At 58.5% G+C, this 57,671-nt stretch carries 46 protein-coding genes, 1 tRNA gene and 1 rRNA gene (1 of these 48 running past the window's edge); 25 read left to right on the forward strand and 23 right to left on the reverse strand.

Going from position 1 to position 57,671, the window contains the following annotated elements:
• Positions 1 to 238 precede the first annotated feature (238 nt).
• The 3 genes from rrf (at position 239) to GGR28_RS00015 (ending at position 2,987) form a co-directional block, all read left to right on the forward strand.
• A 5S ribosomal RNA gene (gene rrf / locus GGR28_RS00005) occupies positions 239 to 351 on the forward strand.
• A 345-nt stretch (positions 352 to 696) separates the two neighbouring features.
• Complete coding sequence (locus tag GGR28_RS00010) at positions 697 to 2,193, forward strand: S8 family peptidase (RefSeq protein WP_183493664.1); 1,497 nt, start codon at positions 697 to 699, stop codon at positions 2,191 to 2,193.
• A 17-nt stretch (positions 2,194 to 2,210) separates the two neighbouring features.
• Positions 2,211 to 2,987 (forward strand): SDR family oxidoreductase, encoded by a 777-nt coding sequence (locus GGR28_RS00015; protein ID WP_183493665.1) that lies wholly within the window; start codon positions 2,211 to 2,213, stop codon positions 2,985 to 2,987.
• Position 2,988: 1 nt separating this feature from the next.
• On the opposite strand, the gene GGR28_RS00020 is transcribed toward GGR28_RS00015, so the two are convergent.
• A complete protein-coding gene (locus GGR28_RS00020; protein WP_183493666.1) occupies positions 2,989 to 4,254 on the reverse strand; it encodes a cation:proton antiporter in 1,266 nt (421 codons plus the stop codon).
• 116 nt (positions 4,255 to 4,370) lie between these two features.
• Between GGR28_RS00020 and GGR28_RS00025 the strand changes: the two genes are divergently transcribed.
• Positions 4,371 to 5,513 carry an aminotransferase class V-fold PLP-dependent enzyme gene (locus GGR28_RS00025; RefSeq protein WP_183493667.1) on the forward strand — a complete coding sequence of 381 codons (1,143 nt, stop codon included), beginning with the start codon at positions 4,371 to 4,373 and terminating at the stop codon, positions 5,511 to 5,513.
• Between the two features lie 116 nt (positions 5,514 to 5,629).
• On the opposite strand, the gene GGR28_RS00030 is transcribed toward GGR28_RS00025, so the two are convergent.
• On the reverse strand, positions 5,630 to 6,226 hold the full coding sequence (locus tag GGR28_RS00030; RefSeq protein WP_183493668.1) for a hypothetical protein: 597 nt from the start codon (positions 6,224 to 6,226) through the stop codon (positions 5,630 to 5,632).
• 335 nt (positions 6,227 to 6,561) lie between these two features.
• Here GGR28_RS00030 and GGR28_RS00035 point away from each other — a divergent pair, with 335 nt between their 5' ends.
• Together GGR28_RS00035 and GGR28_RS00040 are read left to right on the forward strand one after the other, a co-directional pair.
• Entirely contained in the window at positions 6,562 to 7,437 is an 876-nt protein-coding gene (locus GGR28_RS00035; RefSeq protein WP_319936683.1) for a helix-turn-helix domain-containing protein, read from the forward strand.
• A gap of 49 nt (positions 7,438 to 7,486) precedes the next feature.
• Entirely contained in the window at positions 7,487 to 8,827 is a 1,341-nt protein-coding gene (locus tag GGR28_RS00040; protein ID WP_183493670.1) for a DEAD/DEAH box helicase, read from the forward strand.
• Positions 8,828 to 9,063: 236 nt separating this feature from the next.
• Here the strand turns inward: GGR28_RS00040 and GGR28_RS00045 are convergent, their stop codons facing one another.
• Positions 9,064 to 11,340: an FdhF/YdeP family oxidoreductase gene (locus tag GGR28_RS00045; protein ID WP_183493671.1), complete on the reverse strand. Its 2,277-nt coding sequence runs from the start codon at positions 11,338 to 11,340 to the stop codon at positions 9,064 to 9,066.
• Between the two features lie 54 nt (positions 11,341 to 11,394).
• Complete coding sequence (fdhD, locus tag GGR28_RS00050) at positions 11,395 to 12,231, reverse strand: formate dehydrogenase accessory sulfurtransferase FdhD (RefSeq protein WP_183493672.1); 837 nt, start codon at positions 12,229 to 12,231, stop codon at positions 11,395 to 11,397.
• A 36-nt stretch (positions 12,232 to 12,267) separates the two neighbouring features.
• On the opposite strand from fdhD, the gene GGR28_RS00055 reads away from it, so the two are divergent.
• Positions 12,268 to 13,227: a plasmid pRiA4b ORF-3 family protein gene (locus tag GGR28_RS00055; protein WP_183493673.1), complete on the forward strand. Its 960-nt coding sequence runs from the start codon at positions 12,268 to 12,270 to the stop codon at positions 13,225 to 13,227.
• Positions 13,228 to 13,300: 73 nt separating this feature from the next.
• Positions 13,301 to 16,393 (forward strand): WD40/YVTN/BNR-like repeat-containing protein, encoded by a 3,093-nt coding sequence (locus GGR28_RS00060; protein WP_183493674.1) that lies wholly within the window; start codon positions 13,301 to 13,303, stop codon positions 16,391 to 16,393.
• Between the two features lie 97 nt (positions 16,394 to 16,490).
• Here the strand turns inward: GGR28_RS00060 and GGR28_RS00065 are convergent, their stop codons facing one another.
• The 3 genes from GGR28_RS00065 to rpmI form a co-directional block, all read right to left on the reverse strand.
• Positions 16,491 to 17,696, reverse strand: coding sequence for a serine hydrolase domain-containing protein (locus GGR28_RS00065; protein ID WP_183493675.1), 1,206 nt, complete (start codon positions 17,694 to 17,696; stop codon positions 16,491 to 16,493).
• 135 nt (positions 17,697 to 17,831) lie between these two features.
• On the reverse strand, positions 17,832 to 18,179 hold the full coding sequence (rplT, locus tag GGR28_RS00070; RefSeq protein ID WP_183493676.1) for a 50S ribosomal protein L20: 348 nt from the start codon (positions 18,177 to 18,179) through the stop codon (positions 17,832 to 17,834).
• Positions 18,180 to 18,247: 68 nt separating this feature from the next.
• Complete coding sequence (gene rpmI, locus GGR28_RS00075) at positions 18,248 to 18,442, reverse strand: 50S ribosomal protein L35 (protein ID WP_183493677.1); 195 nt, start codon at positions 18,440 to 18,442, stop codon at positions 18,248 to 18,250.
• 110 nt (positions 18,443 to 18,552) lie between these two features.
• On the opposite strand from rpmI, the gene GGR28_RS00080 reads away from it, so the two are divergent.
• Together GGR28_RS00080 and GGR28_RS00085 are read left to right on the forward strand one after the other, a co-directional pair.
• Positions 18,553 to 18,957, forward strand: coding sequence for a VOC family protein (locus GGR28_RS00080; RefSeq protein WP_183493678.1), 405 nt, complete (start codon positions 18,553 to 18,555; stop codon positions 18,955 to 18,957).
• Between the two features lie 22 nt (positions 18,958 to 18,979).
• Positions 18,980 to 19,678: a carboxylesterase family protein gene (locus GGR28_RS00085; protein ID WP_183493679.1), complete on the forward strand. Its 699-nt coding sequence runs from the start codon at positions 18,980 to 18,982 to the stop codon at positions 19,676 to 19,678.
• Between the two features lie 35 nt (positions 19,679 to 19,713).
• On the opposite strand, the gene GGR28_RS00090 is transcribed toward GGR28_RS00085, so the two are convergent.
• A complete protein-coding gene (locus GGR28_RS00090) occupies positions 19,714 to 20,337 on the reverse strand; it encodes a uridine kinase family protein (protein ID WP_183493680.1) in 624 nt (207 codons plus the stop codon).
• 92 nt (positions 20,338 to 20,429) lie between these two features.
• Between GGR28_RS00090 and GGR28_RS00095 the strand changes: the two genes are divergently transcribed.
• From GGR28_RS00095 to GGR28_RS00115, 5 genes are all read left to right on the forward strand, one after another.
• The gene (locus tag GGR28_RS00095) at positions 20,430 to 21,818 is read left to right on the forward strand and encodes a NupC/NupG family nucleoside CNT transporter (RefSeq protein ID WP_183493681.1); all 1,389 of its coding nucleotides are present in this window, start codon (positions 20,430 to 20,432) and stop codon (positions 21,816 to 21,818) included.
• A 240-nt stretch (positions 21,819 to 22,058) separates the two neighbouring features.
• Positions 22,059 to 25,202 carry a SusC/RagA family TonB-linked outer membrane protein gene (locus tag GGR28_RS00100; RefSeq protein WP_183493682.1) on the forward strand — a complete coding sequence of 1,048 codons (3,144 nt, stop codon included), beginning with the start codon at positions 22,059 to 22,061 and terminating at the stop codon, positions 25,200 to 25,202.
• 14 nt (positions 25,203 to 25,216) lie between these two features.
• Positions 25,217 to 26,692: a RagB/SusD family nutrient uptake outer membrane protein gene (locus GGR28_RS00105; protein WP_183493683.1), complete on the forward strand. Its 1,476-nt coding sequence runs from the start codon at positions 25,217 to 25,219 to the stop codon at positions 26,690 to 26,692.
• Between the two features lie 102 nt (positions 26,693 to 26,794).
• On the forward strand, positions 26,795 to 27,346 hold the full coding sequence (locus GGR28_RS00110; protein WP_183493684.1) for a nitroreductase family protein: 552 nt from the start codon (positions 26,795 to 26,797) through the stop codon (positions 27,344 to 27,346).
• Between the two features lie 38 nt (positions 27,347 to 27,384).
• Positions 27,385 to 27,963 (forward strand): GNAT family N-acetyltransferase, encoded by a 579-nt coding sequence (locus GGR28_RS00115; protein ID WP_183493685.1) that lies wholly within the window; start codon positions 27,385 to 27,387, stop codon positions 27,961 to 27,963.
• A 13-nt stretch (positions 27,964 to 27,976) separates the two neighbouring features.
• Here GGR28_RS00115 and GGR28_RS00120 read toward each other — a convergent pair whose 3' ends face one another.
• The 6 genes from GGR28_RS00120 to GGR28_RS00145 form a co-directional block, all read right to left on the reverse strand.
• Positions 27,977 to 29,617 (reverse strand): TonB-dependent receptor, encoded by a 1,641-nt coding sequence (locus tag GGR28_RS00120; RefSeq protein ID WP_183493686.1) that lies wholly within the window; start codon positions 29,615 to 29,617, stop codon positions 27,977 to 27,979.
• Entirely contained in the window at positions 29,617 to 32,754 is a 3,138-nt protein-coding gene (locus tag GGR28_RS00125) for a tetratricopeptide repeat protein (protein WP_183493687.1), read from the reverse strand. Before GGR28_RS00125 ends, GGR28_RS00120 begins: the two co-directional genes overlap by 1 nt.
• A gap of 106 nt (positions 32,755 to 32,860) precedes the next feature.
• Complete coding sequence (locus GGR28_RS00130) at positions 32,861 to 34,480, reverse strand: GMC oxidoreductase (protein WP_183493688.1); 1,620 nt, start codon at positions 34,478 to 34,480, stop codon at positions 32,861 to 32,863.
• Between the two features lie 48 nt (positions 34,481 to 34,528).
• Positions 34,529 to 35,713 (reverse strand): hypothetical protein, encoded by a 1,185-nt coding sequence (locus tag GGR28_RS00135; protein WP_183493689.1) that lies wholly within the window; start codon positions 35,711 to 35,713, stop codon positions 34,529 to 34,531.
• Between the two features lie 47 nt (positions 35,714 to 35,760).
• The gene (locus GGR28_RS00140) at positions 35,761 to 36,513 is read right to left on the reverse strand and encodes a hypothetical protein (protein WP_183493690.1); all 753 of its coding nucleotides are present in this window, start codon (positions 36,511 to 36,513) and stop codon (positions 35,761 to 35,763) included.
• Between the two features lie 293 nt (positions 36,514 to 36,806).
• A tRNA-Arg gene (locus GGR28_RS00145) sits at positions 36,807 to 36,878 on the reverse strand.
• Between the two features lie 105 nt (positions 36,879 to 36,983).
• Between GGR28_RS00145 and GGR28_RS00150 the strand changes: the two genes are divergently transcribed.
• A complete protein-coding gene (locus GGR28_RS00150) occupies positions 36,984 to 38,351 on the forward strand; it encodes a TlpA disulfide reductase family protein (RefSeq protein WP_183493691.1) in 1,368 nt (455 codons plus the stop codon).
• Here GGR28_RS00150 and GGR28_RS00155 read toward each other — a convergent pair.
• Positions 38,334 to 39,842 (reverse strand): hypothetical protein, encoded by a 1,509-nt coding sequence (locus tag GGR28_RS00155; RefSeq protein WP_183493692.1) that lies wholly within the window; start codon positions 39,840 to 39,842, stop codon positions 38,334 to 38,336. The two genes, GGR28_RS00150 and GGR28_RS00155, sit on opposite strands and share 18 nt — an antisense overlap.
• A gap of 75 nt (positions 39,843 to 39,917) precedes the next feature.
• Positions 39,918 to 40,475 (reverse strand): DinB family protein, encoded by a 558-nt coding sequence (locus GGR28_RS00160; RefSeq protein WP_183493693.1) that lies wholly within the window; start codon positions 40,473 to 40,475, stop codon positions 39,918 to 39,920.
• A 109-nt stretch (positions 40,476 to 40,584) separates the two neighbouring features.
• Between GGR28_RS00160 and GGR28_RS00165 the strand changes: the two genes are divergently transcribed.
• Both GGR28_RS00165 and GGR28_RS00170 read left to right on the forward strand, forming a co-directional pair.
• Complete coding sequence (locus tag GGR28_RS00165) at positions 40,585 to 41,637, forward strand: sugar phosphate isomerase/epimerase family protein (protein WP_183493694.1); 1,053 nt, start codon at positions 40,585 to 40,587, stop codon at positions 41,635 to 41,637.
• On the forward strand, positions 41,634 to 42,896 hold the full coding sequence (locus GGR28_RS00170; RefSeq protein WP_183493695.1) for an exo-alpha-sialidase: 1,263 nt from the start codon (positions 41,634 to 41,636) through the stop codon (positions 42,894 to 42,896). The genes GGR28_RS00165 and GGR28_RS00170 overlap by 4 nt, the downstream gene beginning before the upstream one ends.
• On the opposite strand, the gene GGR28_RS00175 is transcribed toward GGR28_RS00170, so the two are convergent.
• Both GGR28_RS00175 and GGR28_RS00180 read right to left on the reverse strand, forming a co-directional pair.
• A complete protein-coding gene (locus GGR28_RS00175) occupies positions 42,893 to 45,646 on the reverse strand; it encodes a TonB-dependent receptor (RefSeq protein WP_183493696.1) in 2,754 nt (917 codons plus the stop codon). The two genes, GGR28_RS00170 and GGR28_RS00175, sit on opposite strands and share 4 nt — an antisense overlap.
• A gap of 88 nt (positions 45,647 to 45,734) precedes the next feature.
• On the reverse strand, positions 45,735 to 46,190 hold the full coding sequence (locus tag GGR28_RS00180; protein WP_183493697.1) for a MarR family winged helix-turn-helix transcriptional regulator: 456 nt from the start codon (positions 46,188 to 46,190) through the stop codon (positions 45,735 to 45,737).
• Positions 46,191 to 46,296: 106 nt separating this feature from the next.
• On the opposite strand from GGR28_RS00180, the gene proC reads away from it, so the two are divergent.
• Genes proC through GGR28_RS00205 form a run of 5 tightly spaced genes read left to right on the forward strand, consistent with a single transcriptional unit; the run spans position 46,297 to position 49,835 of the window.
• Positions 46,297 to 47,106, forward strand: coding sequence for a pyrroline-5-carboxylate reductase (gene proC / locus GGR28_RS00185; protein ID WP_183493698.1), 810 nt, complete (start codon positions 46,297 to 46,299; stop codon positions 47,104 to 47,106).
• On the forward strand, positions 47,103 to 48,095 hold the full coding sequence (locus GGR28_RS00190; RefSeq protein WP_183493699.1) for an NAD(P)H-quinone oxidoreductase: 993 nt from the start codon (positions 47,103 to 47,105) through the stop codon (positions 48,093 to 48,095). The genes proC and GGR28_RS00190 overlap by 4 nt, the downstream gene beginning before the upstream one ends.
• Before the next feature lie 39 nt (positions 48,096 to 48,134).
• Positions 48,135 to 48,866, forward strand: coding sequence for a lipoyl(octanoyl) transferase LipB (gene lipB / locus GGR28_RS00195; protein WP_183493700.1), 732 nt, complete (start codon positions 48,135 to 48,137; stop codon positions 48,864 to 48,866).
• Between the two features lie 27 nt (positions 48,867 to 48,893).
• Positions 48,894 to 49,433: an RNA polymerase sigma factor gene (locus GGR28_RS00200; protein ID WP_183493701.1), complete on the forward strand. Its 540-nt coding sequence runs from the start codon at positions 48,894 to 48,896 to the stop codon at positions 49,431 to 49,433.
• Positions 49,434 to 49,442: 9 nt separating this feature from the next.
• Entirely contained in the window at positions 49,443 to 49,835 is a 393-nt protein-coding gene (locus tag GGR28_RS00205) for a hypothetical protein (RefSeq protein WP_183493702.1), read from the forward strand.
• A gap of 9 nt (positions 49,836 to 49,844) precedes the next feature.
• On the opposite strand, the gene GGR28_RS00210 is transcribed toward GGR28_RS00205, so the two are convergent.
• Positions 49,845 to 50,174, reverse strand: a complete 330-nt coding sequence (locus GGR28_RS00210) for a tetratricopeptide repeat protein (RefSeq protein WP_183493703.1) — start codon at positions 50,172 to 50,174, stop codon at positions 49,845 to 49,847.
• A 61-nt stretch (positions 50,175 to 50,235) separates the two neighbouring features.
• On the opposite strand from GGR28_RS00210, the gene GGR28_RS00215 reads away from it, so the two are divergent.
• Complete coding sequence (locus tag GGR28_RS00215) at positions 50,236 to 51,543, forward strand: bifunctional folylpolyglutamate synthase/dihydrofolate synthase (protein WP_183493704.1); 1,308 nt, start codon at positions 50,236 to 50,238, stop codon at positions 51,541 to 51,543.
• 7 nt (positions 51,544 to 51,550) lie between these two features.
• Here the strand turns inward: GGR28_RS00215 and GGR28_RS00220 are convergent, their stop codons facing one another.
• The 4 genes from GGR28_RS00220 to GGR28_RS00235 form a co-directional block, all read right to left on the reverse strand.
• Entirely contained in the window at positions 51,551 to 52,633 is a 1,083-nt protein-coding gene (locus GGR28_RS00220) for a beta-ketoacyl-ACP synthase III (RefSeq protein WP_183493705.1), read from the reverse strand.
• An 84-nt stretch (positions 52,634 to 52,717) separates the two neighbouring features.
• Entirely contained in the window at positions 52,718 to 53,668 is a 951-nt protein-coding gene (locus GGR28_RS00225; protein ID WP_183493706.1) for a magnesium transporter CorA family protein, read from the reverse strand.
• A gap of 78 nt (positions 53,669 to 53,746) precedes the next feature.
• A complete protein-coding gene (locus GGR28_RS00230) occupies positions 53,747 to 55,600 on the reverse strand; it encodes a DUF1501 domain-containing protein (RefSeq protein WP_183493707.1) in 1,854 nt (617 codons plus the stop codon).
• A 7-nt stretch (positions 55,601 to 55,607) separates the two neighbouring features.
• Positions 55,608 to 57,209, reverse strand: a complete 1,602-nt coding sequence (locus GGR28_RS00235; protein WP_183493708.1) for a DUF1800 domain-containing protein — start codon at positions 57,207 to 57,209, stop codon at positions 55,608 to 55,610.
• Positions 57,210 to 57,473: 264 nt separating this feature from the next.
• Between GGR28_RS00235 and GGR28_RS00240 the strand changes: the two genes are divergently transcribed.
• A protein-coding gene (locus GGR28_RS00240) for a sigma-70 family RNA polymerase sigma factor (RefSeq protein WP_183493709.1) crosses the window boundary here: on the forward strand, positions 57,474 to 57,671 show its beginning. It continues 381 nt past the right edge of the window; 198 of the gene's 579 nt are visible here — the first part of the coding sequence; it begins with the start codon at positions 57,474 to 57,476; its stop codon lies beyond the right edge, outside the window.

Genomic DNA, 57,671 nt, shown 5'->3' on the forward strand with positions numbered 1-57,671 from the left:
ATTTTTTCTTTGAAGTGAGTGTATCATGACAAGTTGAATCAACTGGTCTGAGACTTATGAGTAAGAATCCAAATAAGGCAGCACGCTTGTGGAAAAGTATTAGTTTTAAGTAATCGGTCTTAATGTTGATCGTAAGTAGTCCACTTGAAGAGGACTGAAGCTCTCTTATCGAACTTGTTGATCGTTACCAAAGAAACGATCCCGGCGACTACTACTACGGAAGTCGGGATGCAAAGACTTTGGTGGCTACAGCGGGCAGGATCACCTCTTACCATTCCGAACAGAGAAGTTAAGCTGCCCAGCGCCGATGGTACTTGGACTTGATCCCGGGAGAGTAGGTCGCCGCCAATTTTATGAAAGCCTCATCGCTAGTGCAGCGGTGGGGCTTTCTCCGTTTGGGGGGGACGAAGGAGGAGGAAAAGCTTACCGCAGATTAGGGCAGATGTAGGTCGCGGATTTGCGCAGATTAGGCGTGGTAGGCGTGGCAGGCGAGATAAGCGGCGGAGTAATCTGCGTCAATCCGCGAAACCAATCCGTTCAAATCTGCGAAACCAATCTGTTCAAATCCGCGAAACCAATCCGCGCAATCCGCGGTAAAACCCATCCCTACCCCTCAGCGTTCCCTTATCGTCCATTTGTCGATTAGGGCTGCGCCGTCGTAGCTATAATCCTTATATTTAGGAAAATATAGATACCATGCTACTTCTTACCGCGATCGTTCTGTCCCTCTGGTTCTGGCGCCGGGATCTGAAGGATGCCCCCGTTTGGATGGTGTTGACGTACGCCGGTGTCGGTTTACTTTTCTGGACCGACTTCACCGCGGTGTCCACGGCAGCCAGCGCCTTCCCGAAGATCCTGAAGGACTTCATTATGCTCGGAATGGTGGGATTCGTGCAGTCCATGGCCGTCAAGAAGCAAATATCGGTCTGGATGGCGGTGGTGCTCATCTTCGGTATGTTTGCCGCGGTTCACTACCTCGATGAGCTCATTAATACGGACGAGCAACAACTTGGCACAGCCGCAGCCGCCCTTCCGCTGGAGGACAGCTATTTGGTAGAAATCCGGGAAGGCAGTTCTTCCGCCGAGCTGTTGTCCTTCGCTGAAGACCACAACTTTACGGTAGAGGCAGCCTTCTTTCCGGAGGCGGCATCGGAAACTTATCTCGACAATTACTATGTAGTGAGCGGCGACCGGCTTCCGGAACTGATCGGACAACTCTCCGCTCTTCCTACGGTGCTGTATACCGAACCGAACGAGACGATTCAGGTGGAACCCTTTATCGTGGCAAATGATCCGGCTGGACCGCGTAGCGCCTCATTGAGCATCAACGATCCATTTACCAGCGAGCAGTGGGCAATGGAAGTGTTGAACATGGACGACTATTACCGTCTGCTGAAAAATCAAACACCACGCAAACAGGCCAAAGTGGTCATTCTCGATACCGGGGTAGACGGGAACCACGAGGACCTGGTAGATAACTATTTCTCCATCGAGGGCAAATACGACAACGATCCCCACGGCCACGGTACCCACTGTGCAGGCATTGCCGCCGGAGTCACCAACAACGGCATAGGTATAGGTAGTCTGGCCGGCTCGGCCGATAGCCCTTTCGTGGAGGTGAGCTCGGTCAAGGTGCTGAGTTCCGGAGGGATGGGAACCCAGAAAACGATCATCGCAGGAATCATCGAGGCAACCGATGAAGGCGCCGATGTGATCTCCCTAAGCCTGGGCGGCCGCAGTAACCAGAGCAGCCAGCGCGCCTACAGTGCCGCAATTGAGTACGCCCACCGCAACGGTGCGGTGGTAGTCGCCGCCGCCGGAAATTCAAACCGGGACGCTAAAGACTTTGCGCCCGCCAATGCGGACGGCATGATCACGGTGGCCGCCATCGACCAGTTGCTGCTACGGGCCCCCTTCAGCAACCGAACCGAGAACATCGAAATGGCCATCGCCGCACCCGGTGTTGGCATTTACAGTACCGTACCCGGCAATGGTTACAAGAGCTACAGCGGCACGAGCATGGCCTGCCCCTTCGTAGCCGGCCTGATCGGCGTGATGAAATCGCTCGACCCGGATCTCACGTACCGCGACGCCTACCGCATCATTCACGATACGGGCCGGGAGTCTTCCGAGACCCGCATTACCGGTCGCATCGTACAACCGGCTGCAGCCCTGGCCGTCGTAGCGCGCTAAATCCGTACTTTGGTTCCATGGACTTAGACATTAGCGGCAAGACCTTCGCCGTTGGCGGGGCAAGTAGCGGACTGGGGCGAGCGATCGCCGAAAAACTAATTCAGGAGGGTGCCACCGTAATCGGAGTAGCCCGCAGCCAGGATAAGTTATCCAACTTAGCGGAGGAGCACGGAGAACAATTTATTGCGTTTCCGGCGGACCTGAGCGACAGTTCCTCCATCAGGGTGGTCGGAGAACAACTGATAGAGCACAAGGTTTCCGGATGTGTGTTTAACGCCGGCGGGCCACCCCCCGGTACCGTATTCGACCTTTCGATGGAAGAATGGGACAACGCCTACGCAACCACCCTGCGGTGGAAGATTCAACTGACCAAGGCGCTACTTCCCATGATGCGTCAGGCTAATTATGGCACCCTACTGTTCATCGAAAGCGTGTCGATCAAACAGCCGATCGATAACCTGGTCCTGAGTAACGCCTTCCGTGCGGCCGTCGCCGGGTTTGTAAAAACACTTACCCGCGAGGAGGGACCGAACGGAATTAGTGCCAACATACTGGCTCCGGGCTACCACGCTACAACCCGCATCACTACCGTGCTGGAAAAGGCGGCGGCGTTGCAAGACATATCGAAGGAGACGGTCGAGAAGCAGTTTCTGGCGGAAGTACCACTGGGTAGGTTGGGTAAACCCGAAGAATTTGCCGAGATGGCGGCCTTTTTGTTGTCACCCGCCGCCCGATTCATATCGGGGCAAACCATCAGTGTCGACGGAGGAATGACGCGCTTCATAACCGGATAGGCTATTCCCTCGACCGGCCCATTTTGCGGTCGACCCACTTCATGACGGGACCAACACTCAGGCCGTGCAAGAAGATGGATAATAGGATCGTGAAGTTTACGATCGACCAAATGCTATCGATTGCCGGAAAAGCCTCGCTATTATGGGCGTAAGCGAGGTAATACAGCGAGCCTACCCCACGGATTCCGAAGTAACTGATGGCCACCTTCTCCACCCAGGGCATTTTGGAGGGTAAAAAGCTGATGAAGCCGGATATCGGTCTGATGAACAACAGCAAAAACACGCCGATAAGTGCACCGTTGAGCGTCAGGTCATTCAGTCCTCCGGTGCCGATGATGCCCCCGAAAGCAATCAGAAATATACCAAGAACAGCCTGCTCCACTTGGTCTGCGGCCTCGTAACTCTCCAACTCCGCTTCCTTTGCCATGTCATCAGTACGGGTACGCCGGCTCACTACCGATGCGACGAATACGGCCAAAAAGCCATACCCCTCGGTTAATTCAGTGAGCGCATAGGTAAGCAGCGTAGCAGCCAAAATGAAGAAACCGGATTCGATCTCGGTTTCCCTCACCTCCGCCATCTTATCCTTAAACTTAAAGAAGACGTACGCCAGGATTTTTCCGAGAACAATACCCATCAACGTACCCATTCCGACCCGGTAGCCAAAGTCCCACCACGCCCACTTAAACAGGGTATCGCCAACCGAAGTAGCATCGACGAGCGCGATGGCTAGGTAGACAAAGGGAAACGCCAGTCCATCATTGAGCCCCGCCTCTAGCGTTAAGCCGAACCGTACGTCGTCCTCCGGAATATCCTCATTCGGAGGCCCCACCTGAACGTTAGCCGCGAGCACGGGATCGGTAGGAGCCAGCACCGCGCCGAGCAGGATTGCGGTGGCCGGAGCCAGTCCCGCCCACCACCACCCCAGAAAGGCCACTGCGGCGATCGTTAGGGGCATAGCGATACCCAGTAAAAGCAGGCCCGCGCTCCAATTTTTTAGGGAAGGGTTACGATCCAGTTTCAGCCCGGTCGCCGCCAGGCTCACGATTACAATAAACTCGGTGATGTACTCCATCAATTGCCGGTCGATCCGGGCGTCTTCCGGATTCATGAGCGGTAGATCGAGCGGCAGCCGAAAAATGAAGAAGCCAAAGGCCACGTAGATGATGGGCAGGCTCACCATCTTGTTGCGAATCAAACTGGGAATGATGAAAGTTCCCAGTAGTGCAATACCGGCGAGTAACAACAGGAGGATGTGGGTGGTCAAAAGTCGGCGGGGGTTTGTGTACCAACCCCAACGTCAAATGGCAAGTTCGGTTACCAGATTCGATGGCTATATATTGTCGTTCATTGCTCCCGCGCTTGCCCGCCCAAACCCCCCGTATGTTAGACTGCCAACGCCATTTGTTCCCCCTCGCCGACTACGACGCTTACCTCAACGGGGCCAGTCGCTCACCACAGTTAAATGCGGGTGCGGAGGCCGCCCGCCAGGCCCTGCAGTGGCGGGAGGAAAACAGCGGAATGCCAATCGACGCATTCTTTAGCCCGGTCGAGCGATTACGCGAATCGTTTGCCGGACTCATCGGCGCCCAGGAGCCGGAACGAATTGCCCTCATCCCAGCCGCGAGCTACGGCATCGCTACGGTGGCCCGCAATCTGCCCCTGCGCGCTGGACAAAACATAATTGTCGCCCAGGATCAGTTCCCCAGCAATTACTACGCCTGGCACCGACTGTGTCAGGAAGCGGGGGCCCATCTGATCACCGTGGCCCGGCCCACTGGCGACCAGGACTGGTCCGAAGCAATTATCGATGCAATTAACGCGGACACGGCAGCCGTGGCAATGGCCCAGGTGCACTGGTCGGACGGCACACTCTTCGATCTAGCGAGTATTCGCCGACGAACCGACGCGTTCGGAAGCTGGTTGATCGTCGACGGTACCCAGTCCATCGGCGCGTATCCCTTCGATGTGGAATGCATTCGGCCGGATGCGCTCATTGCTGCCGGATACAAGTGGCTGCTCGGTCCCTACGGCTGTGGCTACGCCTGGTACGGACCGCGGATGGACGGTGGCGTCCCTCTGGAGGAGAACTGGATCAACCGCGCCGGCAGTCAGCACTTCAGCCAACTGGCCAACTATCAAAACGATTACCGGCCCCTCGCAGGCCGGTACTCCGTTGGGGAGCACAGCAATTTTTTAAGTATACCGATGCAACAGGCCGCGATCGATCAGCTCCGCGCGTGGCAACCGGAAGGGGTGCAAGCCTACACCGCTGCACTGTGGGCGGAAATTACCGACGACCTGGCTAATTTAAAGATCACGCTGCCGCGAAAGCGGGCCAATCACCTGGTCGGTCTGCGCCTGCCCCGGAATATTGCGGTGGAACGAGTGGAAGAAGAGTTCCGTGCACGTCATATTTCCGTGAGTTACCGGGGAGATGCCATCCGGGTATCGCCAAGTGTCTACAACCGGCCCGAGGAGATGGACCGCATGGTGGACGCGTTACGGGCGGCCACTCGAACTTAGGGCAGTAGCCGGTTGCCCACACCAAACAAGGATAAATGGGGTGGAGGGTACACAAAAAAAGGCCCCCCCGCCGAAACGGCGAAGGGGCGAAACTTAAAGTCGATCATGCAAAATTCTTAGTTCAGCGAAATGCTGGTTGTGTGGTTTTTGACGTCAGCGGAATTTACGGTTACGAAGTACTCGCCGGCGGGCAGGTTCTCCAGGCTGTAAGCGCGCTGTACGCTCGTGGTACCGGGCAGACGGTCCGCAATGACTTCGTTGCCGAATCCGTCGGACAGTCGAATGCTGACGCTGTGGCCGGTGGCGTTCAGGTAGTTGACGGTTAGCAACTTATCCTTGAGGTTGACCTGGGGGAAGAAGGTGCGGGTAGCCAGGGCGGCGTCGGCATGCACCCCTTCGGCGGTGATCACGATGGGTTGAACGGTGCTGCTCAGCACGTCGGAGATCACAACGGAATACGCACCAGTGGGTAGGGCGTCCAGGTTGAAGCGCTGGCTGAGGTAGTCGCCTGCCTCGAGCTTGGAAGAGTGCAGCACCAATCCGCCGGCGTCTACGATCTTCAGGGTCGTAGGGGTTTCGATCCCGGTAGTGGTACGCAGGATCAGGGTGTGGGAGGCGGGATCGGCCCGGACAATCAGGTCGGAAGGATTGACCGAAGCGGGCAGGGTAGCGGCGGCGGTCAAAAACAGGAGGGTGAAGAGAATGGTTTTCATGGTTGTTGCGTTATAGGGGTTGAGAAATACGATTAGGTTTTATGCCTGGCCCTTTTGGTGAGTTACCACTGGGGCCGTGATCAACTCCTTGCACTGCAAAGGTCAGCCGCCGGGATACGTGGATCGATGCATAAATTGGCTACCGTCACGCAGATTTTGACCCCGCTTCCGGGTGGGGGTAAAGCATGCGCAGCCTGGGATAATTCCTGCGTACCGGCGCGGCTAACTATTGTTGCCAAAGGGTGTTTCAACATTACCAAGTTTTGTACTACGGCGGTATTTAAGCGCCGACTTTTTCCCCCAATCAACACCAAATGGAGACGCAAACGCAACCTGTGAGAGAACAGGTGATTCCCGCGCCCGGTACATCCTTCCTGGTCAAGCATTACCCAGAGCCGCAGTTGCGCGTGAATAAGCTGCCCAAGTGGCACTTTCACCCGGAGCTGGAACTGGTGTACGTCCGCGGAGGCCACGGTCGCCGGCACGTCGGAAGCCACATCAGCCACTTCCGCGACGGAGAGCTAATCCTGGTCGGATCTAACCTGCCTCACCTCGGTTTTACGGACCGGATGACCCGCAACCAGAAGGAAACGGTCGTCCAGTTCGCCCATAACTTCCCGCACGGCGATTTTCTCGAATTGCCCGAGATGCGGAAGGTCAAGGAGCTCATGTACCGGGCCCGGAACGGCATTAGTTTTCACGGGACCACCCGCACGATCGTCGGTAGCCGCCTGGAACGACTGATCGACCTGCCCCCCCTCAGCCGATTGTTGCTGCTCATCGACATCCTCAACGACCTCGCGGTCAGCGAAGAGTACGAAAACCTGAACGCGGAAGGATTTCACCTGGAGGTGGAGACCCACGGCTTCGAGCGCTTCAACCAGATCCAGGAGTTCATTCACACCAATTTCGAACGAGACATCCCCCTGGACGAGATTGCCGGCGTGGCCGCGATGACCGTGCCCGCTTTCTGTCGGTACTTTAAGAAGACTACGGGTAAGACCTTTGTTACCTACCTCAACGACTACCGCATCGTCTATGCCTGCAAGCTCCTGGCCGACGACCACAGTACCGTTCAGAACGTAGCCTACGACAGCGGCTTTAATACCGTAAGCCAGTTTAACCGGGCCTTCAAGAAGCACACCGGCAAGACAGCCACCGAGTACCGCAGCGCCTTCAAGCTGCACGTTCGCGGCAACGTGCCGGATTAATTTTTCTGCCGGTGGGTCAACCGGGGCCGGCTGAAGTGTTGATAAGGGTATGTCCGTACGCTTTTCCGACCTGAACCTTTCGAATCCCCTGCTTAATGCCCTGGCCGATCTCGGCCTTGAGCACCCGACGCCCATTCAGGAAAGGGCCTTTTCGGTTATCATGTCCGGCCGCGACGTAGTCGGCATCGCCCAAACGGGTACCGGCAAGACACTGGCTTTTCTGCTGCCGTTGCTCCGGCTGTGGAAGTTCCAAAAGCATCCCTACCCCCAGACCCTGATCGTGGTACCCACCCGCGAACTGGTCGTTCAGGTCGTTGAGGAAATCGAGAAGCTGACCGCCTACATGAACGTCGTGACCGTCGGAGTCTACGGCGGCGTCAACCTGAAGGTAAATGCCGCGGCCGTCGAACAGGGTTGCGACATCGTGGTGGGTACTCCCGGTCGACTATACGATCTTGTTGTCATTGGTAGCCTCAAGTTTAAGGCACTAAAGCAACTGGTAATCGATGAGGTGGATGAGCTGCTCGAACTGGGCTTCCTGCCGCAGCTTACGAAGCTATTCGACCTGCTGCCCGAGCGACGGCAAAACCTGTTGTTCTCCGCCACCATGACGGAGGAGGTGGACGCCATTATTGCCGATACCTTCGATTTTCCGGAAACCGTCGAAGCGGCACCCACCGGCACCCCCCTGGAGAACATCCGTCAGCTCGACTACCGGGTACCGAACTTCAATACGAAGATCAACCTGCTGCGGCACTTGCTGGGGGACTCCGAAACCTACCACCGGGTACTGGTCTTCACCCCCGGCAAGAAATTCGCGGACCTGATCTTTGATCGGCTGGACGAAGACTTCCCCGAACAGATCGGCGTCATCCACGGAAACAAGAGCCAAAACTACCGCTTCCGGAGCCTCGACCGCTTCCAGTCGGGAGAACACCGCATCCTGCTGGCCACCGACCTCGTGAGCCGGGGCCTCGACCTCAGTGATGTCTCTCACGTAATTAACGTCGACACCCCGGACCTACCCGAAAATTACATGCACCGCATCGGTCGTACCGGTCGGGCCGATCGCACCGGCACAGCCATCACCTTCACCACCGAAGCGGAGCTGCCCCACCTCGAATCCATTGAAACCCTAATGGACCGCCGCGTCGAAGTTCTCCCCTTCCCGGAGGAAGTGGAAATCTCCGACACCCTCATCCCCGAGGAAATGCCCGTCTCCAACCAGCCCATTCCAGAGGTAAAGATCCAGGTCTCACCCGAAGGCGCCTTCCACGAAAAAAAGGAACTTAACAAAAAGCGCCCCATGACCCGCCAGGAATTGCAGAAGCACCGCAGTAAACTGAAAAGCGGCAAGAAGCGGAAGAAGAATAGGAAAGGGAAGAAGTAGTTATCGGCCCGTCGTCGTCGGCCGAGCCAAAGCTCGTCCGCCGACTAGGGTAAGAAAGCTAACCCGTTTACTCGGCGGACGAGCCTCGTGCCTCGGTCGGCCGACGAGTGAGCCGGCCTGTCGTCGGCCGAGCCTAAGCTCGTCCGCCGACTAAACTGAAGAAGCCAACCCGTTTACTCGGCGGACGAGCCTCGTGCCTCGGTCGGCCGACGAGTGTCAGATATTCGGCGGACGAGCTACCTCGGCGGGCCGACGAGTACCCGCACCGATTTGCTGATCGGACAATTGCTCCCCCGGGCCGTCACCTCGCTGGGAACCAGCACGTTGGCTTCTGGAAAGTAAGTAGCGATGCAGCCCCGTGGGATGGAGTAGGGCACAAGTTGAAACCGTTCTGCCGTTCGTTCTTTGCGCAGGTAATTGCTCTTCAGATCGACCACTGCTCCTGCGGTCCCGCCCAGCATGGCGATGTCTTCGGGGTGCATCAGCACGACCCGGCGCTCGTTGTGGATGCCCCGGTAGCGGTCGTGGAGGCCGTAGATGGTGGTGTTGTACTGGTCGTGACTGCGTACGGTCGTCATCAGGAACTCTCCCGGCGCAAGGGTGTGGGGCGTGAGGCGGGTGGTCGAGAACTGCGCCTTGCCGTCGGAGGTGTCGAAGCGGCGATTGCGCGGTCCGTTGGGCAGGTTAAATCCGCCGGGCTCACGTACTTTTTCGTTGTAGCGCTCGAAGCCGGGGATGCAGGCGGCAATGGCGTCGCGGATCAGATCGTAATCCTTGCGGTACGCCACCCAGGGTACCCGCGATTCGGGCAGGGTGCGCCGGGCCAGCTCGCAGACGATGGCGCACTCGCTCAGTAGGTCCATGTCCTCGACCTCCAGTACGCCCTTGCTCATTTGCACGACGCCCATGCTGTTTTCGCAGCTGACAAATTGCTCGCCGCTGGCCTGTAGGTCCCGCTCGGTGCGCCCCAGACAGGGCAGGATCAGGGCTTCGCGCCCGTGCACGAGGTGACTGCGGTTGAGTTTGGTGGAAACATGGACGGTCAGATCGCACTTTCGCAAGCCCTTGGCCGTCAGTTCGGTATCGGGAGTGGCGCTGATGAAATTACCGCCGAGGGCAAGAAAGAATTTAGCCTTTCCTTCCGCCATGGCGTGGATGCTTTTGACCACGTCGTAACCGTCCTCGGTGGGGGGCTCGAAGTTGTAATAGTTGCGGAGGGCTTCGGCCAGTTCGGGTTTTAGCTTGTCCCAGATGCCTACGGTCCGGTCGCCCTGCACGTTGCTGTGGCCGCGGACCGGGCAAATACCGGCGCCGGGTTTGCCGATGCTTCCCTTTGCGAGCAGCAGGTTGACGAGCTCCTTAATGGTGTCCACGCTGTTCTCGTGCTGGGTCAGGCCCATCGCGTAGCAGATGATGATGCGCCGGGAACCGTGGATCAGACCGGCAGACTCCTCGATTTCATCCCGCGTCAGGCCGGTGTTGGCGATGCAGGAGTCCAGGTCGGTTTCTTCCAGCAGTTGCGCCATCGCGGCGTAACCGGAGGTGTGTTCCCGAATGAAGGTCTGGTCGAAATATTCTCCGGGGGCCTGCTTTTCGCGGTCGTAGAGGATTTTCAGCCAGGCGCGCAGCAGCGACTGGTCTTCGTTGATCTTAACCTGCAGGAACAGGTCGGTAAGGTCCGTACCACCCGTCACCATTTTCAGCGGGCGCTGGGGATTGACGAAATTTTTCAGTCCGGTTTCCGGCAGTGGGTTCACGCTGATCATGCGGCCGCCCCGCTCCTTCATCGTCTCCAGGGCGGAGAGCATGCGGGGGTGGTTGGTGCCGGGATTTTGTCCCATGCAGATGATTAGATCGGCCTCGTGGATGTCCTCCAGGGTCACGCTGCCCTTTCCCAGTCCGATCACTTCGGCCAGGGCCTTGCTGGTGCTTTCGTGGCACATATTGGAGCAGTCGGGCAGGTTATTGGTGCCGTACTGCCGTACGAAAAGTTGGTAGAGAAAGGCCGCCTCGTTACTTGCCCGTCCGGAAGTGTAAAATATGGCTTCGTCCGGTTCGATCGACCGCAGTTTATCGGCCATCAGGTCGAAGGCTTCGGCCCAGCTGATCGGCGTGTAGTGCTGGGCGGCGGGGCGCAGGTGCAATGGTTGGGCGATCCGACCACTTTTCCCGAGCTCGAAGTCGGTCCAGGTACCGAGTTCCTCCACCGTATGCCGGGCGAAAAAGTCGGAACCGACGCGGCGTTTCGTGGCTTCCTCCGCAATGGCCTTCACTCCATTCTCGCAGTATTCCGCCATCGGGGTGCGGCTTCCGTCCGGGTCGGGCCAGGCGCAACCGGGGCAGTCGAAGCCTCCTTTTTGGTTGAGCTTTGCCAGGGTTTCCAGTCCTTCCCCCAGGTGCATGTACTCCGTCACGTGCTTGAGCGAGTAGCGCAGCGCTGACATTCCGGCCGCCTTATCGTAGGGCTCCTTGAGTTCGAGGCCGGTGAGGCGGGGCGGGGTCAGTTCGGACATGCGTTTTAAAATTGAAAATGTAAAATTGGAAATTGGAAATTGAAAATGTGAAATTCAAAATTTGCCGTTTGGTTGCGCGATTCGCTCGGCATGGGTGTAGCAATTGAAGCCGTTCCCTTTGAGAAACCCACACAAGGTGATTCCCTGATCTTCCGCCAATTCTACGGCCAGGCTGGAAGGTGCGCCTACACTCGCCACGAAGGGGATACCGGCCATGGCGGCCTTTTGTAGCAGTTCGAAACTGGCGCGGCCACTGAGGAGCAACAGGCGGTCGGTGAGCGGTAGGAGATCGTGGCGGTAACCGTAACCGATGAGCTTGTCGAGGGCGTTGTGGCGTCCGACGTCTTCGGCGAAGTGGATAAGCGTGCCCTCCGTATCGAACAGGCCCGCGGCGTGGATTCCTCCCGTTGCGTCGAACAGCTGCTGGGCGCGACGCAGGCGATCGGGTAGTTGGTAAAGTAGTTCGGGGGCAACGCTCATCTGCTGCGGATCCTGCGGAAAGGGTAGGGCGTTGTACACCATTTCCAGGGAGGTTTTGCCGCATACCCCGCAGCTGCTGGAGGTGTAGGAATGTCGCTCCACCCGCGCGAGTTCCAGGGGCAGTTCCGCGGGCCACTGCATTTCCACTGAATTAGCTTGCTCCCGCGCGCCGCCGCCCAACTGTTGGCCGGGGGGAAGGAGCCCTTCGGTGAAGAGGAAGCCCAGAGCGAGATCGGTGTCATTGCCTGGGGTGCGCATGGTGATCGCTACCGCGCGGGAACGTCCCCGGTGCGTGACCCGAATTTCCAAAGGTTCCTCTTCCGCTACCCAGTCGGCAACGGCGTGAAAGCGACCGTCTGAGAACTTCAGGATCGGCTTTTCCTTGCAGCCGGTGAGCGACGAAATGGCCATAAGGCTAGTGTGTATCTTTGCGCGAATAGATCGACTATGTCAACCGACAATTTACAACAAGCCCTGGCAAGTGCAGCTGAAGACGTGCGCCGTCAGTATGCTACCCTGACGACCGCGGACGTGAACGAAGCTTACGCCGCTTACCTCGAGCACTTCGAGCGGCGCGAAGATGAGCCACCCGTCTCCACCGTTCCGGAAAAGGACGAACTTTTGCTGGCGCTGTGGGACGTGATTGTCGACCGGGAGACCGCCGGTGTCGATGCGGTAACGGGGGAGTTGGAAGAATACTACGCCCGGGCGTTCGCCGCCCTTTTGGGTACCGAGACCGAGAAGCAACTTTCGACGGAACCCATTGCCGTCCCCACCACCATCGCGGAGCCCAGTGCGACGCCCGCCCCGGTGCTGGAGGAAACGGAAGAACAGTTTACCGACCTGGTGGAAGATACCACCGATCCCAGCCGGGAGATTTACCGTCTGCGGGTAACCATCGACGGCAGCGATCCGGAAATCTGGCGCCGCATCCTGGTGCCGGCCGACGTGCGGCAGACCCGCCTCCACCACATCATACAGGCGGCCGTGGGCTGGCGGGGATCCGAGCAGTTTCAGTTCTTCCCCCAGATGGACCGTGAATTACCCACGACCGAGGAACCGCGCCTCTGCGACCTGCTCACTACCGTCGGCCAACAGTGCGGCTATGAGTTCGACAGCGGCGACAGCTGGTACCACGACATCCTGCTGGAGGAAAAATCCGAGGCGGAACCCCGGCGTCACTACCCGATCTGTACAGCCGGTCAGGGTGCCTGCCCACCGGAGGACGTCGGCGGCATTCCGGGCTACAAACGCTTGCTCGACGTACTCAGAGATCCCAATCATCCCGAACACGAAGAAATGGCGGGCTGGCTGACGCAGGATTTCAATCCCGACGCCTTCAACATCGACCAGGCCAACATCCGGCTCGGCAAATACGGCGACGCCAGCTTCCACGCCGTCGTATGAGGCGATCGGGGTGATAATGGGGAGTAGAATGCGAGATTGTTTATCTTGATGCCCCTAACTACAATTACCATATATGCGCTTTTTGACGCTTTTACTGCTGTGTTGCGGACTGTCCGTGACGGCTCAGGATATTGATTCCACCCTTTACTCCTCCCTGGAATTTCGCAACATCGGCCCCTTCCGTGGCGGCCGCTCGGCTGCGGTGACGGGAGTTGCCAACAAGCCTAACCTTTACTACTTCGGAGCTGCCGGCGGCGGCGTGTGGCAGACCAAGGACGGCGGACAGACCTGGACCAACATCTCCGATGGGTATTTCGGCGGCAGCATCGGGGCGGTCACGGTGGCCGAAAGCGACCCCAATATCATCTACGTAGGGGGCGGAGAAAAGACGGTGCGCGGCAACGTCTCCTACGGCTACGGCATGTGGAAGACCATCGACGGCGGTAAGAGCTGGGAGCAGATCGGCCTTGAAAACAGCCGTCACATCTCCCGCGTAAGGGTCCATCCCCGCGATCCCAATCTTGTGTACGCCGCCGTCATGGGCGATCTGTACAAGGATACCGAAGAGCGGGGCGTGTACCGCAGCAAGGATGGGGGTACGACCTGGGAGCGCATCCTGTTCGCCAATGTGGGCGCCGGAGCCGTTGACCTGAGCATGGATCCTTCCAACCCCCGCGTACTCTTTGCTTCCACCTGGAAAATTCGCCGGACTCCCTACAGCCTCGAAAGCGGCGGAGAGGGCAGCGGTCTCTGGAAGAGCACCGACGGCGGCGATAGCTGGAAGGAAATCACCGAAAATAAGGGCCTGCCGAAGGGCATCTGGGGCATCAACGCGGTGGCGGTCAGTCCGGTCGACGGCAGCCGGGTCTACGCCATCATCGAAAACGAGAAAGCGGGTGGCGTGTACGTCAGCGACGACGCCGGTGAAACCTGGACGGCCCGCAGCGACGACCGTGCCCTGCGCCAGCGCGCCTGGTACTATACCCGTATTTACGCCGAGCCCCAGGATATCGACGGAGTCTACGTGATGAACGTTTCCTACCACCACAGCACCGACGGCGGGCGCACCTTCGAGTCGAACAACGCCCCCCACGGCGATCACCACGACCTGTGGATCGCACCGGAGGACAACGAGCGGATGATCATCGGCGACGACGGCGGCGCCCAGGTAAGTTTCGACCAAGGCGAAAACTGGAGTACCTACCACAACCAGCCAACCTCCCAGTTCTACCGGGTGACCACGGACAACAGCTTTCCCTACCGCATTTACGGGGCACAGCAGGACAACTCCACCGTCCGCATCCAGCACCGTACCGACGGTGGCACCATCGGCGAATCGGACTGGGAGGAGACGGCCGGCGGAGAATCGGCCCACATCGCACCCGATCCTACCAACCCCGACATCGTCTACGGGGGCAGCTACGGGGGCTTCCTTACCCGCTACGACCACGAGAACAATCAGGTGCGCGCCATTAATGTCTGGCCCGACAACCCGATGGGCTACGGTGCCGAGGGGATGAAGTACCGCTTTCAGTGGAACTTCCCGATCTTCTTCAGCCCCAACGATCCGAAGGTGCTCTACACCACCAGTCAGCACGTCCACCGCAGTACCGACGAAGGAGAAAGCTGGGAGATCATCAGCCCCGACCTCACCCGCAACGAAGCCGAAAAGCTGAAGAGCAGCGGCGGTCCCATCACCCAGGACAACACCAGCGTCGAATACTACGCCACCATCTTTGCCGCTACGGAAAGCCACAAGGAGCCCGGTGTCATCTGGACCGGCAGCGACGACGGACTCATCCACGTGACCCGCGACAACGGGGAAACGTGGACGGATGTGACTCCCAAGGATGCCCCCAAGTACGTCATGTGGAACAGCCTCGACGTCGATCAGCGCGGCACGGGCGGAATCTATGCCGCGGGAACGGCCTACAAGACCGGAGATTACACCCCCTATCTGTACCACTCTTCCAACTACGGCAAGACGTGGAAAAGAATTGATGCCGGCATCGACCGCGGCCACTTCACCCGGGTGGTGCGGCAGTACCCCGGCAATCCGGAAGTACTCTTTGCAGGAACGGAAAGCGGCCTGTATATGAGCCTCAACGATGGCAAGGACTGGCGCAAGTTCCAGCAGAACATGCCGATCGTGCCCGTCACCGACCTCACCTTTAAGGACGACAACCTGATCATCGCTACCCAGGGCCGTAGTTTCTGGATCATCGACGACCTTACGCCGCTACAGCAACTGGATGCCGTTGCCGCAAACCCCGACTTCCACCTCTTCAAACCCGCCGATGCGTGGCGTATGGGCGGTAGCAGCCGCAGCAGCCGCACCGCCGGCCAGAATCATCCCGGCGGCGTCAATTTCCACCTCTTCCTGAGCGAAGAAGTAGCCAAGGACACCATGCCAATGGTACTGTCGGTACTTCAGGGCAGCGATACCATCCGCAGTTGGAGCACCACCGCCAAGGAGAAGGAAAACAAGTTGGAGCTCAAATCAGGCGGGCAGGTCATCAATTGGGACATGCGGTATCCCGACGGGGTGGAAGTACCCGGTATGATCCTGTGGTGGGCCGGTGCCGGCGGACCGATGGCCCTGCCCGGTGACTATACCGTCTCGTTCAAGTACGGGGAGCGGATGCAGACCCAGCCGTTTACCATCAAGGCCGATCCCCGGGTGCAGGCTTCCGAAGAAGACCGTCAGGCGCAGTTTACCTTCATGAAGGAGGTGCAGGACAAAACCAGCGAGGCCCACCAGGTAATCATCGACCTGCGGAAGCTCCGCGATCAGATCAACGACTTCCAGGACCGGATCGCCGACGAAGCGATCATTGACTACGGAAAGGAAATTGTCGATAGCCTGACCACTATCGAGGAGACCCTCTACCAGACCAAGAACCGCAGCGGCCAGGATCCCCTGAACTTCCCGATCCGGCTGACCAATAAGCTGGCCCACCTCAACAGCCTGACCGGCATCGGCACCTACAAGCCTACCGCCGCCGCCTACCAGGTGAAGGAAGAGCTTACCGCCCAGATCGATGCGGAGATCGAAGCGTACAACCGCATCGTCGCCGAGCGGGTACCGGAGTACAACCGTATGATCCTGGACCGCGAAGTGGACGTGATCGCCGCCCCGAAGAGCAAGAAGGTGTCGCGAAAGTAATCGCGCCGTTCTGCTTATTCCTAGCAGTAATCCTCCATCCCCGTTCTCGCGCAGGCGAAGTAACCGGATGGAGGATTACTTTTTTACCCTACCGGTTTCAGTCTCCGATCGCCTGGTACACCATCTGCCGCATCATATCGGAGTGGTAACCCGAATAGGGCGAACGCTGCGACAGCAGTATGGAGATCATGTTTTCCTTCGGATCGATGAAGAAGTAGGTACTGTAGGCCCCGCTCCAGTAGTACTGACCCTCCGATCCGATGATGCCCGTTGCCGGCACGTCGACCACTACGCCGAAGCCCAGCCCGAAGCCCCAGCCGTTGCCGATGAGGTCGCCGACGTGATTCGCGGTCATCATTTCCACGGTTTTGCGACTGAGGTAGCGACGCCCGTCCAGCTCGCCCTGGTTGAGCAGCATACGGCAAAACTGCAGGTAGTCCTTCGCGGTAGAGTACAGGCCGTGGGTGCCGCCGTATATCGTATTGCCGGTACTGGGAAGCTGGCGCCCCGCAACGGCCAGACCGCTGTTGCCGATCTCGTGACTCGTGACCAGGCGCGCGGTGTTTTCCGCGGGGATATTGTATCCCGTATCCTTCATGCCGAGGGGGTCGAAGAGCCGTTGCTGCAAAAACTCCAGGGTGGTCATTCCCGAAAACACCTCAATGAGGCGCGACAGAATGTCCGGAGAGGCGCTGTAGTACCACTTTGTACCCGGCTCGGCGACCAGTGGCAGTCCGGCCAGCGTGTTCACCCGTGCCGCGATATCGGCCTGCGGGCGGAAGTAGAGCGCTCCCGCGATCTCGTTGTCGAGTTTCGTGCCTCCCAGGCCGTGGGAGAAGCCGGCCGTATGGGACATCACTTGCGCGATCGTGATTTCCTGCTCAACGGGGTCGGAAGCTACCGCGATGCCCGTGCTGTCGTTGCGCGCTACGCGTAGGTCCTTGAACTCGGGCAGATACTTGGATACCTTATCGTTCAGTTGAAAATGGCCTTCCTCATACAGCATCATGAAGGCTACGCTCACGATCGGCTTGGTCATCGACATCAGGTGGAAGATGCGGTCCTTTCCGAGCGCTGTTCCGGTACCTAAATTTTCCGTGCCCAGGAGCTCATGGTAGCCGATCTCGCCGTTGCGGTAGATCAGGGCTTCGGCCATGGGGATCCGCCCTTCGGCTATTTCCCGTTCGAGCCAGTCTCCGTAGCGTTCCAGTCCGACGGTCGAAAGACCGGCTTTTGCGGCATTTTGCGCGGACGCAGGAGCAAGAAAAACCAGGAGAAGCAGACAAATAAGGTAGTTACGCATAGCGGGTGGAGAGTGTTGAGGTCAGGAAAGTAGGGTAAATATCCGACATCAACCCCTGCGGTTGCCGCTGACGCAAAAAGCCCCTTCGACCGAATCGAAGGGGCTTTTTTTTAAAACGTTGGGCAGGCGGCGCGCCTACTTATTCACGCTGTTCACGACGGCGGTGAAGGCGACCGGGTGGTGCATGGCCAGGTCGGCGAGCACTTTGCGGTTGAGTCCGACACCGGCGGTGCTCAGCCCGTGCATCAGCCGGCTGTAGGTGGTGCCGTTCTGGCGGGCGGCGGCGTTGATGCGGGCGATCCAGAGGCGGCGGAATACGCGCTTCTTGTTGCGGCGGTCGCGGTAGGCGTAGTTGTAGCCCTTGTCGACGGCGTTTTTCGCTACGGTGTAGACTTTGGAGCGGGCGCCGAAGTATCCCTTGGCGGCCTTGAGGATGCGCTTGCGGCGCGCGCGGCTGGCAACCGCATTAACTGAACGTGGCATAATTGCTAGTTTTAGTACAGCACGGAGACCGGTAGTGGTACTTTGGGCCCGTACTCTCGTTAAAAAATTTACTTACACAAAAGGCGCTTGATGCGCTTCTCGTCGGCCTCGGAAACCAGGGCTCCGTCACGCAGACGCAGTTTGGCTTTCTTGGACTTGTTGCGCATCATGTGCGATGTGTAAGCCTGGAAACGCTTCACCTTACCGCTACCGGTAATCTTGAAGCGCTTCTTTGCACTGCTGTGCGTTTTCATCTTAGGCATGGCACCGTTTTTTACAAATGGAGCGCAAAGGTAGGACATTAATTTACAATTTACAATTTCGGGGTGTACCATTTCCAATCGGCGGTGCCACATATCCTTACCTTGCCCCGATGAAGCAACGCATTGCCCAGTTCGCACTGGTCGTGGACGATTACGATACCGCCATCGCCTTCTACGTCGACATCCTCGGATTCGACCTACTGGAAGACACCGAACTCTCCCCCGAAAAGCGCTGGGTACGCGTACGGCCGCGGGGCACGGAAAACGGAGCGGCCATACTACTGGCAAAAGCAAAGAACGAGGAGGAACTTGCCGCGGTAGGCAATCAGACCGGCGGCCGGGTGTTCCTCTTCCTCGAAACGGACGACTTCGACCGCGACTACCAACGGCTGGAAAAGTACGACGTGACCATCGTACGCGAGAAGTCCGTAGAAGAATACGGGACGGTGGCCGTCTTCGCCGACCTCTACGGCAATCTTTGGGACCTGATTCAGCGTCCGGTCGGCACGACGTAGTTCGATCGACTATCTTTCGGAGATGAAGCTTACGTTATTCCTGCTTGCGGCCTGCTCGTTTTCCCTCTCCGCACAGTTCGATCGGGGAAGCATCGATCTGGGGCGAGATTCCATGCACTACTTGGTGTACTATCCGGAGGGGTACGATACCTCTACCCAGGATTATCCCTTAGTACTGTTCCTGCACGGGGGAGGGGAGGGCGGCCGCGATCTGGAGAAGGTCAAGCGTCACGGTCCGCCGAAACGGATAGCCGCCGGGACGAACTTCCCCTTCATTCTGCTGGCTCCCCAGAACCGCTTCGAGCGCGGCTTCTGGGACAACGTCGGGTTGGGCTACCTGCTCGACGACTTCTTGGCCGCGAACCGGGTGGACACCAACCGGGTCTACCTAACCGGACTTAGCCGGGGCGGCTTCGCCGCCTGGACCCTGGCCATGCACACGCCGCAGCGGTTTGCTGCCCTGGTTCCCGTATGTGGAGCCGTTGCTCATTCCTACGATATGTGGATCCCGAATGATCTACCGATATGGGTGCACCACGGCACGGAGGACGAGCTGATCCACCCGAGCGAATCCGTGGATATGATCGAGAATTTGCAGCGCAAGCGTATGACGCCGAAGCCGAAATTGACGCTGTACGAGGGGGTGGGCCACAACGCCTGGGATCCCGCCTACGACGATCCCAAGCTCTATGAGTGGATGTTGGCCCAGCGGCGTCACTGATTGGCCTGCTCCTGCGCCCCGCCGCCCAAGCTTATTCAGTCCGCCGCAACCTTCTTTTCTACGAACGCCCGCACGACCGCCAGTCCCATGTTGAAGTCGGTGTTGTTGTTGACGATGATGTCGGCCCGTTCCATGTGGGGCTGCACGTACTTCTCGTAGGCCGGCAGCACGTGGTGCTCGTAGCGGTAGAGTACGTCGTCGAGGGGGTAATTGCGTTCCACCCGGTCGCGCTTGATCCGTCGTACGACCTTTAGGTTGTCCTTGGCGTGGAGGAAGAGCTTGAGGTCGAGCAACTTACGGAGTTCCTTGTAGTGAAAAACAAAGAGCCCCTCCACGATAATTACCGGTGCCGGCTCGAAGGTGAGCATGCGGGGGGTAGCCAGTTCGTTGTTGAAGACGTACTCTTCCCGCTGGACGGTCTGTCCGTTGAGCAGCAGTTTGAGGTCCCGGACGAATTGTTTGCGGTAGATCGAGGCGGGTCGGTCGAAATTATGGACGCCGCTATCGTCCTTCTGCTGCTTTTCGCGGGGCACGTAGTAGTCGTCCATACTCAGCAGGCAAACCTTATCGTCGGGCAGGCCCTCCCGCAGTTGTCTGATGAAGGTGGTTTTGCCGCTGCCGCTGCCGCCGGTGATGCCGATGATGAAAGGTGTTGCCATACGGGGGCGAAGGTACGTTACGGCGCCAGACTGGTTTGGCGGGGGCGCAGGTGCAGTGGAATACCTACCTTGCGCCCTACCCAAATACCGCCATGGATTTTCTCTACGATCTTTTTCGCACCGCACTCGGCATGAGCGTAATGCTGGCGGTATGTTACGCCTTCAGTGCCAACCGCCGGGCGATCGACTGGAAGCTCGTGGGGATCGGTGTAGCGATGCAGTTCGTACTGGCCGTGTTGATTCTCAAGGTGAACGGGGTCAGCGTGATCTTCGATTACATCGCGGCGGGGTTCCGCAAGACGCTGGAATTTACGGCGGCCGGCTCTGAGTTCTTGTTCGGCAACATTGTGAACGACCTCGACAGCTTCGGCTACATTTTTGCCTTTCAGGTGCTGCCGACCATCGTCTTCTTTTCGGCCCTTTCGGCCATCCTGTACTACCTGGGCATTCTGCAGAAGGTGGTCTTCGGTCTGGCCTGGCTGCTGAGCAAGGGGATGGGACTGAGCGGCCCGGAAAGTCTGGCCGCCGCGGCAAATGTTTTCATCGGACAGACCGAGGCCCCCCTGGTGGTAAAACCCTACTTGGAGCGCATGACCCGTTCCGAACTGTTGTGCGTGATGGTGGGGGGTATGGCTACGATTGCGGGCAGCGTCTTCGTGTCCTACATTGGTTTTCTGGGTGGGGTGGACGAAGCGAGCCAGCAGTTTTTTGCCCGCCACCTGCTGACGGCCAGCATCATTTCGGCCCCGGCGGCCATTGTATGCGCGAAAATGTTGTTGCCGGAGGATCGCCTGGAGCTGGCGGAAGTGACCGGAAGTGCTACCGACGATCCCCACGAGGCCAAGCAACCGGAGCGCGACCAGCGCCTGGAGATGGCCGCCGACGACAGCAACAACCTGCTCGACGCCATCAGTCGGGGCACCGGCGACGGCCTGCGGTTGGCCATTAATGTCGGGGCAATGCTGCTGGTGTTTACCGCCCTGATTTACATGCTCAACGTCTTTTTCGTGGGCGGTACCGATCTGGCTAATGACCTGGCCGTTTACCTCGGACTCACGGATGCCAACTGGAATGCGGCCATCGCGGCATCGACCGACGGGCGCTTCGAAGGATTCAGCTTCACTTACCTACTGGCCCTCGTCTTCGCACCGGTAGCCTGGGTGATCGGCGTACCGCTGCAGGACATCACCGTGGTGGGGCAATTGCTCGGCCTCAAGACCGTCATTAACGAATTCGTAGCCTACGATACCTTCCGCACCGTACAGGCATCCGGAGCTACCCTGGACCCGAAGAGCGTACTGATCGCCGCCTATGCCCTCTGCGGCTTTGCCAACTTCGCGAGTATCGGCATCCAGGTCGGTGGCATCAGTGCCATCGCGCCCGGCCAACGGAAGAACCTGACCGAGCTGGGAATGATCGCCCTGCTCGGCGGTACGGTGGCCTGTTTGATGACGGGGACGGTGGCGGGGATGTTTTATTAAACAATGAAGTGGCTGAGTTTATCCATTGTCGCATAAACACTTGTGCTTGCAAACAACAAAGCAGTACATTGGGCGAGGCTTAGGGAAAAGGCTGGGCGAGTGATTCACGTCATTGCACGGTAAAGGGGACAGTATACACACCGCACGGCGATAAGCCTTTGCTTATCTAAGTGCTTATAGGCCCCTTACAGCGGGTTCAGGATTAATACGTTCTTTACATTTCCTAATCATACCAACAGCATGAAATTTCTTTACTCCATTCAAAAAATGGTGCTTTTACTACCATTCCTTTTACCGGGACTGGCGGTAAACGCCCAGGCGATCACTGGTACGGTGATCGATGCAGACGGTGGTGATCCGTTGATCGGCGTGACCGTACAGGTGGACGGCACCACTACGGGAACCGTCACCGATTTTGACGGGAATTACTCCATTGCGGCTAATTCCGACGACGTACTGGTCTTCTCCTACACCGGTATGGAAACACTACAGATTCCCGTCGGTACCCAGACCACCATTGATGTCGAGATGGGTGCATCCAGCATTGCGCTCGAACAGGTTATCGTGACCGCTTACGGGGGCGCCGCAAAACAGAGCTCCTTTACCGGATCGGCAACCCAGATCAACTCGGAGGCCCTGGAGGGTCGGGCGGTGACTAACATTACGGCCGCCATCGAGGGGGCACCGGGCATCCAGTACTCTCCGGGTAGCGGACAGCCGGGTGCCAGTTCGCCCGTAAGGGTTCGTGGTTTCGGATCGGTAAATGCTTCCTCCGATCCGCTATACGTAGTCGATGGTATCATTTTCTCCGGAAGCCTGAATAGCATCAACCCCAATGACATCGAAAGTCTGACGGTGCTGAAAGACGCTTCCTCCACCGCCCTCTACGGAGCTAAGGCCGCCAATGGCGTAATCCTCATTACTACCAAGAAAGGCAAAGCGGGACAGTCGCGGTTCAACGTCAACGTAAGCCAGGGCTTTAGCGGCCGCGCCATCCCGGAGTACGACCGGCTGGGCCCGGGACAGTACTACGAAATCCAGTGGGAGGGGCTGCGCAACAGCCTCGAGTCGACGAGTGAAATAAGTCGTGAAGATGCCAACCGGCAGGCATCGCGTGAGATCGTGAAATCTTTGGGGGTCAATCCCTACAACGTGGCGGACAGCCTGGTAGTGGGTACCGACGGGCGCCTTAACCCCAATGCCCAGTTGCTCTACGGCGATGACCTGAACTGGCAGGATGCCCTTACCCGCCTGGGCAACCGGACGGAGGCGAACATCTCCTACCAGGGCGGTACGGAAACCACCTCTTACTTTACCTCCCTGGGCTACATCGACGATACCGGCTGGATCCTTGGCGCCGATTTCGGACGGGTATCGGGCAGAATGAATGTAGCCACCCAGCCCCGGAAGTGGATCAAGACCGGACTGAATGCTAACCTGGCGACCTCCACCACCAATCAGGCGGCCGACGGCGGTAGTACCAGCTTCGTCAACCCATTCTTTTCCACCCGTAACATCGCACCCATCTATCCTCTCTACGAGCACGATCCGGTAACCGGCGAGTACGTTCTGGACGATAACGGCGAGCGCATCTTTAACCTCGGCGATGACCGCATCGGTAATACCAACGGACGCAACGTCGTACAGGAAACCATTCTCAATATCGATGAGGAGAAGCGAAACACCATGGGAGCCCGTGCCTTTGTGGATTTTTACTTTCTTCAGGATTTCAAGTTTACGCTTAACGCGGGCCTGGACCGTCAGAGCTTCAACAACGAGATCTTCGGTAACCCTATAGTGGGTGATGCCGCTCCTGACGGACGGGCATTCCGCATCAACTCCGTTACCTCTTCCATCAGCTACAACCAGTTGCTCAATTATGGCAAGACCTTCGGTGCGCACAGTGTGAGCCTGCTTGCCGGTCACGAGAGCTTCGAATACGAGTTCAACTACCTTACCGGATTCCGTACGGGATTGATCGCAACGGGCAACACCGAACTGATCAACTTCACGACCACCTCCGATTTGGAGTCCTTCACACGGAGGTACACCACGGAGGGCTACCTGGCTCGGGCCGAGTACGACTTCGACAACAAATACTTCATCTCCAGCTCTTTCCGGGCCGACGGCTCTTCCCGCTTCGACGAAAGCGTGCGGTGGGGTAACTTCTTTTCCGTCGGTGCCGCCTGGCGCCTGGACCAGGAAGCATTCATCGCTGACGTCTCGTGGATCGATGTGCTGAAACTCCGTGGTTCCTACGGTGAGGTAGGTAACGATTCCAACCTGGACAACGGTGCACTGAGCTTTTACGCTAGTCAGGCCTTGTTCAACCTTGGCTTTAATAACGCATCCGAACCCGGCATCCTGGTGGGTTCGCTGGGTTCCCCTACTCTGGAGTGGGAAACCAACGCCCAGAGTGACGTAGCCGTTGAATTCGGGTTTTTCGACTACCGACTGTCGGGTTCGGTAGAGTACTACAACAGGGTAACGGATAACCTTCTTTTCGAAGTTCCCCTCCCGCTCTCGACGGGCAACGATGCCGTAAATGCCAACATCGGATCTATGTTTAACCGTGGCATCGAAATCAGCCTTTCCGCCAGCATCATCAACACACCCAAGTTCAACTGGACGCTCGACGTAAACGGCTCCACCATCCACAACGAATTTACCGAACTCCCCCAGGAGGAAATCATCAACGGAAGTAAAAAGCTTGTGGTCGGCGGTTCGATCTATGATTACTGGTTGCGTGACTTCTACGGCGTTGACCCGGCGGATGGCGCCGCGCTTTACGTACTCGATTCCGAAGGCGACGCAACCGGCGACGACGTGCGCACGGTGGACGGTGTGACCGTCACCACGGAAGCGAACAACGCTCAGTTTGCCTTTGTCGGTACAGCTATTCCCGATGTCTTCGGGAGTTTTACCAACAAATTCCGGATTGGTAATCTGCGCTTCGGTTTCCTGTTCACTTATCAGCTCGGCGGACAGACCTACGACACCAACTTGGCCAACTTGCTGGACAACAACAGCTATGGCTCCGCCCTCAGCACCGAAGTGCTTAGCCGCTGGCAGCAGCCCGGCGACGTCACCAATGTGCCGCGCATGGACGCTTCCCAGGCCAACAACTTCAATGCCGGTTCGAGTCGCTTCCTGGTGGATTCGGATTATCTCGCGCTCCGTCAGGCCAATATTTCCTACGATCTGCCGATCGAGCTGATGAGCCGGATCGGAATGACTTCCCTACGGGTATTTGCGAACGGAGAAAATCTGTTCCTCAAAACCACCCGGACGGGTATGGATGTCAACCAGAACTTCAACGGCACCACTCAGAACCGCTTCACCCCCTCGCGCACCATCACCTTCGGTGTAAATGCCTCCTTTTAAAAGTAAGATCTAAGATGCACTACATAAAATTATTCACCCTTCCCCTGGTCCTGCTGCTAGCACTGACCGGTTGTGAGAAAGATTTTCTGGAGGAATCACCCACTACGGGCGTCTCGGCAAGCTCCGCTACTGCCTCTACGGACAATTTATTCTTGGTCATCAACGGCATTCACCGCCTGATGTACGAACGGCAGGGATCAAACGGTCGGGGCGGTTACTCGGCCATGATGATTCAAAACGATGCCCTAGGTGAAGACCTGGTCATGAACGCCCGCGCCAACGGCTGGTGGATCAACATGGCCAGCTGGAATGACCATACCAGTGCTACGGACTCCGACCTGCGCCACGGCTGGCGCATCATGTACAAAGTGGTCAATAACGCCAATATTGTGATTGCCGGAGCTGAAGCCGCCGAGGGTCCGGAGGCCGATCGCAATGCCGCCCTCGGGCAGGCCCTTGCCTACCGCGCCTTTGCCCATTTCTTCCTGGTACAGCGGCACGCCGAGCGTTACAAAACCGGTGGGGGCAATAGTCAGCCGGGCATACCCCTGGTCCTGACCCCGACCACGGAGGGATTGCCCCGGTCAAGCGTCGAGGAGGTTTACATTCAGATCAACCAAGATCTTGACCAGGCGATCAGTTTACTTGAGGGCTATAGCCGACCTAACAATTCCCACATCAATCAGCAGGTTGCCCAGGGGATCAAGGCGCGGGTAGCACTTGTACAGGGTAACTGGCAGATGGCAGCCGACTTTGCCGTACAGGCCCGCGAAGGATTCAGCCTGATGGACAATGAGGAATACCAAAGCGGCTTCAACGATTACACCAACAATGAGTGGATGTGGGGAGGCTACTACAACGAGGAGCAAGGATCCTTATTTACCAACTTCGGCGCCTGGATGTCGCGCAACTTCAGTTCTTCGAACATCCGGGGCAATCCCAAGTCGATCTTCAGCGTGCTCTACGACCAGATTCCGGAGACCGACGTGCGCTCTAAGGTATTCAGTGCCTCCGGTGACCACGAGAACCTGCCGGCCGGTTATGAGATCAGTGACCGTCACTCGCGTTTCCCGTACACCAGCCAGAAGTTCCTTGCTTTTGGAACGGGGGATAGTCGGGGAGACGTGCCCTATATGCGCATGGCGGAGATGTACCTAATCGAAGCCGAAGCGAAGGCCCGGCTAGGTTCCGGTGGAGCTGAAGCGCTGCTTCCCCTCGCCTTAAACCGCAACCCAGAGTATACCCAATCGACCAACACCGGTCAGCCGCTCATCGAGGAGATTTTGCTGCAGCGCCGCTGGGAGCTATGGGGAGAGGGGTTCCGTTTCTTCGACCTCAAGCGACTCGACATGCCCCTGGACCGCACGGGTGGAAATCACAACGCCACGCTACTCAATGGCCTGATGCAGGTCCCCGCTGGCGACCCCCGCTGGCAGTGGCTCATCCCTCAGGACGAAATCGACGCCAACCCGAACGTTACGCAGAACTAGTCTGAACGATGACCGTTTGCAAACCGGGCGATCTACCTTTGGGTGGGTTGCCCGGTTTCTATTTTATGAAGCCTGCTCCCGCGCACCCGCCATAACTTACCTATGCTACCCGCCATTGCCGCCCGCCGTTCCATATTTCCCCAGTTCTTCACCGGTGACCCGGTGAGTCGTGAAGCGATCGAACAACTCATTGAGGCTGCCAATTTAGCCCCCAATCACCGCAAGACCGAGCCCTGGCGCTTTCGGGTATACCGCGGTCCGGGTAAGGAACAACTGAAGGAAGAACTGCTTACGGTATACGGAAAGGAGAAGCCCGATGCAGCGGCGATCGCCAAGAAGTTCGCGGGCAAGATCGATCAATCCGCCGCCGTACTGCTGATTTTTCTTCACCGCGACCCCCGGGAGAGCGTACCGGAGTGGGAGGAGATCGTGGCAGTGGGCGCGGCTGTAGAAAACCTATGGCTCAGCCTGGACGGGGCGGGGCTGGGAGGATACTGGAGCAGTCCCGGTTTTGTGTGCGGCGACTACGGGGAGTGGCCGGATAGTGCAACCAATGAGCGATGTCTGGGCATGTTTTACCTCGGCCGGCCCGATGCTCCGGAGCTCCCCCGCAGGGTAGGGGACTGGCGCGAAAAAGTACGGTGGGTGGAATAAATTTTAAATGTCAAATAATCAATTTAAAATTTATACCCATGCGCCACCAACTTTTCGATATTGATACTGCCCTGCTGACTAAGCGCTGCGTGATTCGGCGGTTCCGGGAAAACGACGGGAAGGCGTTTTACAAGTTACTGGATGGCAACCGGGATTACCTCCTCGACCACTTCCCCTACCTGATGGCCGAAGCCGGTAAATCGAGAAAGGGGGCCGAAATATTCGTGCGGGCGTGTATCGCGGAGTGGTTGCTGCAGCAGCGGTACGCAATGGGAATCTGGCTGAACGAATCGACCGAACTGGTGGGATTCGTACAGGTATTCAACATTGACTGGGGCGTGCCCTCCGGTGAACTGGGCTACTTCATCGACCGGGAATTGATCCGGCAGGGGATCATGACCGAAGTACTGGCCCGGGTAGTGCGCTTTTCCTTCCTCCAACTCGAACTCGACAAGCTGATCATCAAGACGCTCATTGATAACTACGCCAGCCAGCGGCTCGCCCGGAGGGTGGGATTTAGCCGGGAGGGTGACCTAAGGTCAGAGTACCGGATGCCGAGTGGCGTACTGGTGGATTTGATGCGCTTTGGCTTCGTGCGGGAGACCTACGGCGAGTAAGCAACAATCTTGCCTAGAAGGTCGCCGTTCCCCCGACCATGAAGTTCGTTCCTATCGTGGGGTACTGAAAGAACCGCTCCCGCTTGTTGTTCAGCAGGTTGTTGACGCGCACCCAGGCACCGAAGGTGTCGTTGATGGTGTACTCCGCGTTCAGGCTGAGGTCGAGCAGCGCGTTGAGGTGATCCGTACCCCCCTCGGCCGTCTGGTAGGGAAGGCCGTTTTCGATGAAGAAATCCGCCCGCAACTGCAGGGGAATATTACTCAGGGTATAGATGCCGGCCACGTTAAGGCTGAGGCTGGGCAGGTGCCAGGGTTTTTCCTCATCCTCCATGCTGTAGAAGCGCTGGGTGAAGGTGGCATTCAGGTCCAGGTTTTCGACTAAGGGTAGGGTAGCGGTTCCCTGAAGGTAGATCTGGCTGCCGTCGTCGTACACGACGTCAAATTTAGGGATGCCGCTGCCGTCGCGGCGGGTCTTGAACAGGACCAGGTTGTCGAGGTACTTGTACCCGGCTTCGGCGCGGTAGGCAATGCCCCGGAAAGTGCCCTCTACGCCACCGTAAAAGCGCGTGGCTTCCGAGTTGCGCACCCGTAGGCGGGTGTTGATCCAGGGGTTGTAGTCGGTAAGCGAGCGCAGGGTGTTCTTCTGCACGTTTCCTTCGACGCCCGCGAATGCGTTGATCAATCCATCGACCAACACGGCCGAAGCGGAGAAATTGGGGAAAATATCGAAGTCGTCCTCCTGACTGGTGAGGCGAACGCCGGCCTTTAACTTGATCGTCTCGTTGATGACGACGGTGTAGCTGGGGCTCAGGCTGACTACGTTCAGGTTCTGGGAGGTGGTGTCTTTGAAGGAGGTAAAATCGGCCCGCAGTTCCACGTCGAGGGGGTTGGTTCCGTTGATCCACTTGGTTGCCCCGATATTAATGTCGAAGGTACTTTCGCGCACCGACGGGCTGGCGTCCATCAGGTACAGGCTGATGCCGGCGTGGTAATCGAAATCTCCCTCGGTACGGGTGCCGTTGTATATCTCGGTGTGGAGGGAAAAGGTGTTGAAACGCTGACGCACCTCATCGTCCGTGAAGGTGAGGTTGGAGTCGCGTTCGAATTCGGGGAAGTTGTAGCCGTAGTAGTAGCGGCTGCGGGTATCGTAGCTGAGTCCGCCGCGCACGGCAAAACCTTGCTCAAACAAGTAGTTGCCCTCTACCCCCAGCTTGGTGTCGCTGGCTTTCTGATTCTCTATCTTCTTATCGTTATTGAAGCTGTAGTGGTTGCCGTAGAAGCCCAGGTCGAGGTTGTCCTGGCCGGTAAGGTCGTAGCTCAGGTCGCCGTAGAAGGCGTTGGGCATGCCGAGACCGATCTTCGCGTATCCGCGCTTGATCTCCGGCAGTTCGGCCCGGGTAATGGCGCGCGGCCGGATGGTGGGTGCCGGGTACTCGATTTCGAGGGGGCGGGGAATGATGGTGTAAGTCTGCCGCCGCCTGCTCGTATCGGCCGGCGGGGGAACGGGGTTGACCTTGATGCGCTCGGCATCGGTGAGGCGGGCCTCGAAGTTGGTTACGACGGTAACGCTGTTGTCTTCCAGGTTACCCTGTCCGAAAGCGGTGACGGTGGCCAGCAGGGAGCAGCCGAGGATGAGGGGGCGGAGCATGTGCATTATTTCTTGTTACCTCCGTTATCGAGTTCGAGGCGATTGGGGTTGGTAGGCTGGGTGTTTAGGCGGCTGCCGGCGGCAATTTCCGCCTCCACGCGGGCCAGTTTCTGGCGGGCTTCGGCCACGATCTCGGCATCTTCGGTATAGTTTTCCAGCAGTGCTTCCAGCGCGGCCCGGGAGTTATACAGGTCCTTTTTGTCGCGCAGGACATCGGAGAGCAAGATCACCGTTTTCGCCACCCAGTACGGATAGCCGGAACTTTCCCGGTTCGCTTCCAGTGAGAGCTGCTGGGCGCGGTCCAGACTGCCCTGTTGGTACACCGAACTGGCGCGCAGGTAACGGGCCTCGGCGGTCCGCTCGTCGTCGCTGTTGGCAATGACCTGATCGAAGTAAGGCACCGCCCGCACAAAATCCTTGCGGTCGAAGGCGATCTTGCCGAGGTAGAAGTTGGCAATGGTGCGCTGAGCGGCGGTTGCGTTCGAGTTATTGGCCACCTTGGCGGCGTAATCCTCCGTAGCGCGCATGTCGTTGAGGCGGTAGGCCGACTGCAGGGCACCCACCTGCGCGTCAAAGCGTACGGTCTCGTTGTCGGCCGCCGCTTCCAGCAGGGTGTACAGGCGGTACGACCGCTGGAAATCCTTGACGCTGTTATAAGCGATCAGGCTGGCTTTCTTGAGGGCCGGAAGGTAAAAGCGGCTCGGTCCGGCATTGATCACGGCCTCGTAATCGGGCAGCGCCTCGTTGTACCGGCGCAGGGCTACGTAACTGTCCCCGCGGTAGAATACTCCCGGCAGGGTATTGGGGCTTTTCGGGTACTGCCGCAAGTATTCGGTCAGGGAAGTCACCGCCCGCTCGTAGTTGCCGTTCTCGTACTGACTTACGGCGGCCCGGAAGCTGATGCTGTCACGGGCGTCGGTAGCGATCTCCTGCCCGGGAAGCGTTTCGAAAAACTGGAAGAACAGATCGGCCCGCCCCATATCGTCGACATAGATTTCCCGCAGGGCTTCCCGCGCGCGTACCGCCTCCCCCGGGGAAGGGTTGGAGGTGAACACCTGTTTGTAGTAGTTAATGGAGGCCTCGCTGTTTCCGAGGTTGTAGCTGATCAGACCCAGCTGCAACAAACTCTGGTTGACCAGAGGAGAGTTCACCTTGTACTGGCTGATGATCGTCCGCAGCGGCTCGAGGGCCTGCTGGGGGCGGTTCAATTCCTGGTAGGTGAGGGCCAACTGGTACAACGCGTCGTCGGCAAACTGGCTGTTGGGATAGTTCTGTACCAATTGTTCCAGGGCAAGGACCTTATCGGCACTGCGCCCGCGAAGCCCCTCGATGAGGGCTTTCTGGTAGAGTGCGTAAACGAAACCAACGGTCCGCCGCTGGATCGCATTATCGTAAAAGCGTGCCGCGAGGTCGTACTGGTTGCGGGTAAAGTAAGCGTCGCCCGCCCGTAGCATGGCGTCTCCCAGCACCCGCTCGCGTACGTCGGTGTCGGTGATGTAGGGGAGGTTTCGCTCGATGCCCTCTACGGTAGCGGTGAAGTAGTTGAGTGCGGCGGCGTAGTTGTCCTGCTTCAGGTAGTTGTATCCCTGCAGGTAATTGCCGGTGTAGATCGACGACTGGGGGGGAAGCCCGTCCGTAGATTTTGCCAGCGTAAGGAACTGATTGGTAAGGGAAATGGAACCGGCGTAGTCGCCCTGGCGATTGGCGAGGTCGGCGAGCCAGTAAGTGGCCTGCGCCCGGAAACTGGCGTTGACCGGTCGCTGCAGGCTTTTTTCCAGGAGCGCCTTGGACTGCACCAGTTCACCCTGACCGAGCAACTCGAGGCCGCGCAGGAAGGCGGCGCGCTGGTAGGCTTCGTCGAGCTGGGGCGAGCGGTTCGGCATCCGCTCGAGGATGTCAAGGGCGCGCTGAAAATCCTGGGTGGTGGTGAACACGTCGCCGAGCAGCGACTGCCCCTGAGTATAGAACTTCGATCCTGGAGGGATCTGGTCGATGGCCGTCACCGCGTCGGCGGGGAAGCCCAGCTCGTAGCTGAGTTTAGCGTAGTTGAACAGCGCCTCCTCCTGGAGCTCGGTATCGAACGTCTGACGGCCCGCCGCGGCAAAGGCGGTACGCGCTCCCACGCCGTCTCCCTGGCGCAGGGCAATGTCGCCCAGGTAAAAATTCGCGCTCTGGCCCACGGCGGTGTTCTGGCCGGAAACCTCCCGGAACGACTCGCTCGCTAGCGCGTAGTCCTGTGTTTGGTACTGGGTGAAGGCAAGCTGGAAAAGCTCCTCCTCCCGCATTTTGCGGTTGCCCTTGGCGTAGCTTTCGAGGAGGGGGCGGGCCAGCGCGTAATCGCCCCGCTCGAAGTACGCCTGTCCGAGCAGTTGTTCCAGCTCCTGGCGGTTCTTCATGCGGGCACCTCCCGATTCCAACTGGGGAGCCACGTAAGCAATCAGCTCGTCGTAGCGGCGCTGGGCGAAGTAGATCTGGGCGAGGTAATACGGAATGTAAGCCTGGTACTCCGGCGCCTTTTCCGCAATCCGAAACTGCTCGGCGGCGACGTCGTAGTTGCCCTCGAAAAACTGGATAATGCCGAGGTAGTAATTGGTGGCGTGGTAGAATTCCCCCGGCGTGCTCCGGCTGAACTGAAAGTATTTCTTCGCTTCCTCGAATTCCTTCTGCACGAAATAGGCGTACCCCAGGCGGAAATTCACCTCGGCACGCTCGTCGGCGCTCATCATGTCGCGCGGCACCATCAGGTAGTACTCGACCGCCTTATCCAGCTGGTTTTCGTCAAAGTAGTACTTCGCGATCTCCAGCAGCGCCGTATTGGCGATCGGGTCGGGCTGGTAACGGCGCACGAAATCCAGAATCAGTTTTTCCCCGTCGCTCTTGCCGAGGCGTACGGCGAGTTTGGCGACGTTGAGCTCGGACTGAATACGCAAGAGTTCGGCGTCGGGCTGGTGTACGGGCAGGAGCATGGTCGCTACCTCCTCATACTCCCGCTGGGCTTTGTCCAGCAAGTTCTTCTGACGGTGGTCTTCGGCCTGTTTAAAGGTCCTCCACGCCTCGGTGTAGACCGTAGTGGCCTGACCGTTAAGGTCGTAAGCGAACAGCAACAACAGTAAGCCGGGAAGTAAAAAGCGATTCAAGGTCATAGTGACTGCGATAAGAAGCGGCAAGATAGGGTAAACGCTACGGCAGTCGATTTCTTTTGCGACCGGGGGCGCAGTTTGTTACAATATCCCGTTTGGTAAAATTCGATCAGGCCCCCCAGCTGGCATCGTCCCCGCCGGAGTAGGCATTGTCACGAATGTTGGCCCCGGCGTTATCGGCCATGTACCCATCCGAAAGGGGGAAATCCTCCAGACTCACGCCCTCCTGGCTGAACCATTCCCGGCGCAGGTGTTCCCCGACGCGGATGCCGTTCGCGATGATGGTCAGGGTAGGATTGGTCGCGCCCTGACTGGGCTGGAAGCTGGCATCGACGACGTAGAGGTTGTCCAGGTCCCAGGCCTTGCAGTTGGTGTCGAGTACGCTCTTCTTAGGGTCGGTGCCGAACTGGGCGGTACCCGCCTGGTGCCAGGTGAACTGAAGCTCCTTGGTGGATCGGATGAAGTCGGTAAACCCCTGGGGCTTCAGGTAATTTTCCTGAAAATGATCCATCAATTCGTAGTGGCTGGCGCGGTTGTTGGGCCGGTAATTGAACTTCACGCCCCGATCGGTCCACTCTACTCGGTTGTTCGCGTCGGGAAGGTCCTCACTAGTGAACCAAAAATCTACGGCGTACTGCTGGACTTCCCGGGCCCGCTCCTCGGTCATGTCCAGGAAGGCGTAATCGCCCATGATCCGGGTCCAGTGCGCCTTACCGGTCATCTGCACCGTACCCAGGGGGTAGGGCATATCCGGCCCGCCGTGGTAAAAGTCGTGGACACTAAGGGTTTTTTGGAAGACGGTATCGTTCGGCTTACGGTAGTCCATGGCCGATATACCACTCTGATTGTGTTTGGTGAAGTTGCGCCCCACCTGATCGGATGAGTTGGCCACGCCCGAACGCAGCAGTAGGGCCGCCGTCTGAATGGCGCCGCAGGAGACCACCACCAGGTCGGCGCTCAGACTCATGGCTTCACCGTCGCGGGTAAGTTCGATGCGGGTGATCTTTCCTCCTTCCTGGATCAGTTTATCCACGCGGCTGCCGGTCCACAGCGTTACGTTATCGTGCTTCAGGGCGGGCCGGACCAGTGCCGTTTCCGCATCCGATTTGGCGTGCAGCATGCAGGGGAACGGATCGCAGGTGTTGCAGGCAATGCACGGGCGCCGCCAGGGCTCGTCCATGTCACGGTTCAGGGCGAGGTTAGAGTGGTGGGGATGCAAACCCATTGCGGCCAGATTGTCGGCGACCTCCTGAATGCGGGGCTCGTGGGGAAAGGCGCGGAACGGAAAGGGGCCGCTCGACCAACCCTCGGTGAGGTCCTCCCCCCGGTTGCCGTGGATTTTCATCACGTGCTCCGCCATCATGTAGTAGGGCTCGTACTCGTCGTAACCGACCGGCCATGCCGGACTGATGCCCCCCTTATGCCGTTGCTCCAAAAAGTCCTCGGGGCGCTGGCGGTGCAGCAGGGCGCCGTACATCTTCGTATTTCCTCCGACCCGGTAGTAGAGAATGGGAAAAATATCTTCTCCATCCGGACCTTCCCAGCGCACGTTAGCCTTGTATCCATCCGATCCGAAGATGAATTCGGGGTCCCAGTTGCGTTTCTCACGTGGCAGGAAGGAGCCGCGCTCGAGGATCAGGATCCGCTTTCCGGTATCGGCCAGGGTGTAGGCGATGCTGCCGCCCCCGGCACCCGAGCCAATGATGATTACGTCGAAGTCGTTAGGCATATGCGAATTTTGGGGTGGTAGCCGGTGGTTGACCAGCCAACTACCAAATCAATCCGCCCCGCTTTGGTTCACGGTTTCTCCGATCGTGCGTAGCGCGACGACGGTCAGTTCCTTCACCCGGCGCGCGGTACGCAGTGCGGCGTAGTCGGGCTCGGCGCCGAACCAGCGTCCGAAAACCGTTCCGAAAAACAGCCGAAAATAGGTGTACCCCCCGCCGTATTCCGCCGCCGCCCACAGGCCCACCGCGTCCTCGTACCTTCCACACTCCAGGGGGGCGAGTCCGGCATCGCACCAGCGGGCTTCCTGCCCCTTGCGCATGTTGGGGCGGATCGACAGGCTGAAGGGGTTGCCACTGAAGCGCTTAAAGTAGTGCAGCCACTCCCGGTAGGGGATGTCGTCCCTCACTTTCCCGGGCACCGCCGCCGCGCGGTAACAAATGTACAGGCCGGTCGCGGCGGCACTCGGTTCGATGCTGCAACGGTTGGTGGTCGTGAAGGCGGCGCAGGGGAGTCGGCTCTCGGCGTAGTGCAACTCCTTGCTGATGTAGTCGGTCCATTCCCCACGGGTGGTAGCGGCAAAGTCCTCGCCGTAGTACTGGTCGTACAGGGTGAGGGTGTAGATCGCCGCGGCATTGTCGGCCGGTCGGAGCAGATTTTCTTCCCCGTGACTTCCGAGGTGCTTGTAGTGCGCGCGGCGCATCCGGTCACTCAGGTGTCGTCCGATGCGCTGAAAGTAGGGTTCGTACGTCTCGTCCGCGGTGGCCAATTGGTAGTGGCCTAGTACCGCGCCGGCGTGGGCGAGGAAATATACTTCCCGGTCCCAGTCGGAACTGCTTGCCCACTGCGGCAGATTGCTGTAGCGCACGCTCCAGTCGGCCATGCGCCGCAGCAACGAGTCGGCGGCCGCCGCGCGGTCGGGGGCATACGTTCGGCCCCGGTACAGGGCCTGGCTGGCGGTGGAGAACAGGAAGAGCGTTTCTTCCGATTCGCGCAAACCCTCTCCGCTATATAGGTCCGGACGCTTCAGTTCCCGCAGCAGGGTTTCCAGGTCGTACACGGCCTGCCGGTGACTGACTTCCTCCAGGTACACAGCTACGGTGGCCGCCGTCAGCAGTAGGGCGGTGAACGCAGGAGCAAGGAAGAGCACCCGACGGCCATGCCGGTAGAGCCACCAAGCGGGCAGGAGGAACGCTAAACTGAAGAGAAGGGGCGGGAGAATACCAGTAATGGCCATGCAGAAAGAATACAACGACGTGACCGCCAAAGGTATACTCTTTCCCCTCAGCTATTGGTCTGGGCCATTTTCCAGTGCGAAAGGCGTTTGACCTGCTTCGCGATGGGGCGGGGCTGCTCTGCCGACTTCGTAGCCAGGGAGTTGGATAAAATATTCCGACATACCACTAGCTGGAAACAGGTCCAGAAGATGATTCCCCCCAGTTTGGCACCATCCTCCAGGAGGTAGACCATGTCTATCCCGATCAGTCGTTCCGGTCCGGGAGCAAGGTCGGTCAGCATGGATACGCCGAACAGGCCGAGCGCCACGAACAGGATGGGAAACGGCGCATTGAGAATGGCTGTTTGATTGAATATCAAATACCCGGCCATACTGAATATATATACCGAAAATACGATCCCCTCCGGAATACCCAGGTTATCTGGTAGTACCGTTTCGTGTAACATGAACACGTCATCCAGGGCCAGTCCAATAGTAAGTAGGAAGGAATACAGAATAAATCCTTTCGAAAATACCTGTAGGCGATTGCCGAGAGCCAGGATAAGGAGCAGTGCACCGATCGGTATCGACCAGAAGAAAAAACCCAATTGGGAAAGTAGCCCGAAATACACCGGTGCATCGATCAGCGCTAGGGGGTCCCGGAATAACTCTGAAATGGGGATGAGGTATATCAGATTGACTGCCAGTGCAATAGCAATAAAAGAACTGATGAGGATTGCGGGGATAAGCATTATCGAGCCGTAGCGACGAATGCTTTTAGAGCTGAGCGTAGCCAGCTCCCCAATGGTTGGGAAATACATAAGGCGAGTGTAAGAGTGTTTGAAACCCGGCTTATTATAACCGGTAGTGTCGAAAGCTAATTTAACAGCGTAAAGAAGACGGTAGACTTCTTTGTTGTACAAACATAGAAACTTTATACACTCAAGTGTTAACTTTAGAACAACAATTTTCAATTATTCGCGTTGCCGGACACGCTCAGTTAACACGAATACGGTCAGGAATTCCACTATGCGAAATTGCAGGGGGACAAGCACACAATTATCGAGGATAAATGGTCACCGGGCCGGAGGCAAAAACCTCCGGGGCAGTGAAGTGGTCTCGGATGGAATCGAACCATCATCGCAGGCTTCGGAAACCTGTATACTATCCGTTGTACTACGAGACCGGATGCTTGATTAAGCGGATGCAAAAGTACGTCGCGGTCTTCACATCACCAACTACCGGTGGGTAAAAGCGTTGTTAGGGCACCCTTAAATCGCAAATCCCCCGTATGCCAGCTCCCCGGCAATCTACCCCACGCCCCGCCGTACTCATCGGCATCCCGGCCCTCCTACTGGTGCTCCTCGCCTCCTGCGTGTTTGTGCAGAAGCGCTATATTTACTTACCCCCCGGGCCCTACCGCGGTGTGCTGGAACTCGAGTACAACCCCGTAGTGCCCAATCCCAAGGGTGCCCCGATCCCGGAAAAGGTAGGTCTGGAGTTTGACGAAATTACCGGCGGACAACTTCCCTTCAACTTCGATGTCGTCTACGATACCGACACCACGTTTCACCTGGTGATCCACAACGGCGAAGAAAAAATCACCGTACCCGCGAAGGATATTTCTACCGGACGCGACCAACAGGCAGGGCGCGACACCATTCGGATTGACTTCCCCGTCTACGACACCCACATCAGCGCCTACCACGAGGAAAACGTCATCGAGGGGGTCTGGGTGGTCCACTACCGCGACAACTACCGCATCCCCTTCAAGGCCTATTTCGGTAAAGGGTACCGCTTTACCCCGCTGCGCAAGCAACCCGCCGCAGACCTAAGTGGGCAGTGGGCCGTAACCTTCGCGGGAGACGCAAGCGAAGATCCCTATCCCGGAGTGGCCGAATTCCGGCAGGAGGGCAACCGACTTACGGGCACCATCCGCACCGAAACCGGCGACTACCGCTACCTGGAGGGTACCGTTCAGGCGAATAAGCTGTACCTCAGCGTTTTCGACGGGAGCCACGCCTTCCTGTTCGAAGCACTCATTAAGGACGACGGCAGCCTCACGGGGACGTTCCGCAGCGGAAGACACTACATCACCGACTGGACCGCGGCACGCAGCGACACGGCGGAGCTGACCGACCCCGACCAACTCACCCGATTACGGGACGAGGTACCCCTAGCCTTTGCCTTCCCCGATCCGAACGGCGATACCCTGCGGCTGAGCGATTTTCCGGGTCCCAAGCTGATCCAGCTGTTCGGTACCTGGTGCCCCAACTGCCGCGATGAGACCAACTTCATCCAGGAGTACCTGGCCGAACACGACACCGAAGACCTTCAGGTGGTGGCACTGGCCTTCGAACGCTACGGAGCCACGGACGAGCGCAGTAGGGCGGCGGTGCGCAGGTACATTGAAAATCAGGAAGTGCAGTGGCCGGTACTGCTGGCCGGGAGCAATGATAAGAACGAAGCCGGTCGTGCCCTTCCCATGCTAAATAAGGTCATCAGCTACCCGACCCTGTTGTTCGTCGACCGAGACAACCGGGTGAGGAGAATCCATACGGGCTTCAACGGCCCCGCCACTTCGAAGTACGCGGAATTCACGGAAAGCTTCGATCGCACCATTAAGGAACTGCTGGCGGATTCAGTACCGGCTCAGTAGATCCTGCTGGTGCAGTAAAAAATCGTTGGTGGGATCGTGCAGTAGGGCCTCCTCGATGTAAGCACGGGCGGGCACGTACTCCCGTTCGGCGAAGTAGTAGTTGCTGGCCGCTACGAAGGCCGTTAGCGTCCAGAGTTTACGATCCAGTCCCCCGGGTACGGTAACGAGGAGTTGCCGAAATTCAGCGAGTGCTCCCAGCGCCTCTACGATTTCGGTCGCCGCAAATCGATCCCTGACCCGGAGCGCTTGCTGCCGCAGGATAATATCCGCATAACGATCGTGCTCCTTGATGAAGGGATAGCGACCAACCTTTCGCTCCACCTGGCGGAGCAGTTCCTCCGGATCGCTGTACGTGTCGCGCAGGTAAACCAGGGTAAGCTCCGCGATGTAATTCCGGTACTGCTGGCTTTCGGGATTACCGGCGTAAAGTTCTTCGGCCAGCTCCAGGGCCCGGTCGATCTCGTTTTTTTCCTGGTGGTAGGCAAGCAGACGAAGTTGCTGCAAGGTTCGTACCTCATTTTGCCATTCCGTAGCGCCCTGCGGGCTGTTTGCGAGGTACACTGTGATGAGGGTGTCGGCTGCCCCCGGTCGGTCCGCGGAGAGCAGGGCCTGCTGTCTTTCGTCGAAGTGACGCAGTAGAGCCGCGGCGTAGTACCGATTGTCGGGATCGCCCCGCCAACCGACGAATAAGCGGCGAGCGTAATCGGCTTCGTTGGGCCGCTTCAGGGACGATGCCTGCACTTTAGCGGCCTGATCCAGTACCATGAATGCCATCCGAGAATCACGGAGCAGGGCCGTCGAAATGTGGCGTGCCGTAGCGCGGTAGTCTGCCATGATGTAGGCGGACTGGGCCAACCGGAACTGCTCGTACGCACTCAACTGCAGGAAGGTAAGCCGGTGGTTGGGCCGGTAGTAGTACTGATAAAACACGCTATCGGCTTCGGCGGGAGTAAGGGCGGTCAGGTCCTGATCCACCATGGTACGGACCAGGGAAAGGTATTCCCGGCGGAAGGAGCGCTCTGCTTCGGGGTCGTGGGGACGGGCGGCGGGGTTGCGAACAATCAACCGCTTCCCCTGGGGGTCGACCAGCAGGTAACTCTCCCAGTGATCGACGTAACCCTCGTGGGGAATGTTGAACTTCTCGAGGGTAAGGGAGACCAGCACGGAGGCCGTGGCGTCGTTGTACCTTCCACTGCGAAAGGCGTCGGTCAACTCCGCGGCGGGGTCGTAAGTGCGGAACACCTGTTGCTTAAAGCGATCGGTGATGCGATCGACCTGCTTCTTTACCGACCGGCGCTCCAGCCGATCCTGGTACTTCAGCTGCCGAAATATGTTCTCTAGCTGCTTACCGAGAAATTCCCGCTCGCTGACCACGGCGGGTTCCTCGCCGGGAAACAACAGGCGTAGGCGATTACCCAGGTCGGAGGCCGCAAGCTGGACGGAAAAAAACAGGAGCAGAAGAAGAAGAAGAAGATGGACGGTTCGGATCAAGGCGCGGGAAACTAGTAGGGTACACAACTGCAAACGGGGCATCCGTTGTCTAAAGTACAGCGGGCCCTGCGAATCCTAGTAGCGGTCGCGGAAGATTTCCATGTGGTGGTACGTGTGTCCGGAAATGATGAAACCCATGGCGCGGCACGACATCGGACCACCACCCACCGAACCGGTAAACTGGAGGTCGGATTCACTAAAGCCATTGAACAGGGAGATCGTGCTCTTCCTTACCGTTCGAAATTCTTCGATCATGCGCTCAAATTCGCGGCGGGTAACGTCGGCCCACACAGCGTATTGCTTGTGTTCGAAGGAGGGTAGGGGAGTTTCGTCGTGCCGCCCCAGACAAAGCGCCCGGTAGGCAAAGATCCGCTCGGTATCGATGATGTGCTGCAGGGCTTCCTTGACGGTCCATTTGCCGGAGGCGTAGGCGTGATTCACCTTTTCTTCGGGCAGGTTGGTGAGGTATTCCGTGAGTACGGCAGCGGAATCGTCCAGGGCGGTCCGCAGCGTGATGTCGGCGGGAACCAGTTCGATATAATTGGAGTAGAACGTCCCGTATTCGGTGGGGGAGAGAGAATTGCGCTTGATCATTTGTTCGTTTGGGGGGCTGTTGTCGGGTCTGGCTCCCAAAGTACGCAGCTATTTAGTAGTTTGTCCCGCACCCGCGGCCCCGCTCGAAAAAAAATGTAGCGGTTCGGTGGCGGCACACCAAATCGGCATCCAAAAATCTCAACTATCTATGACGACCATCAAAGGCCCCGCTATCTTTCTCGCGCAGTTTATGGGCGACGAGCCCCCCTTCAATAACCTCGACGACATCTGCGGCTACATGGCCGGTCTGGGCTACCAAGGCGTGCAAATTCCGACCTGGGACAGCCGTCTGATCGACCTGGAAAAGGCGGCCGACAGCAAGGACTACTGCGACGAAATCAAGGGCCGGGTAGCCGAGCACGGACTGGAGATCACCGAACTGGCCAGTCACCTGCAGGGACAAATGGTGGCCGTGCACCCCGCCTACGATACCATGTACAATGCCTTCGCTCCGAAGGAAGCCAAGGACAACCGTAAAGCTAAAATGGAGTGGGGCACCCAGCAATTGCTGCTCAACGCTAAGGCAAGTGCCAATATGGGTCTCACAGCTCACCCCACCTTCTCCGGGGCACTACTGTGGCCCTTCGTTTACCCCTGGCCCCAGCGGCCGGCCGGTCTGGTCGATATGGCCTTTAAGGAACTCGCCGATCGCTGGCGGCCGATCCTCAACGCCTTCGACGAAGTGGGCGTTGACGTAGGCTACGAATTGCACCCGGGAGAGGACCTGCACGACGGCATCAGCTTTGAAATGTTTGTGGAGGCGCTGGACGGCCACGAGCGGGCACAGATCAACTACGATCCCAGCCATTTCGTGCTGCAACAGCTGGACTACCTCCAATTCATCGATCATTACCACGAGCGCATTTGTGCTTTCCACGTGAAGGACGCCGAGTTTAATCCCACCGGGAAGCAGGGCGTATACGGCGGATACCAGGGCTGGGCCGACCGTGCCGGACGCTTCCGCAGCCTCGGCGACGGGCAGGTAGACTTCAAGGGCATCTTCTCTAAATTGAGCAAGTACGGCTACGACAGCTGGGCGGTACTCGAGTGGGAATGCGCCATCAAGAGCAGCGAACAGGGCGCGGCCGAGGGAGCACCCTTTATTGCCGACCACATCATCGAAGTGACCGAGCGCGCCTTCGACGACTTTGCCGACGCCGGAACGGATGAAGCGGGCAACCGGTCTATATTAGGCCTATGATGGCGTCCACAAAAGACAGTGCCTTCTTACCATCAGCTGCTATAACGCTCGTCCTTACGGCTCTGCTCCTTGTTGCCTGCGGCGGTGATACCACCCCGGGTGAAGCATCCGAACCGCTCGCCGCGTCCCGCTGTGTTCAGTTGCCGGCCGGATCTCGTTTGCCGCGTTTCGGAGCCGGCTCGGGCAGGCTACTGCTTTCTTACGTGATGCAGGACGACTCCAGTGGCGATCGCCTGCACGTCCGCGAGTTGGTGGATGGTGTCTGGGGATCCGATCGGATGGTGAGTTCCGGCGATCAGTGGTTCATCAACTGGGCCGATTACCCCTCCGTCAAGCCCTTTGGAGATAGTCTGTTCTATCATTACCTCGTCTACTCCGGAGAGGGGACCTACGATTACAACATCCACTACGGCACCGGGTCGGAAGAGCGGGGTGTACTGCACAACGACGGCGTAGCCGCGGAGCACGGATTCGTGTCCAGTGCGCATCTTCCCGGTGATAAGCTGCAGTTGACGTGGCTTGATGGTCGCAAGACCAAAATCGAGGGAAGTCCTACCTCCGCCGATCACGGTCACCACGGTGGGGGTGAAGCGATGACCCTACGTACCGCCACCCTGTCGGCGGAGGGTGCGGTAAGTGAGCGAAAGGAGTTGGATGAACGCGTCTGCGACTGCTGCAACACGGCAACCGTAGTAGCGGGTGACCGTACAATGGTCGCTTACCGCGACCGCTCGGAGAGTGAGATTCGCGACATCGCCTTCGTTAGTCGAGTCGCTGGCGGTGAGTGGTCCGCGCCCCGTCCGGTACACGCCGACAACTGGGAAGTCACCGGATGCCCGGTCAACGGTCCTGCCCTGGCCGCAAACGAAGCCGGGGACATCGGCGTGACTTGGTATACCGCCGCTGGAGGAATGCCCCGTATTCAGTTCGCACGGTACAACGCGAGCCGGGATGCCTTCGATGCCCCGATCGTACTGGACGGTCAGGACCCCCTGGGCCGAGTAGATATTAAACTAGGACCCGATGGAACGGCCTACGTCACCGGGCTATCCAGCAGCGACGATCCGGAAACGGCTGCCATTACGCTGTGGACGATCACCCCGGATGGAAGCGTCGACGCAAGACGGATACACACGACGGCACCCGCCCGCAATTCCGGATTTCCCCGCCTTGCCCTACACGACGGCGAGTTGCTGGTGGCCTGGACAAACATCGAGGGCGACGAGCCCGTGGTGGAAGTTTGCCGGGTGGATCGTTAAAGCGTAAAACGGACCCGGGCAAACAAGTACCGGCCGTTGGCGCCAAACTGCTGGCTGCGGCGGCTGTAGAGAAAACGGCCGTCCGACTGGTTTGCGGGTGAATTAAGGTCGGGGTACACATCGAGCAGGTTGTTGCTGCCCAGCGTTAACTTGAGCCGCTCACTGACCGCGAATCCGAAGCTGAGGTCGGTAATGACCTTACCGCTAAAAACCTGGTCGTTGTCGAGACTATTGGTCGCCTCGTCGACGGGACCGAAGTATACGTTGCGGAAGAAGACGTCGAATTTGTTCAGGGTATAGTTGAAGGTCAGGTTAGTCTTGGTGCGGGGGACGGCGCTTTCCAGGAAGATCTGGCTCGTCCGGTCGAAGTAAGTGTCCTCCAGCCCCTCGAGCACGGAACTGGTATTGACTTCCTGCAGGCTGGTTTTTGCGAAGGTGGTTGCCAGGGTAGACTGCAGGTTGCCCTCGCCGATCCGGCCGTTGTGGGTGATGACCACGTCGATTCCCCGGGTACGGCTGTCGATGGCGTTGGCAAAAAAGGCCGCCCGGTTGGCGTTCGCTTGCTGGAGTAGCCGGCTGATCTCCTGTAGCTGTGGTGTGGCGTCGCCGCCCTGAAACTGACCCGTAAGTACGACGCGGTCGTTGATGTCGATCAGGTAGCCGTCAATGGTGATGCTCAGGTTGGCGTCGGGGATACGTCCCGTAAAGCCACCGCTGTAGTTGACGCTGCGCTCTTGCTTCAGTTGGGGAATACCCAGCAACTGGGCCGGCCGGCTATCGTTGCTGAAAACGCCTACCTCGAAGGGGATGCCGTCGACGAAGAGGGTAGAGGTGGAGTTAAAATTCAACTGGTGCAGGCTGGGGGCCCGGAAGCCGGTACTGCCACCCGCCCGGAAGGTCCAGTCGTTGCTCAATTTAAGCCGGGCCGTAAGCTTGCCGTTGACCGTAGATCCGAAGTCGGAATAATTTTCGAAGCGAATGGCGGCACCCAGCAGCAGGCTCTCGGTAAAATCCGCCTCCACGTCGCCGTAAACTCCAACGCTGCTCCGAAACGCATTTACTTCATTGTCGGGGCGGAATCCGGGGAATACCTGCGCGCCTCCCGGCCGACTGCGGCCCAGGGGGTCAAAGACGGTGGCGATGGGTCCCTGACCGTCACGAATGATGACCGTATCGCCACCGGTGGTGATCACCTGACTGGCGGCACCGTAATCCCGGTAGCTGGCTTCTTCACCGGCAGTGATTTGGTAGTTTTCCAACCGGTACTCGGCCCCAAAGGCGATGTTGAGTCCCTGCAGGGCGTCGTCGAAGTAGCGGCGTACGTCAAGGTTGGCCGTATTCTGGGAGAAGCTGAATCCGCCGGCATCGAAGGAGGTCGGACTGCCCGAGCCGAGGCTCGCGTTGAGGGAGTTGTTGATCAGGTAGTTAAAGCTGTTACGGCCGTAGACGTTAGAGAAGTCGACCTCCCACTTGTTGTAGACACTGACGATGCCAACCGCCACGCTGGCGTCGTTGATGTTGGAATTGATGGCGGGCAGGAAACCATTGGGGTAGATATCGGTCACCGTACGCTCCTGGTTAGGGAGGCGGTAAAAACCCGTTGCACTGCCCCGGCGATAATTCAGACCACCAAAGCTGTACACTTCCGTCGCTGCCGCTACCGGCAACTTGAAGTTGTACATCACCCCACCGTTCCGGATCGCGGACTGGCCCACGCGCATATTGAAGTCACTGCGCTGTAGGCCACGGCGGGCGAGTTCCTGTTCGGTGATGTCGTCACTGGGGTCGCCGGCATAGTTGGGGTTATTGTACCCACTAAAGATGCGACCGCTAAACTCCTGCATGCGATTCGTGTAGTCGCGATCATCGAAGACGCCGGTGAAGTTCAGCACGCCGCCTTCCTCATTGAGTTGAATACCGTAATTGGCGCTGATCTGATTAAATTCCCCGTCGGTGCTGCCCTGGTAATCCGGAATTTCGGAGCTTACGTAGGCGCCGGTTTCCGCGTTGAGGCTCAGCCCCGTTTTCTCCTTCAGGATAATGTTGATTACCCCCGCGATCGCGTCCGAGCCGTACTGGGCGGAGGCACCGTCGCGAAGGATTTCGATGCGCTCGATGGCGGCGACGGGAATCGAGTTGAGGTCCGTTCCCACATTGCCCCGCCCGAAAGTGCCATTGACGTTCACCAGGGAGGTATTGTGACGACGCTTGCCATTGATGAGGACCAGTACCTGATCGGGCCCCAGTCCCCGCAGTGAGGCCGGGTCGATGTGGTCGGTTCCGTCGGAGATGGTTTGAGTGTTGGAGCTGAAACTGGGTGCTACGTAGTTCAGCAATTGGTTGACGTTGGTCTGCGCCGATGCCGAAGCGACCTCCGTTACGTTGACAATGTCTACCGGTACCGGAGTAGTCAACTTGGTACGTCCTGCGGAGCGTGAGCCGATCAGCACGACTTCATCCAGTACCGTACCGGCGGAGAGGATGGCATCGATGCGATCGCTTTCCCCGATCTGTACCTCAATGGTGCCAAATCCCAGAAAAGAGAACACCAGCGTAGTTGCTGCTTCCGGCACCGAGATGGTGTAGTTTCCGTCGATATCGGTGGTAGTGCCGAGGGTCGAACCCTTGACCGTGATGTAGGCACCGGGCAATGGATCTCCCGTGTCATCGCTGACCGTTCCCGACAGGGAGCGTTGTGCGGCAAGGGACAGGGCGGAAAAACAAAGGAGGAGTAGCAGTAGTCGTTTCATATGGACACAATTGATGAGATGAAACAGACTCGCGAGGGCGAGGTTCCTAATTCAAATACTTAAATATTGGGTGCCTCAGTATGTATACCTACCCCCTCATTCGATCGAGTAGACCGCTGAGTTGGTTAAAGTCATCGTTGTCTAAATTCTTGAACTTGTGCAGCACTGCTTCTTCAACCGCCACACTAGCCTCGCCGACCACCCGGAGTCCCTCCTCGGTAATGAAGATGTCGACACGCCGCCGGTCGCTGGGGCATTCCTGCCGTTCCACGTACCCCTTGTCCTTTAGCTTATCCACCAAACGACTGGCATTGCTCATCTTATCGATCATGCGTTCGGTGAGCAACTTTACGGTGGCGGGATTTCCGGCCCGACCACGCAGGATTCGCAGGATATTAAACTGCTGTACACTCAATCCGAATTGCCGCAGCGCCACAGTTGTCTGCTGGTCGATCCACGCAGCCGTGTACAGCACGTTGACCTGCGCGCGGTGGGCGGGCGAACTGAACGTCGGCTGTTGAATTTCCTCTTCGATGGTAGGCATAACCTTAATGTGTGTGTGCTAAGTAATACAAGGAGTACCCGTTTAAGGTTGTTTCTTGCGGCTGGCCGGCCTTACTCTATCTTAGCCGCCTCAAACAACGGCGGATATGAAAATACTGGTGATCGGGGGCGGGAATATGGGCAAAACGTACGCCCGTAGTTTGCTGCGGGCCCACCTGGTGAAGAAGGAGGACCTGATGATTCTGGAGCGACAGGAGGAAAAAGCAGCAGCACTGCGACTCGAGGACGTCGGAACCGTATACACCACCGCCGAAACCTGCCTGAATGCCGCCGACCTCATCATTCTGGCCGTAAAGCCCCAGGATAGCGCCACCCTGTTTGAAAAACTGCGGCCCAGCACCGATCCCCAGCAAGTTTACCTGTCCATTATGGCGGGGGTAACCATCGCATCGATTCAGCAAGGACTCGGGGTCGAAAAGGTCATCCGGGCCATGCCCAATCTCCCGGCCCAGATCGGCCTGGGCATGACGAGCTACACGGCCAGCGACGCCGTAACCCGCATTGAGCTGGTGCTGGTACAGAACCTGCTGAATACCACGGGAAAGGCCATCTACGTCGATGATGAGTACAGCATCGATGCCACCACCGCCATCAGCGGAAGCGGTCCGGCCTACGTGCTCTACTTCATGGAAGCCATGATCGAAGCGGCTACCGAGATGGGATTCAACGAAAGTCAGGCCGAGCTGCTGGTCGCCCAGACCTTCCGCGGCGCCGTGGAGCTGCAAATGAAAAACGACCTGAGCTGCCGCGAATGGATTGAACGCGTATCCAGCAAGGGCGGAACTACCGAGGCGGCACTGAACACCTTCCGGGCCACCAGCGTATTCGAAGACATTAAATCCGGTGCCCGCGCCGCCTTAGACCGCGCCGTCGAACTGGGAAAACCTTCCGTATGAAAGCCATTGTATTCGATCAGCCCGGAGATGAAAGCCAGTTGCACATTGCTGACGTAGCCGACCCCGCTCCCGCGCCCACCGCCGTACTGCTACACGTTGCCGCTACCGCCCTCAACCGCGCCGACCTGCTCCAGCGGGAAGGAAACTATCCCGTACCGCCCGGGGCAAGTCCGATCCTCGGGCTCGAAGTCGCCGGTACGGTCATGGAGGTCGGACCCGAAACCGAAGGGTTCGAAGTAGGGGACAACGTTTGCGCCCTGGTCAACGGAGGGGGGTACGCCCAGCAGATCGCCGTCGATTACCGGATGCTGCTCAAACTCCCCGAACGGCTTTCCTTCACCAAGGCGGCGGCCATCCCCGAAGTGTTTCTGACCGCCTTTCAGGCCCTGCACTGGATCGGCGGGCTCAAGCAAAACGACACCGTGCTGATTCACGCCGGCGCCAGTGGGGTAGGTACCGCAGCTATTCAGCTGGTCAAACTAGCCGGTGCCCTCCCGATCGTCACGGCGAGTGCCCACAAACACGAGCAGTTGTTCGACCTGGGTGCCGCCCTGTGCATCGACTACCAGAGTGAAGACTTTGCCGAAGCGGTGCTGCACTTCACCGAAAACAGGGGTGCAGACATCATTCTCGACTTTGTCGGCGGCCCCTACCTCAACCAAAACCTGCAGGCCTGTGCCACGGACGGACGCATCGTAAGCCTGGCCGCCCTCGGCGGGGCACGGGTAGCCGACTTCAGCATGGCTCCCTTCCTGCGCAAGCGCATTCAGCTCACGGGCACGACGATGCGCAGCCGCACCGACGAATACCGCCGCCGCCTCACGGCCGACTTCCGCGAACGCATCTGGCCCCACTTCGCCGACGGCGCACTGCAACCGGTGGTCGATACCATTTACGACTGGGAGCAGGTCGGCGACGCCCACCGCTACATGGCCAGCAACGCCAACGTCGGCAAGATCGTCATGACCATCGGCATCGTGGACCCCTAGGGGAAAACCTTTTTAATCCGCTCGTTCGTTACTTCCGGTATGCCACTCGTACACCTTCATCACCTCGGTCGCATGGATTACCAGGAGGCCTGGGACCTGCAAACCCGGCTGCACCAGGGAATCGTAAACCGGAAGCTGCTGGCCCGCCGGGGAGAAGCGGTACCCGATGGTCCTGACCACCACCTGCTGTTCGTGGAGCATCCACCCGTCTATACTCTCGGCAAGTCGGGCTCCGAAGAACACCTCTTGTTGAACGAGGCCGAGTTGGAAGCCCAGGGGTTTACGTTTCGCAGGATCAACCGCGGGGGCGACATCACCTACCACGGTCCGGGACAATTGGTCGCTTACCCCATTTTCAACCTCGATGCCTTCTTCAACGACGTGCACCGCTACGTGCGCAGCCTGGAGGAAGTGGTGATTCGTACGATGGAAGATTTCGGACTGCGGGGCGAGCGGGACCCCGGGTTTACCGGCGTGTGGCTGGCGGGCGATGCCTCCCGTCGGCAGCCGCGGCGCAAGATTTGCGCCATCGGAGTGCACCTGAGCCGCTGGACAACCATGCACGGTCTGGCATTCAACGTACGGCCCAACCTGACCCACTTCAGCAACATCGTGCCCTGTGGAATTGCGGACGACGACCGGGCCGTAACCAGTCTGAGCGTGGAACTGGGCCGGCCGGTGGAGCTTGCCGAAGTACTGCCGGTGATGGAGGGGCACTTCGCCGACGTCTTCGAATTTGTACCCACCAAAACACCCGTCCCTGGCATCTAGCGACCGTAATCAAACGAACCGAACCCCTTGACCGAGCAGGAACTTATCGCCGGCTGCAGAGCCAACGACCGACGGGCCCAGCGCGCGGTCTACGAGCGATACGCTCCGCTCATGGGTGCCATCGCCCGCCGGTACTGCCGCCGGGACGCCGATGCGGACGACGTGTTGGTTTCCGCCTTCTACCGCGTATTCGACAAGATCGACAGCTTCTCCGAAAACGGCAGCTTCGAGGGGTGGATCCGGCGAATCGTAGTCAATGAGTCGCTGATGCTCTTGCGCAAAAAACATGCCCTGAAGCAGGCCGCGGAACTGACGGAGGTCGATCCTGGAAGTTTTTCCATTCCGGCCGCGGCGGCGGAAAAACTGGCCGAGCGCGATATATTGGATTTGCTCGATGCCATGCCGGTTGGTTACCGCACCGTATTCAATCTCTACGTCATCGAGGGGTACAAACACCGGGAGATTGCCGACTTACTGAAGATCAGTATCAATACCAGCAAATCACAGCTCATCCTGGCTAAAAGGAGGCTGCGCGAACAACTTGAAAAACTGGGCTACGCCCGCTAATTATCAGCCATGTCTAGTCAAGATTCTTTCGAACGCAAATTTCGCCACACCGCCCGCGGTATGCGTCGCCGGCCCGCACCGCGCAATTGGGACCGGATCGAGTCGCACCTCGATCGCCGCGACCGCGGGTCCGCCTATTTCGGCATTCGACCCTGGATGATCGCCGCCATTGTGCTGATCCTCGCCGGCTATGCCGTAGTGGCAAACCTGCCTTCACAGTCCGGTCCCGACCCCCTGGCCCAGCGCGCGCAGTCCGTGGAGGAGCTAGATGTACTTACGGTCCCGCCCGTCAGCCGCATCCCGGACTATCAACCGCTGTCGGACGACCGCGCCGATGGGTTCCTTGTTTCCCGCAGCGAAACGCGTTCCCGACTGGCCGTATCGCCAAAGTATCGCCTCTGAGGTGGCCCATTATTCCGCGAAGTCCTCCTCATCTCCCAGTTCGAAACGAGCCCCGGCCAACTCGCGCATGGCGTGGTTTTCTCCGAGCTCGCGGGTGATCTCCATGCCCCGTGAATATATTTTCCACGCTTCCCGCGGACGCTCCATACGCTCCAGCGTTTTTCCCAGGTGGTAGTAGGTTCCGACGTACTCCGGCTGGTCGTTCACCAGGCTCCGGTAAATATTCAGGGCGGTGGCATCATTCCCCTCTTTTTCCCATTCCTTTGCGAGTGCAAAACGCAGAAACGCATCCTTGGGCGCAGTTTCCAGCAGTTGCAGTATTTGATCTTTCCGGCTCATGGCGCAAAGGTAGCATTCCCGCCTCCTCCGGTGCCGGACAGTGATTTATTTCCGTACTCGTATGACCTACCCCCAGACCCTCGACTACCTCTTTACCCGCCTGCCCATGTACCAGCGCACGGGGGGAGCCGCCATGAAGAAGGACCTCACCAACATCCGGCTGCTGCTCGAAGCACTGGGCAACCCGGAGCAAAATTTGCGGTTTGTCCACGTTGCGGGCACCAACGGGAAGGGGACCGTCAGTCACTTGCTTGCTGCCGCCCTTCAGGCGCACGGCTACCGGGTGGGCCTGTATACGAGCCCGCACTACAAGGACTTTCGGGAGCGCATCAAGATCGACGGAGCGTTCATTTCCCAGGAAGCCGTTGTCGACTTCGTCGCGCGAATCGAGCCCATGATCGAGCAGATCGAACCCAGCTTCTTCGAGATCACCGTGGCGATGGCCCTGGATTATTTTGCGGGAGCGCAGGTGCAATGGGTAATCCTGGAAACGGGCCTGGGTGGCCGCCTCGACAGTACCAACGCGGTTGACCCGGTGCTTTCCGTTATCACCAATATCGGGTACGACCACACCCAGTTCCTGGGTGAAACCCTACCGGAGATCGCCGGAGAAAAAGCCGGCATCATTAAAGCCGGTCGGCCCGTCGTGATCGGCCTTACCCAGGCGGAGACGGAGGGGGTCTTTCGCCGGAAGGCCAGCGAAGAGGGCAGCCCCATCCTGTTTGCCGATCAGCACTACTCCCTGCGGGCAAACTACACCCGCGACGACAACTTTACCCACCAGCACCTGTACGCCACGGATGCCATCCCACCGCTGGATTTTCCCTTCCCGGTAGCCGCGGCGGGACCCTACGTAGCCGAAAACCACCGCACCGCCCTAGCCGCGCTTCTGCGCCTGAACGCCGACGGCCTGATTGATCTCGACCCCGCCGCGCTCAAAACGGCCTGGCTCAAGCTGAGCGAGCTCACGTATTACATCGGTCGCTGGCAGGTGCTCGGAGAATCTCCGCTCACCATCGCCGACAGTGCCCACAATGCCGAGGGCCTCGGGCCGGTCATAGATTTACTGAACGAGCTGAACGCCTACCGTAAGGGGCACCAGCACATCGTGATCGGGGTGGTGAACGACAAGGATCTGCACCGGGTGCTGCCCCTTTTTCCCACGAACGCGAGCTACTACTTCGTGAAGGCCGACATCCCACGCGGACTACCGGCGGAGGAACTGCACGATGCCGCCGCGGAATACGGCCTAGTCGGGAACGAATTCGGTTCCGTAAAGAAAGGGTTTGCCGCTGCGCGAAAACAGGCGGAGGCCCACGACATTATTTTCGTCGGGGGCAGCATCTTTACCGTAGCCGAGGTGCTTTAGCGAAAGTCTACTTCCCCCACTTCAGTACCGCGGCGGCCCAGGTAAAGCCGGCACCGAAGGCGGCCAGGGTCACTACGTCCCCCTTCTTTAACCTTCCTTCGTCGCGTGCTTCGGATAGGGCGATGGGAATGGAAGCAGCCGTAGTATTGCCGTAGCGCATGATGTTATTGTACACCTGATCGTCACGCAGCCCCATGGTGTGGGCGACGAACTGGTTGATGCGCAGGTTTGCCTGGTGGGGAACGAGCAGGTCGAGGTCGTCGATGCCCAAACCAGCCTTCTTGAGCGCTTCCAGGATCACCTCCGGGAATTTGCGAACGGCCATCTTAAACACTGCCTGACCCTCCATGTGGGGATACACGCGACCCTTGTCTAGCATGTCCTGGTTCCAGAAAACGCCACCGTACTTGTTTTCTTCCAGATTGTAGTCGACATCGAATCCTTCGATGCCGTATTTCTCGATAAAGTATCCGCCGTGGGCGCCGGGATACATGTAGCTCAGTTTCTCGGCGTAGGTGCCGTCGCTGTGCATGGTGGTAGACAGGACGGATACCTCCTTGTCTTCGGTAGCTTCCAGAATGACCGCGCCGGCACCATCGCCGAAGATCACACTTACGTTGCGGCCGCGGGTCGTGAAGTCGAGTCCTACGCTGTGCACTTCCGCACCGACGAGCAGGATCCGCTTGTACATTCCCGACTTAATGAACTGATCGGCCGTACTTAGGCCGTAGAGAAATCCGGAGCACTGGGCGCGAATGTCCAGGGCGGCGATCTCGGTCTTCGCGATGCCTAATTCCCGTTGCAACAGTACGCCGGCGCCCGGGAAGTAGTAATCGGGGCTGAGGGTAGCGAAGACGATGAAGTCGATGTCCTCCTTGTCGATTCCCGCATCCGCAATGGCGCGCAGGCTGGCTTCCACGGCCAGGGAGGTAGTGGTTTCCTTGCCGCGCTCGATGTACCGACGTTCCTCGATGCCGGTGCGTTCGCGGATCCATTCGTCGCTGGTTTCCATCACTTCGGTGAGGTCCTGGTTGGTGACGACGTTCTTCGGTACGTAATGGCCGATACCGGTAATCGTAGTAAAAGGCATGAAGGGGACTTTAGCTCGTAAGGCCGTAAAGGTAGATAAATAAGTCGTACGCCTACGGCTTGTTACGCAGGGTCGTACCGCCGCTCAGAACAACCGCTTTTTCCTGAAATAGAAGATCACGGCGAAGCTCAGGAAAATGGATAGCAGCAGGATAAGCAGGTAGGTGTAGTTGCCTTCCTGTAGCGGCATGGGCACGTTCATCCCGTAGAAGCTGGCAATCACCATCGGCACCGTGAGCACGATCGTGATCAGGGTCAGCCGCTGGATCGTGATGTTCAGGTTGTTGGAAATGATGGAACCGTAGGCGTCCATGGTCCCGTTCAGGATGTTGGTGTAGATGTTCGCCATTTCCAGCGCCTGACCGTTGTCGATGATGATGTCCTCAAAAAGGTCCCACATGTCCTCATCGTGGCGGATGCCGAGAAAGTCCGCCCGCTTCATCTTCATCTTCAGCAGTTCGTTGCCGTTCAGGGCATTGATGAAGTACACCAGCGACTTCTCGATGCTGAGCAACTGCTTCAGTTCCCGGTTGCGGCTGCTGTCGTAGAGTTCCTGCTCGATGAGGTTACGCTTGACGTTCAGCCGCTTAAGGCAGGTGAGAAAGCGGTAGACCGTATGCTCGAAAATGCGCAGCACAAACTGGTTGCGCCGCGCCGGATCGATGTTCCGCAGCTTGTTGTCAATGAAGAGTTGCAGTACGGGATGGTCGGGCGTCGAGGTAATCGTAATGAGTGCCTCGGGGGTAAGGATGATGCCGATCGGGACCGTGATGTAGATGCTGTCGTTCTCGGTTTCCACCCGGCTGAGCACGGGAGTATTGATGACGATGAGACGCGCATCGTCCTCGCGTTCGTAGCGGGATCGTTCGTCGATGTCGAGCGGGTCGGTCAGAAAGTCGATCGGGAGGTCGTACCTGGCCGCAATTTCCGGCAATTCTTCGGAGGAGAACGGCGGCACCAGGTGGATCCAGGTGTCGGGGCCGGGCTGCTCCACTAATCCCAGGTGGCCATTCTTGCTGGCAAAGTAGCTGGTCATGACGAGAACGTTTTAGTGAAGCGGGTGCAAAGGTAGGCAATATCTGGGTCCGCTCGGCTACCCGCCCGGCCCCGCTGCTCACTTCACCACAATACGGCGCGCCACCCGGTGCTGGTCGAAATCGAATTGAATCGTGTAGACGCCGCCCGGCAGGCGGCCGGCCCGAATTTCCAGCAGGGTATCGCGCCCCCCACTCAGGGCCTGACTGTCGGTAATTACGCGCCGGCCGACCGCATCGTGTACCGAGTACCGCACGATGGTATCTACCGGCGTATACACCTTGACGGCCGTGCGGTCGTATACTGGGTTGGGGTGAGGCAGGCCGACGGTGAGCTTACCGGCCCCGTGGCCGCGCAGGCGGGCAGACACCACGCTACTGACAGCGAAGCTACCATCGTGATCTACTTGCCGCAGCCGGTAGTAATAGAGCACGCCACTCTCGACCTCCCGGTCGCGGTAGTCGTAACTCGCACCCGCCCCGCCGCTGCCCTGCGCGGACGGTTGCCAGCTCAGGTAGGTGAACGTGCGTCCATCCGTGCTACGCTCCACCTCAAAGCCCTTGTTGTTGCGTTCTTCGGAGGTCTGCCATTCCAGGGCGATGTGGTCGTCGCCCCCCCGGGCCGTAAAGCTCATGTAGTCTACCGGCAGGGTGATGGCCGAGCGGCAGCTGGCCGCTACCGGGACGTAGTTGAAGTCTTGGTACACGATCTGCCGCACGCTCACCTCGGGCACATCGAACCAGTCAACCAGTATTGAGCCGTAGATGTCGCGGAAGTCGTACTGGAAGGGTACGGCCAGCCCCCGCTCCACTTCCGGCTCGATGGTGGGGTTCTCCCCGAGCACCTTGCCTTCACCGCAGCCGCCGAAGACGAACAAGGGGGCGGCGTCTCCGTGATCCGTACCCCTGCTTCCGTTGGAGGCAACCTGGCGGCCAAATTCGCTGTAGGTCATGCCCAGCACCCGATCGTTTAGGCCCCGGGCCTCGATGTCGCGTTGAAAAGCGGTTATGCCCTCCGAAAGATCGTCGAGCAGGTCGGCGTGGGCTCCGGTGGTGTTGTCGCCAGTCACTTGCTGGGCGTGGGTGTCGAAGCCGCCGAGCTGCACCACGTAGAGCTTGGTCTGCAGGCCGCCGCCGATCATGGTAGCTACGTTCTTGAGTTGTTGGGCAAAGGTCGTATTGGGGTAGGTAGCAGACTGCTTTCCACTGTCGGCGGCTTCCTTAATGACCGTACCGTAGGCATTCGTCTGGCTGATGGCGATGCGCAGGAAGTCCACCTCGTCGCCGTAGGGGGTGGCCGGCAGTGCTGTATCACCCCCCGGGGCCAGGTAAGTAATATTGAAGGGGTCGTTGATGGTCTGGCACACGTTGGTGACCGTACCCTGGCAGGTCTCGCTTGCCGCGTTGCCCATGGTGATGGCTAGGGGGTGGGGTGCATCGGTGTTGGGATAACCCTCGGGGTAGTCGGGGTTATCGTTTTCTAAGTAGCGCCCAACCCACCCCTGGGTCAGTTCGACGTCGGCGGGCGAGGCGGTGCTCCATATGTCGGTCGAGCGAAAGTGACTGCGGTTCTGGTTCGGGTAGCCAACGCTCTGGACAATGCCGAGTTTACCCTCGGAGAAGAGGTCGCGAAACCCACCGAGTTGGGGGTGAAAGGCCTGGGCGGCGCCCGGTTTGATGTCGATGAGACTGGTTTCAGGCAACACCACATTAGGGCGTACCCGGTTGAGATTGCTCAGTTGGTCGAGAGGCACCAGGGTGTTGAGGCCATCGTTGCCGCCGCTGAGCTGGACGAGCACCAGCACGCGGTCGGTCTCTACGTTAGAAAACAGGGATTCGAGCTGGCTGCTGCTTGCAGCACGCACGCCGCTCATACCGCTCAGCAATGGGAGGGTCAGTCCGCCGGAGCGGCGGAGAAAATTTCTACGATTCATTATAAAATTACTGGAGGTGAAATTCCGCCATGCTGAACAGCGCGCGGAACATTGCCTTAAGTTTACGGAGGATGGGATCGACGTAGGTCGAATCGTTGGGGTTATCGCGGTATTCTTCGTACTGGATGGTCCACTCGAAGTCGGGCAGGCCTGGCAGCAGGATATCCTTGAGTGCACTTAGCTGGTCGGCGTGCGGCGGTTGGGCGAGAAAAATCACGCTCACGTCTTCCAGCAGCACGTTGACGTCCGAGGGTTGGGTCAGCCCGTCGATGAAGGCCAGGAAGTCGAGCGGCCGGCCCTGCCCCTCGGTGTAGATGCCGTTGTTGGTGATGGCCTGCACCGCCGTCCGCCGCCGCTGCAGGGTAGGCGACGATATCCAATTGCGGTAGTAACCCGGGCTCTGGTAATAGGCCTTCCACCCCGAAACGGAGGGCAGCATTAAGAAGTCCATATCCATTGTCTCGGCCCACCAGTGGTAGGAAGTACCGAGGTGGTAGGTCACCAGTAGGTTGAGGTTCAGATAGCCGTAACCGCCGAACGGCCGGGTCATGGAGAGCAGAAACTCGTAGGGGTTCTTGATGATGGTACCTCGGTACTCGTCGGCAAAAAAATGGTCTGACTGCAGCAGGTTCTCCAGCACGGGCGCCAGCTCGAAGTCGCTGTTGACGAAGAGCTCGGCCAGGGGGTCGATGACGTTCGCCTCGATGTCGTCGTCGATCTGGTGGCCCACAAAGTAGGTGTAGAGATCCCGACAGAGCGCCCTGGGTGTTTCGGGGTGCTGGAAGATGATGTCGATCAGGGTCTTATACTCGTCGGCCCCGCCGTCGGTGATTACGGCGTTATTAAAGTGGGCACTGAGTTGTTTGGACCCCGTATCGTGCCAGCTGGCCTGGAAGTAGCTGCTGGTGGTGTTGTGCTGCGTGCTGTAGAATCCGAGCTCGCGCCAGCCGGTAAGTACGCGGGCGATGGCGCGGATGTCGTCTTCGGTGTAGTTGACGTCGCCCGGGCGGCCCTTCTGTACCGTAAAGAGTTCGAGGAGCTCGCGGGCGTAGTTTTCGTCGGGCGCATCCTTGTGGTTAAAGCGGCCGTTAAGAAAGGCCAGCATGGACGGTAGCACAGTGATCTCCTTGATCAGGTCCCGGAAGTTGCCGGTCGCGTACTGACGGCACAACTGGATGAAATCGTACTCGGCTCGCTGCTCGTTGACCGCGGCGATGCCGAAGTGGTTGATCCAAAACAGCGCCATCTTCTCGATGATGTTACTCTGGGAGTCGATCAGTCCGTTCATGTACCAACCACGGATGCTGGGCCAGCGGTACTCCCCGACATCGGTGTCGTTGAGCCAGGGGGCGTTGATCCAGGTTTCTCCGACCGGCACGTTGGGGTCGTCCGTGAAGAAGTGGTTGACGGGGGGCGGGGGCAGGGCCGCAGGAGCGAGCAGTTGGTCGATCGTAGCGGCGAGTCCCTGGTTTACCGCACCATCTATGTCGGTGATGGTAGCTCCCATAAGGGTGCGGCGAAGGAGGTGGGCGGCTTGCGGCCGCCCGAACGTGCCGGTATAGGGAGCTAGTCCTACTGCCGGCGGGCGTAGATTATGTAAAGCAGTCATGAAAGTTGAGAAAGGGTAGTTAGGCGAAAGCTAAGAGTCTAGCAGTGCGGGCACAAATCCGCAAATGTTAGTACGGGTATAGATAATACAGTCGGTTTATTGGGGTAGCTCAATGAACCTAACGGGGCAGTTGCCGACTTTATTTCCGATCGCCCGATAAATTGCAGATGCCGGAGCTTTTATTTAAAATTTTTCGTGCCGCACGCAACTTTTCGCTCTGCCGGTTGCATTAAACGGCTACACTTCGCAACGATTTTCCCCGACATGTCACGCAATGCCCGCGAGCACCTTTATGAGTCTGAGCTCCTGGTCCATTACCCGGTGGTCTATAACTTTCTACTGCGCATGACCGCCCAGGAGAGTGACGCGGCCGACCTGACGCAGGAGACCTTCGTGCGCGCCTACCTCAAGATCGATCACTACGAGGCCGGCACCAACGGACGTGCCTGGCTGTTCTGTCTG

Source organism: Neolewinella aquimaris, from assembly GCF_014197245.1.
Taxonomy (GTDB): Bacteria; Bacteroidota; Bacteroidia; order Chitinophagales; family Saprospiraceae; genus Neolewinella; species Neolewinella aquimaris.

Coding starts and splice junctions, on each gene's coding strand:
- GGR28_RS00010 (WP_183493664.1), top strand. CDS start 697: ATGCTACTTCTTACCGCGATCGTTCTGTCCCTCTGGTTCTGGCGCCGG.
- GGR28_RS00015 (WP_183493665.1), top strand. CDS start 2,211: ATGGACTTAGACATTAGCGGCAAGACCTTCGCCGTTGGCGGGGCAAGT.
- GGR28_RS00025 (WP_183493667.1), top strand. CDS start 4,371: ATGTTAGACTGCCAACGCCATTTGTTCCCCCTCGCCGACTACGACGCT.
- GGR28_RS00030 (WP_183493668.1), bottom strand. CDS start 6,226: ATGAAAACCATTCTCTTCACCCTCCTGTTTTTGACCGCCGCCGCTACC.
- GGR28_RS00040 (WP_183493670.1), top strand. CDS start 7,487: ATGTCCGTACGCTTTTCCGACCTGAACCTTTCGAATCCCCTGCTTAAT.
- GGR28_RS00045 (WP_183493671.1), bottom strand. CDS start 11,340: ATGTCCGAACTGACCCCGCCCCGCCTCACCGGCCTCGAACTCAAGGAG.
- fdhD (WP_183493672.1), bottom strand. CDS start 12,231: ATGGCCATTTCGTCGCTCACCGGCTGCAAGGAAAAGCCGATCCTGAAG.
- GGR28_RS00055 (WP_183493673.1), top strand. CDS start 12,268: ATGTCAACCGACAATTTACAACAAGCCCTGGCAAGTGCAGCTGAAGAC.
- GGR28_RS00060 (WP_183493674.1), top strand. CDS start 13,301: ATGCGCTTTTTGACGCTTTTACTGCTGTGTTGCGGACTGTCCGTGACG.
- GGR28_RS00065 (WP_183493675.1), bottom strand. CDS start 17,696: ATGCGTAACTACCTTATTTGTCTGCTTCTCCTGGTTTTTCTTGCTCCT.
- rplT (WP_183493676.1), bottom strand. CDS start 18,179: ATGCCACGTTCAGTTAATGCGGTTGCCAGCCGCGCGCGCCGCAAGCGC.
- rpmI (WP_183493677.1), bottom strand. CDS start 18,442: ATGCCTAAGATGAAAACGCACAGCAGTGCAAAGAAGCGCTTCAAGATT.
- GGR28_RS00080 (WP_183493678.1), top strand. CDS start 18,553: ATGAAGCAACGCATTGCCCAGTTCGCACTGGTCGTGGACGATTACGAT.
- GGR28_RS00085 (WP_183493679.1), top strand. CDS start 18,980: ATGAAGCTTACGTTATTCCTGCTTGCGGCCTGCTCGTTTTCCCTCTCC.
- GGR28_RS00090 (WP_183493680.1), bottom strand. CDS start 20,337: ATGGCAACACCTTTCATCATCGGCATCACCGGCGGCAGCGGCAGCGGC.
- GGR28_RS00095 (WP_183493681.1), top strand. CDS start 20,430: ATGGATTTTCTCTACGATCTTTTTCGCACCGCACTCGGCATGAGCGTA.
- GGR28_RS00100 (WP_183493682.1), top strand. CDS start 22,059: ATGAAATTTCTTTACTCCATTCAAAAAATGGTGCTTTTACTACCATTC.
- GGR28_RS00105 (WP_183493683.1), top strand. CDS start 25,217: ATGCACTACATAAAATTATTCACCCTTCCCCTGGTCCTGCTGCTAGCA.
- GGR28_RS00110 (WP_183493684.1), top strand. CDS start 26,795: ATGCTACCCGCCATTGCCGCCCGCCGTTCCATATTTCCCCAGTTCTTC.
- GGR28_RS00115 (WP_183493685.1), top strand. CDS start 27,385: ATGCGCCACCAACTTTTCGATATTGATACTGCCCTGCTGACTAAGCGC.
- GGR28_RS00120 (WP_183493686.1), bottom strand. CDS start 29,617: ATGCACATGCTCCGCCCCCTCATCCTCGGCTGCTCCCTGCTGGCCACC.
- GGR28_RS00125 (WP_183493687.1), bottom strand. CDS start 32,754: ATGACCTTGAATCGCTTTTTACTTCCCGGCTTACTGTTGTTGCTGTTC.
- GGR28_RS00130 (WP_183493688.1), bottom strand. CDS start 34,480: ATGCCTAACGACTTCGACGTAATCATCATTGGCTCGGGTGCCGGGGGC.
- GGR28_RS00135 (WP_183493689.1), bottom strand. CDS start 35,713: ATGGCCATTACTGGTATTCTCCCGCCCCTTCTCTTCAGTTTAGCGTTC.
- GGR28_RS00140 (WP_183493690.1), bottom strand. CDS start 36,513: ATGTATTTCCCAACCATTGGGGAGCTGGCTACGCTCAGCTCTAAAAGC.
- GGR28_RS00150 (WP_183493691.1), top strand. CDS start 36,984: ATGCCAGCTCCCCGGCAATCTACCCCACGCCCCGCCGTACTCATCGGC.
- GGR28_RS00165 (WP_183493694.1), top strand. CDS start 40,585: ATGACGACCATCAAAGGCCCCGCTATCTTTCTCGCGCAGTTTATGGGC.
- GGR28_RS00170 (WP_183493695.1), top strand. CDS start 41,634: ATGATGGCGTCCACAAAAGACAGTGCCTTCTTACCATCAGCTGCTATA.
- GGR28_RS00175 (WP_183493696.1), bottom strand. CDS start 45,646: ATGAAACGACTACTGCTACTCCTCCTTTGTTTTTCCGCCCTGTCCCTT.
- GGR28_RS00180 (WP_183493697.1), bottom strand. CDS start 46,190: ATGCCTACCATCGAAGAGGAAATTCAACAGCCGACGTTCAGTTCGCCC.
- proC (WP_183493698.1), top strand. CDS start 46,297: ATGAAAATACTGGTGATCGGGGGCGGGAATATGGGCAAAACGTACGCC.
- GGR28_RS00190 (WP_183493699.1), top strand. CDS start 47,103: ATGAAAGCCATTGTATTCGATCAGCCCGGAGATGAAAGCCAGTTGCAC.
- lipB (WP_183493700.1), top strand. CDS start 48,135: ATGCCACTCGTACACCTTCATCACCTCGGTCGCATGGATTACCAGGAG.
- GGR28_RS00205 (WP_183493702.1), top strand. CDS start 49,443: ATGTCTAGTCAAGATTCTTTCGAACGCAAATTTCGCCACACCGCCCGC.
- GGR28_RS00210 (WP_183493703.1), bottom strand. CDS start 50,174: ATGAGCCGGAAAGATCAAATACTGCAACTGCTGGAAACTGCGCCCAAG.
- GGR28_RS00215 (WP_183493704.1), top strand. CDS start 50,236: ATGACCTACCCCCAGACCCTCGACTACCTCTTTACCCGCCTGCCCATG.
- GGR28_RS00220 (WP_183493705.1), bottom strand. CDS start 52,633: ATGCCTTTTACTACGATTACCGGTATCGGCCATTACGTACCGAAGAAC.
- GGR28_RS00225 (WP_183493706.1), bottom strand. CDS start 53,668: ATGACCAGCTACTTTGCCAGCAAGAATGGCCACCTGGGATTAGTGGAG.
- GGR28_RS00230 (WP_183493707.1), bottom strand. CDS start 55,600: ATGAATCGTAGAAATTTTCTCCGCCGCTCCGGCGGACTGACCCTCCCA.
- GGR28_RS00235 (WP_183493708.1), bottom strand. CDS start 57,209: ATGACTGCTTTACATAATCTACGCCCGCCGGCAGTAGGACTAGCTCCC.